Origin of the sequence: Sphingobium amiense (assembly GCF_003967075.1) — a bacterium.
Lineage (GTDB): Bacteria > Pseudomonadota > Alphaproteobacteria > Sphingomonadales > Sphingomonadaceae > Sphingobium > Sphingobium amiense.
In genome coordinates, this window is the sequence record NZ_AP018665.1 from 165,622 (window position 1) to 212,396 (window position 46,775).

The 46,775-nt window shown below is 62.8% G+C and carries 43 protein-coding genes and 4 pseudogenes (1 of these 47 running past the window's edge); 8 read left to right on the plus strand and 39 right to left on the minus strand.

Annotation, left to right across the window (positions count from 1 at the left end; genetic code table 11):
* The 6 genes and pseudogenes from SAMIE_RS21145 to SAMIE_RS21170 all read right to left on the minus strand — a co-directional run.
* On the minus strand, nt 1-161 hold the 5' portion of the coding sequence (locus SAMIE_RS21145; RefSeq protein ID WP_036529763.1) for a hypothetical protein. The gene continues 34 nt to the left of window position 1, outside the view; 161 of the gene's 195 nt are visible here — the first part of the coding sequence; its start codon is at nt 159-161; its stop codon lies off the left edge, out of view.
* A 109-nt stretch (nt 162-270) separates the two neighbouring features.
* Nucleotides 271-876 (minus strand): annotated as a pseudogene (locus SAMIE_RS21150) (hypothetical protein); the annotation flags it as partial.
* A 103-nt stretch (nt 877-979) separates the two neighbouring features.
* The gene (locus SAMIE_RS21155; RefSeq protein ID WP_048939391.1) at nt 980-1,444 is read right to left on the minus strand and encodes a hypothetical protein; all 465 of its coding nucleotides are present in this window, start codon (nt 1,442-1,444) and stop codon (nt 980-982) included.
* Complete coding sequence (locus tag SAMIE_RS21160; RefSeq protein WP_048939390.1) at nt 1,428-3,230, minus strand: site-specific integrase; 1,803 nt, start codon at nt 3,228-3,230, stop codon at nt 1,428-1,430. Before SAMIE_RS21160 ends, SAMIE_RS21155 begins: the two co-directional genes overlap by 17 nt.
* Nucleotides 3,231-3,234: 4 nt before the next feature.
* Complete coding sequence (locus SAMIE_RS21165; protein ID WP_048939389.1) at nt 3,235-5,052, minus strand: site-specific integrase; 1,818 nt, start codon at nt 5,050-5,052, stop codon at nt 3,235-3,237.
* Nucleotides 5,045-6,187 (minus strand): tyrosine-type recombinase/integrase, encoded by a 1,143-nt coding sequence (locus SAMIE_RS21170; protein WP_048939388.1) that lies wholly within the window; start codon nt 6,185-6,187, stop codon nt 5,045-5,047. Before SAMIE_RS21170 ends, SAMIE_RS21165 begins: the two co-directional genes overlap by 8 nt.
* A gap of 203 nt (nt 6,188-6,390) precedes the next feature.
* On the opposite strand from SAMIE_RS21170, the gene SAMIE_RS21175 reads away from it, so the two are divergent.
* The 3 genes from SAMIE_RS21175 to SAMIE_RS21185 are packed head-to-tail and all read left to right on the plus strand — an operon-like array spanning nt 6,391 to nt 8,704.
* On the plus strand, nt 6,391-6,879 hold the full coding sequence (locus SAMIE_RS21175) for a TIR domain-containing protein (protein ID WP_020819452.1): 489 nt from the start codon (nt 6,391-6,393) through the stop codon (nt 6,877-6,879).
* Nucleotides 6,880-6,884: 5 nt separating this feature from the next.
* Nucleotides 6,885-8,045 carry a toll/interleukin-1 receptor domain-containing protein gene (locus tag SAMIE_RS21180; RefSeq protein ID WP_048939387.1) on the plus strand — a complete coding sequence of 387 codons (1,161 nt, stop codon included), beginning with the start codon at nt 6,885-6,887 and terminating at the stop codon, nt 8,043-8,045.
* Between the two features lie 2 nt (nt 8,046-8,047).
* A complete protein-coding gene (locus SAMIE_RS21185; RefSeq protein ID WP_048939386.1) occupies nt 8,048-8,704 on the plus strand; it encodes an SLOG domain-containing protein in 657 nt (218 codons plus the stop codon).
* Nucleotides 8,705-8,720: 16 nt separating this feature from the next.
* On the opposite strand, the gene SAMIE_RS21190 is transcribed toward SAMIE_RS21185, so the two are convergent.
* From SAMIE_RS21190 to SAMIE_RS21255, 14 genes and pseudogenes are all read right to left on the minus strand, one after another.
* A complete protein-coding gene (locus tag SAMIE_RS21190) occupies nt 8,721-9,275 on the minus strand; it encodes a toll/interleukin-1 receptor domain-containing protein (protein WP_048939385.1) in 555 nt (184 codons plus the stop codon).
* Nucleotides 9,276-9,324: 49 nt separating this feature from the next.
* Nucleotides 9,325-9,822: a TIR domain-containing protein gene (locus tag SAMIE_RS21195; RefSeq protein WP_048939410.1), complete on the minus strand. Its 498-nt coding sequence runs from the start codon at nt 9,820-9,822 to the stop codon at nt 9,325-9,327.
* Nucleotides 9,823-10,061: 239 nt separating this feature from the next.
* Nucleotides 10,062-10,418: pseudogene (locus tag SAMIE_RS21200) on the minus strand (hypothetical protein); the annotation flags it as partial.
* Between the two features lie 56 nt (nt 10,419-10,474).
* On the minus strand, nt 10,475-11,311 hold the full coding sequence (locus SAMIE_RS21205; protein WP_030090573.1) for a Mom family adenine methylcarbamoylation protein: 837 nt from the start codon (nt 11,309-11,311) through the stop codon (nt 10,475-10,477).
* Between the two features lie 18 nt (nt 11,312-11,329).
* Nucleotides 11,330-12,613, minus strand: coding sequence for a hypothetical protein (locus tag SAMIE_RS21210; protein ID WP_066703984.1), 1,284 nt, complete (start codon nt 12,611-12,613; stop codon nt 11,330-11,332).
* Nucleotides 12,614-12,633: 20 nt separating this feature from the next.
* Nucleotides 12,634-13,278: a hypothetical protein gene (locus SAMIE_RS21215; protein ID WP_030090571.1), complete on the minus strand. Its 645-nt coding sequence runs from the start codon at nt 13,276-13,278 to the stop codon at nt 12,634-12,636.
* 93 nt (nt 13,279-13,371) lie between these two features.
* Entirely contained in the window at nt 13,372-14,130 is a 759-nt protein-coding gene (locus tag SAMIE_RS21220; protein WP_030090570.1) for a PRTRC system ThiF family protein, read from the minus strand.
* Nucleotides 14,127-14,780 carry a PRTRC system protein A gene (locus tag SAMIE_RS21225; protein WP_030090569.1) on the minus strand — a complete coding sequence of 218 codons (654 nt, stop codon included), beginning with the start codon at nt 14,778-14,780 and terminating at the stop codon, nt 14,127-14,129. The genes SAMIE_RS21220 and SAMIE_RS21225 overlap by 4 nt, the downstream gene beginning before the upstream one ends.
* Complete coding sequence (locus SAMIE_RS21230; RefSeq protein ID WP_030090568.1) at nt 14,777-15,607, minus strand: PRTRC system protein B; 831 nt, start codon at nt 15,605-15,607, stop codon at nt 14,777-14,779. The genes SAMIE_RS21225 and SAMIE_RS21230 overlap by 4 nt, the downstream gene beginning before the upstream one ends.
* A 10-nt stretch (nt 15,608-15,617) precedes the next feature.
* Nucleotides 15,618-16,613: a hypothetical protein gene (locus SAMIE_RS21235; RefSeq protein ID WP_228227686.1), complete on the minus strand. Its 996-nt coding sequence runs from the start codon at nt 16,611-16,613 to the stop codon at nt 15,618-15,620.
* Nucleotides 16,614-16,780: 167 nt separating this feature from the next.
* Nucleotides 16,781-16,987, minus strand: coding sequence for a PRTRC system protein C (locus SAMIE_RS21240; protein WP_030090566.1), 207 nt, complete (start codon nt 16,985-16,987; stop codon nt 16,781-16,783).
* A gap of 45 nt (nt 16,988-17,032) precedes the next feature.
* A complete protein-coding gene (locus SAMIE_RS21245) occupies nt 17,033-17,464 on the minus strand; it encodes a PRTRC system protein E (RefSeq protein WP_030090565.1) in 432 nt (143 codons plus the stop codon).
* A 33-nt stretch (nt 17,465-17,497) separates the two neighbouring features.
* The gene (locus SAMIE_RS21250) at nt 17,498-19,087 is read right to left on the minus strand and encodes a PRTRC system ParB family protein (RefSeq protein ID WP_062787881.1); all 1,590 of its coding nucleotides are present in this window, start codon (nt 19,085-19,087) and stop codon (nt 17,498-17,500) included.
* A 127-nt stretch (nt 19,088-19,214) separates the two neighbouring features.
* Complete coding sequence (locus SAMIE_RS21255; RefSeq protein WP_062787883.1) at nt 19,215-20,228, minus strand: deazapurine DNA modification protein DpdA family protein; 1,014 nt, start codon at nt 20,226-20,228, stop codon at nt 19,215-19,217.
* A gap of 87 nt (nt 20,229-20,315) precedes the next feature.
* On the opposite strand from SAMIE_RS21255, the gene SAMIE_RS21260 reads away from it, so the two are divergent.
* Complete coding sequence (locus SAMIE_RS21260) at nt 20,316-20,804, plus strand: hypothetical protein (protein WP_030090562.1); 489 nt, start codon at nt 20,316-20,318, stop codon at nt 20,802-20,804.
* A 3-nt stretch (nt 20,805-20,807) separates the two neighbouring features.
* On the opposite strand, the gene SAMIE_RS21265 is transcribed toward SAMIE_RS21260, so the two are convergent.
* The 12 genes and pseudogenes from SAMIE_RS21265 to SAMIE_RS23870 all read right to left on the minus strand — a co-directional run bounded on the left by SAMIE_RS21265 (nt 20,808) and on the right by SAMIE_RS23870 (nt 34,311).
* Nucleotides 20,808-21,308 carry a thermonuclease family protein gene (locus SAMIE_RS21265; protein ID WP_369805560.1) on the minus strand — a complete coding sequence of 167 codons (501 nt, stop codon included), beginning with the start codon at nt 21,306-21,308 and terminating at the stop codon, nt 20,808-20,810.
* On the minus strand, nt 21,308-21,550 hold the full coding sequence (locus SAMIE_RS21270; protein ID WP_312844751.1) for a hypothetical protein: 243 nt from the start codon (nt 21,548-21,550) through the stop codon (nt 21,308-21,310). The genes SAMIE_RS21265 and SAMIE_RS21270 overlap by 1 nt, the downstream gene beginning before the upstream one ends.
* On the minus strand, nt 21,551-22,159 hold the full coding sequence (locus tag SAMIE_RS21275) for a DUF6927 domain-containing protein (protein ID WP_062787886.1): 609 nt from the start codon (nt 22,157-22,159) through the stop codon (nt 21,551-21,553).
* 43 nt (nt 22,160-22,202) lie between these two features.
* Nucleotides 22,203-22,439, minus strand: a pseudogene (locus SAMIE_RS21280) (zincin-like metallopeptidase domain-containing protein); the annotation flags it as partial.
* A gap of 56 nt (nt 22,440-22,495) precedes the next feature.
* Complete coding sequence (locus tag SAMIE_RS21285; RefSeq protein ID WP_030538914.1) at nt 22,496-23,398, minus strand: ArdC family protein; 903 nt, start codon at nt 23,396-23,398, stop codon at nt 22,496-22,498.
* A 44-nt stretch (nt 23,399-23,442) separates the two neighbouring features.
* Entirely contained in the window at nt 23,443-25,668 is a 2,226-nt protein-coding gene (locus SAMIE_RS21290; RefSeq protein ID WP_030538913.1) for a site-specific integrase, read from the minus strand.
* On the minus strand, nt 25,665-27,452 hold the full coding sequence (locus SAMIE_RS21295) for a hypothetical protein (protein WP_030538912.1): 1,788 nt from the start codon (nt 27,450-27,452) through the stop codon (nt 25,665-25,667). Before SAMIE_RS21295 ends, SAMIE_RS21290 begins: the two co-directional genes overlap by 4 nt.
* A complete protein-coding gene (locus tag SAMIE_RS21300) occupies nt 27,449-28,840 on the minus strand; it encodes a tyrosine-type recombinase/integrase (protein ID WP_030538911.1) in 1,392 nt (463 codons plus the stop codon). The genes SAMIE_RS21295 and SAMIE_RS21300 overlap by 4 nt, the downstream gene beginning before the upstream one ends.
* A 168-nt stretch (nt 28,841-29,008) precedes the next feature.
* Nucleotides 29,009-29,743, minus strand: a pseudogene (locus SAMIE_RS21305) (ArdC family protein); the annotation flags it as partial.
* Between the two features lie 101 nt (nt 29,744-29,844).
* Complete coding sequence (locus SAMIE_RS21310) at nt 29,845-31,950, minus strand: ParB/RepB/Spo0J family partition protein (protein ID WP_037505400.1); 2,106 nt, start codon at nt 31,948-31,950, stop codon at nt 29,845-29,847.
* A gap of 105 nt (nt 31,951-32,055) precedes the next feature.
* Complete coding sequence (locus tag SAMIE_RS21315) at nt 32,056-33,792, minus strand: strawberry notch C-terminal domain-containing protein (protein WP_083952648.1); 1,737 nt, start codon at nt 33,790-33,792, stop codon at nt 32,056-32,058.
* 237 nt (nt 33,793-34,029) lie between these two features.
* The gene (locus tag SAMIE_RS23870; RefSeq protein WP_230190467.1) at nt 34,030-34,311 is read right to left on the minus strand and encodes a hypothetical protein; all 282 of its coding nucleotides are present in this window, start codon (nt 34,309-34,311) and stop codon (nt 34,030-34,032) included.
* Between SAMIE_RS23870 and SAMIE_RS21320 the strand changes: the two genes are divergently transcribed.
* From SAMIE_RS21320 to SAMIE_RS21330, 3 genes are read left to right on the plus strand one after another with little or no spacing between them, the layout of a single operon-like run.
* Nucleotides 34,282-35,499, plus strand: coding sequence for a tyrosine-type recombinase/integrase (locus tag SAMIE_RS21320; RefSeq protein WP_232037324.1), 1,218 nt, complete (start codon nt 34,282-34,284; stop codon nt 35,497-35,499). The two genes, SAMIE_RS23870 and SAMIE_RS21320, sit on opposite strands and share 30 nt — an antisense overlap.
* Nucleotides 35,496-36,410, plus strand: coding sequence for a tyrosine-type recombinase/integrase (locus tag SAMIE_RS21325; protein WP_030093215.1), 915 nt, complete (start codon nt 35,496-35,498; stop codon nt 36,408-36,410). Before SAMIE_RS21320 ends, SAMIE_RS21325 begins: the two co-directional genes overlap by 4 nt.
* Nucleotides 36,407-37,450 carry a tyrosine-type recombinase/integrase gene (locus SAMIE_RS21330; RefSeq protein WP_051743976.1) on the plus strand — a complete coding sequence of 348 codons (1,044 nt, stop codon included), beginning with the start codon at nt 36,407-36,409 and terminating at the stop codon, nt 37,448-37,450. The genes SAMIE_RS21325 and SAMIE_RS21330 overlap by 4 nt, the downstream gene beginning before the upstream one ends.
* On the opposite strand, the gene SAMIE_RS21335 is transcribed toward SAMIE_RS21330, so the two are convergent.
* The 7 genes from SAMIE_RS21335 to SAMIE_RS21365 all read right to left on the minus strand — a co-directional run bounded on the left by SAMIE_RS21335 (nt 37,447) and on the right by SAMIE_RS21365 (nt 46,233).
* On the minus strand, nt 37,447-37,812 hold the full coding sequence (locus SAMIE_RS21335; protein ID WP_408641275.1) for a hypothetical protein: 366 nt from the start codon (nt 37,810-37,812) through the stop codon (nt 37,447-37,449). The genes SAMIE_RS21330 and SAMIE_RS21335 overlap by 4 nt on opposite strands.
* Before the next feature lie 156 nt (nt 37,813-37,968).
* Nucleotides 37,969-38,973 (minus strand): tyrosine-type recombinase/integrase, encoded by a 1,005-nt coding sequence (locus SAMIE_RS21340; RefSeq protein WP_066704306.1) that lies wholly within the window; start codon nt 38,971-38,973, stop codon nt 37,969-37,971.
* Nucleotides 38,970-40,325 (minus strand): tyrosine-type recombinase/integrase, encoded by a 1,356-nt coding sequence (locus SAMIE_RS21345; RefSeq protein WP_066704304.1) that lies wholly within the window; start codon nt 40,323-40,325, stop codon nt 38,970-38,972. The genes SAMIE_RS21340 and SAMIE_RS21345 overlap by 4 nt, the downstream gene beginning before the upstream one ends.
* Entirely contained in the window at nt 40,322-41,554 is a 1,233-nt protein-coding gene (locus SAMIE_RS21350; RefSeq protein ID WP_066704301.1) for a site-specific integrase, read from the minus strand. Before SAMIE_RS21350 ends, SAMIE_RS21345 begins: the two co-directional genes overlap by 4 nt.
* Nucleotides 41,555-41,644: 90 nt before the next feature.
* Entirely contained in the window at nt 41,645-43,843 is a 2,199-nt protein-coding gene (locus SAMIE_RS21355) for a strawberry notch-like NTP hydrolase domain-containing protein (protein ID WP_126516956.1), read from the minus strand.
* Nucleotides 43,844-43,918: 75 nt separating this feature from the next.
* Nucleotides 43,919-44,764, minus strand: a complete 846-nt coding sequence (locus SAMIE_RS21360; protein ID WP_030092781.1) for a DUF7146 domain-containing protein — start codon at nt 44,762-44,764, stop codon at nt 43,919-43,921.
* A 164-nt stretch (nt 44,765-44,928) separates the two neighbouring features.
* Nucleotides 44,929-46,233, minus strand: coding sequence for a replication protein RepA (locus SAMIE_RS21365; RefSeq protein WP_062787891.1), 1,305 nt, complete (start codon nt 46,231-46,233; stop codon nt 44,929-44,931).
* On the opposite strand from SAMIE_RS21365, the gene SAMIE_RS23520 reads away from it, so the two are divergent.
* Entirely contained in the window at nt 46,216-46,440 is a 225-nt protein-coding gene (locus SAMIE_RS23520) for a hypothetical protein (RefSeq protein ID WP_126000574.1), read from the plus strand. The genes SAMIE_RS21365 and SAMIE_RS23520 overlap by 18 nt on opposite strands.
* Nucleotides 46,441-46,775: the final 335 nt, after the last annotated feature.

Below are 46,775 nucleotides of genomic sequence, written 5' to 3' on the forward strand. Positions count from 1 at the left end.
TGCCGGGCCGCGCCTTCGGCGCTGCTGATCGCTTTGCCGGCGGCGGCCGCCGCCTGGCGCGCGCCGGCCTGGCGCAAGAGGGTGCGCGCTTCGCGCAGGCGCTCGACAGCGTTGGCGATGGCCTGGCCCTGCTCGGGCGAGGCAGGCGTGATGGGACGCATGGTTGACCTCCTTGGTGGATAAGCTTGTGGTCAGAGCCGGCATAACGGGTGGGTATGCTGTGGGCGCGCGGTGCACATGTCGCGGGATGGCGCAGCGCAGCGCGGCTGCCTAGAGACGGCTGGTGGCCTGCCCCGCGGTGAAGTCGGCGAGCCATTGCTCCATGGTCGGCCGTTCGCTCACCGGCACGAGCGCGGCCGCGTCCTGGAAGCGCAGCAGCTCGGTGGGAGCGGTCCGCAGGATCTCGCCGATCTCGGCCTCGGGCAGCAGCTGCTCGGCACGGATAAAGTCGGTGATCCGCCCCGGACGGGTTCGGGTAGAGCGCCGCCAGAGCCCCTCGACCGTATGGAGACGGGGGGCCGCACGCGCCTCGATGAGCACGATGAGGCGCAGGCACCAGGCCGGCAGGGCGCGGACCTCGTCGGGCTTGATGGCGCCGCAGAAGAAGCAGGACGACTTGGGCGGGACCGGCAGGCCGGCTTGCGCAATCCGGGCCTCGCAGCGTGCGCGCGTCCAGCCCCAGTCGCGCAGCGGATAGCGGCACTCGAACAGCGGGTCGTCGATCCCGGCGGCATGGCGGTAACGGCGTGCGTCGGCGGGCGAGGCATCGTAGCCGATCAGGCGCACGACCTTCCGGCCCGCCGCCCAGGCGGCCTTGGCCGGCGGCCATTGCTTGAGGAAGGCGTCCTGGGGCGCGACCTTCCATTTGAGGCTGCATTAGGTCTGCATCGACCTGTCGTATTGGCTGCGCAAAGCCCGCATTTCCGACATCCCCAGTCCTCCTCCCCTTCCAAGACGCCCGATTAGGGCGTGACCGCCTTCAGGCAGTGGAGGGATCGGGCGCTTCGGCGTTGATGCGGATAGGGACGGGCAGGCGTATCCGATCGAGTTCCTGCACGAGTTGCGCGTTGCGGCGTTCAAGGCGCTCCGCGCGCTGTTCGGCCTCGAGGGCGCGCTTCAGCAGGCTGGCATTATGTGTTGCGAGGGCGATGTTCTTGGCTTCCACGTGCCGAAGAGCAGAGCGTGTGCGATCGGCATCGCCGGCGGCCATTTCAGTGGCGCCCTCACGTTGCGATTGAAGCTCGCGCAGGGCGTCAAGAACGTCGGCATGGTGCGTATAGATGATGTTGCGGCCGACCCCGGCTGCTCGTGCAAGAGCGGCGACCGTTGGCGCGGCGGACGGGTCTTTGGCAAGGACGCCAAGGGCTTCGCGCAGACGTGCATTGGTGTTCGCCCGGCGACGGGCCTGCGGGGTGGATAGGTCAGATTCAGACGTCACCGGCATTTCCTTCGTCGAGCTGGTCGAGGATACGGCGAGATTCCTGGATGCGGGCTTCGGCAAGTGCTCGGCTCTCGCGATCGAGGTCATCGCGCTGGATCAATGCGGTGTTTCGTTCAAGCCGCGCTTCCCAGACCGGCCTATGCCGGTCGGTCACGGCGAAGTTGGCGCAAGTCGAGCAGGTGCTTTGTGTGCGAAGCACCGGGTTCGGCTCGCGCTCGCCGCCGAGGCAAGCGGAGGTCTCCCGGCGGTAGAGGCAGTAGCCCCAGTCGCATACGCCGAGGCGCATATCCGTGCCGGCGAGGATCTCGGTGATATATCCATCGACGTCGCTCGATAGCGTGCGCCCGCGGAACGGCGATCGCTCGGAGAGCATGACGCCCGCCTTCCCGGCGACGTTCGGCGCCAGGAGCAGGTCTTCCAGCGCCTTGCGGGTTTCTTCGGCGGCTTGGTCGTCGATCAGCTGGGCAAGCTCGAAGTCGGTGCCCACATAGGCCCGGTCGGTCATCGCGCGGTGGACATGGCCGAGATGGCGTTGCAGCGCCGTCAGGCCGGTGCGGTCGCGCCGCCCGATGAACCGTGAGAACGTCTTGCGACCCTGATAGGTGGTCAGGTGCCAGGTTCCGCCTTGGTGTTCCGGCAAGGCAAGGAACGGCGCAAGTCGTTCGTTCAAGCGGATATTGACCATGGGTGATCGCAGTCGAGCGACGGGCATCATCGTCGGAAGCGGCGAGCGTCCCCGGCCGAGCTGGTGGAGCCAGAGGTTCCTCTTCCCGCTAAGTTCGCGAAGCGGAGCGGAGAGACGTTCGAGGATGTGGATCGCCCGCTGGACCGGCTCGGGCGCGAGCCAGCGATGGACGTCCCCATGTTCCGTCAGCGACGTCTTCGTGATCGTGCCGACCAGATAGACGTGTTCCTCGCCGTCTCCGTCGGCCGCGCGCCGTTCGAGGCAACCCTCCTCAAGCCTGAGTATTTCGGAGGCTCTCGCGCCAACGAGATAGGCGATGACGACGAAGCAGGCGTCGCCAAGGCGATCGAGCATGAACGTCAGGCGGCGCAGCGGCCATTCCGGATTCGGATACAGATCCGCGTGGGGGCATGGCTCAGCCAACATGGCGCGTCTGATATGCCAGTGGAGCCTTCGCCCCTGATGCTGTTGTCGAAACTTCTCATACAGATCTTCGAGGCGATCGCGCAGCGCGAGTATCTGGTCCGCTGGGTCACCGAGCAGTTCCATAGCGCCGCTGATGAGAGGCACGGCGATCTCGTCGGGCGTATAGGGATGGCCGCCATAAGGTTTCCAGTGCCGCTTCCCAACCGAACCGGCGCGAGGCGGCGCCATCAGCGGCGCGTCGTCCAGCTTGTCGCGCTGCATGTGGAACGTGCGGATCGTGCCGAGATAGCCTTCGGCGGTGCTGAGGGAGAGCCGTGAAGCGTTCCTGCCGGGACGGGCGCGCAACATGGCCACGAACCGGTCGACGGCGTCTTGATCGAGATCCTTGAAGCATCGGACGTTCTCGGCTGCCATCCATCGAACGAGGAAGCGGATGTGGCTGAAGTGACCATCGACCGTTTCCTTGCGAAGTGGCATCCGCCCTTCGGGCGGATCGGCCCGCAGCGAGAACAGGAACAGTTCGGCGGCGTGCCGGAGCGGCGTCCACTGATCGTCCGTGAACCGGCTCCCGTCCGGCATTTCGAAGCCCCAGTTGAACGTCGTGGCGGCGGGGACGCCTTCGTTTCCGAGCAATGGCGCCGGAAGTTGGGTAGGCGTGGATGTCGGGACGGAGGCCATGAGGCTATTCCAGGTCCGGCAGCGGCGGCAAGGCGGGTATGTGCCGTTCCGCGTCCGGCATCATTTCGGGCGGGAACGCCGGCAGCAGGTCTTGTGTCAGCGCCCGAAGGCTGGGGGCATAGAAGAGGCTGAACCGGATCGGGTCGATGCGTTCCCGCGCCGCTTCAAGATGCATGGTGGCCTGGACAATGCGCGCCAGATGACCCGGGTCGATCGGGACGATTAGGCCTGGACAGGCAAGGCAGCCTCCCAGTTTCGGGCACACGCGGCCAGGCTGTGCCTGCCCGCCGTCGACCGGTCGAAGGCAGTCGTGGCCGAACAGCGCCGTCACCCGCGCGCTGGTATCCGGCCCTTGATGTTGCGAGTCATGGGCGGGCGTCTCGCCGGTGACCCATGTGATCATCAGCGACTGGAGCCGAGCGATCGTATCGCGTTCGAGGCGGCGGACGGCCTCGCCATCGACATAGATGTCGGTGGTGGCGACATTCGCATGATTGAGGACCGCCTTGGCCGCCATGATATCGCCCTGCGACGCTGTGTAGTGGGCGCTTGCCATGCTGCTGCGGAACAGCTTGGGCGAGAAGTCGGGAAGCAAGGAACGGGACTTGCCCGGATGCGCATCGTTCCAGGAGGCGATCGCGCCATTATGCCGTTCGTAGAAGCGCAACATTGCCGATCGCAACGTGGCCTGCACGATATGACCGGCGTGATGCTCGCGCTCGAGGCGTCCTGTCGTCATGAGGAAGCGGTGGAGGAACAGCCGGTCGCGTTTGGACGGCTCCACATGCGGTAATAGGGGCGCCGTCATCGCAAGGAGCTTTTCGATCAGGCGCGGCGCCGCATAGGGTCGGCGATTGTCGAACGAGCGCCGTTGCATGCGCTTCACCTTGCCGCCGGCACGAGGTTTCACCCACTCGACCATGACGCGATGCCGCTCGAGCGGATGCGGCACGAGGCAGTCCCGCTTGATCTGGCGCAGCGGACCGGCGTTGGCCGCCGTCTGGATCAGCAGCACGATATAGAACGCAACCAGCGTGTCGGTCGTGAGGTGGAGATAACCCTCGAGCTCGCGGAACCCGCCTACCTCGGCGATCCTCTGCCGATCGGGCTTGTTAAGGTCCAAGCCTCGGTCGATCGGCATGATGCCGTGGCCGCGGCGATGGAGCTTCCAGATCCAGCGATCCCGTTCGGCGGTCCGCCCACTATGGAGCGGCACGTTCGGAAGATTGACGATGGTTTGCCCGTGCTGGAACTTGGCCCATGCCGTGTCGATCTCGGCATAGCAGACTGCCAGCAGGGCGCGCATTGCGGCTGGTGTCAGCCGGTCTTGCGGTAACCGCTGGACGCCGGCGAGCGGGATCGGATTGTTGGGAACGGCGAAGCCCGGTGCGAACAAGCCTGGATTGTCCGCGATCGCGCGCTTGAGGACGGGCCGGATCATACCGAACTGACCGGATTGTGAGCGGACGCCACGCCTGCGCCCGTCAGTGGGCATCGCCAGCCAGGTGATGAACCGGCGGATCGTTGCCGTGTCGAGGTCTGCCGCGCGCCTGACACGCGCGTCTTCGCGCAGGAACCTACCGAACACGCGCATCGCGAACCAGCGCGCGGTGCGGGTCGCGACGCTGGATGCCATATCATGATCGCGGAAAGCCCGGGCGATGGCGGCGCTGATATCGTCCGGCAACCCGAACAGCGCCGGGTCGAAGCGTTGGACGATCTTGCCCCATTCGTCGCGGAACTGGATCTCGACGACCTCCGCCGGATGGTTCGCCGGTGCCGGATCGAGTCTCAGCGTGCGATCGAGGCGGCCCCTAGCCATCGGCGGGGATCAGCTCGCCATAAAGATAGGCGAGGCTTTCGCTCAGGTCGCGCTCGTGCAGCTCGACGCAGCGCAGATAAATCGCGGTGGTTGTGATCGAAGCATGGCCGAGCAGCACCTGCACGACCTTGAGCGGGTTGAGATCGGGATTGGTGCGGGCCTGGATCTGAAGGCGGGCCAGCATCGCCATCGCGAAGGTGTGCCGCAGCCAGTGCAGCGTGCCCTGAAGTCCCGCGGCCGCGAACGCTTCCGCGAGCTGCGCCGTCAGGAGTTTTCGCGTCATGGCGCGGCCATGCTCGTTCAGCAGGAGATTAGGCGGCGCGCGATAGCCCCGGTCGGAACGGCGGATACCGCGGACGATCCGGGCGCGATCCTCGCCCGCATACCAGTGTGTATGATCAAGCAGCCGAAGCGGCGGATAGACCGTCCTTGGCCGGTCGCCCTTGGTGATATGGAGCGGCACGCCGACAAGTGGATCGCTGTCGAGGTAGAGTGGCCAGCTATCCGGGATCTGGTCGAGGGCGAGCGCGCAAAGCTCCTTGCGACGCAGACCCGCCCCAAGCGCCCATTGCGCGGCAAGTCGGGCGGTAGGCCTCAGATGCGCGAACAGCCGTGCCAGTTCGTCGGCACGCAGCGGTCGCGGCAGTTTTTCCGGGCGTGAGACGATCAGCTCATTGACCTGGCGCCGCTGCAAGCCTGGGCGATAGGCGCCGTCGAGCATCAGCGTCATCTTCTCGGTCAACCGGAACGGGCAGTGGTCGATCAGCCCCTTATCGAGCGCCCAGCCATAGAAGCGGCAGACGGTCGAGACACGCGCATTGATCGTGGTCCGGGCATAGGGCCGCCCGGTATGCGTGCTGGGATTCTCCAGCATCCGGTTGCGATAGGCGGCGATGACGCGTTCGTCGGCTTCGCGCCATTCGATCCCCGATTGTTCGAGCGAGTCGAACCAGTCGTGGAGATGCTCGCCGTAGGTCCGCACGGTTTCGGAGGCGTGGGCACGGCCGCTTAGCTCTGCATGCTCCATGAGCCAGACGAAGGCCGGCTCGATGATCGCCATGTCGGCGTCGAACAGAATCGGGAAGCCAGCGGGGACATTGGGCACGCCAGAGGCAGCCCGAATCACTGATACCACGGGCCATCTCCCTCGCCCGCACAGGTGCGATTTCGAAAGTAGCGCAACATGCTCGATTTGGCCGACGCATTTCGATGGAATGGGCGCTTTCCTCGCCATGCCGAAGGGTGTCGCTTCGACCAGCCTACCCCAAGCACTCACCGCGCCTGCTGACACCTGGCGTCCGCCTTGATATGAGTGGACGATGATCGAGGGGGGAAGCGGTGGCGCGTCGGGTATTCTTTAGCTTTCACTATGACCGTGACGTTCGACGGGTCGTGCAAGTCCGCAATTCCTGGGTGGTTCGTCCAGGTGGCGAAGCGCAGCCTTTCTATGACAAGGCAGAGTTCGAAGAGGCAAAAAGACGCGCGGGCGGCATAGAAAAATGGATCGAAGAGCAGCTCAAAGGCACGTCCGTGACTGTGGTGCTGTTCGGCGCAGAGACGTATGATCGCGAATGGGTCCGGCACGAGATCAAGAGAAGTTACGAGCTTGGGAAAGGCCTATTGGCCATCGACATCCATAGCGTAAAAGATCCGCAACTTGGAACTGATCGACAGGGGACCAACCCTCTCAGTTATTTTACAATAAAGCAGAATGGCCGAGATATTCCGCTGTCGAACCTATACGGGACATATGATTGGGTCCGGGATAACGGCTATGCCAACATGCCGGCTTGGATCGAAACTGCGGCAAAAGCGGCCGGTCGCTGACACCAATGAGTATCTATGAACTGGCCATACTTGGTGCGGCAACGCCAGAGGAGCGTGCAACACTGACAGCGACGCTCACGGATATCGTTTCCGACTTCGGATTGACGTTGGGGGACGATGTAGTTGTGCATAATGCGGCAACGCTGGGTGAGCGGCACAAGCCAGCAGCATTCGCGTGTGCGTATTTTGGAGGAAATGCCCAGCAAGATCTCGAAGCGGCCCAAGACCTGATCCGGGCCAGTGCGCCCATCATTCCAACGATTGCCGCTGGCGCAGACTTCAATGCTCACATCCCCCCGCTTCTCCAGCCCATCAATGGGCTAACGCGGCGCGCTGACGATCCAAATATGACTGAACTCGCGTCAGCAATGCTGGAATGCGTGGGCTTACTTCGTCGACAGCGACGGGTTTTTGTGAGCTATCGGCGCGTGGAATCCCGAGCAGCAGCGTTGCAACTTCACGATCTCCTTGCGTCCCGCGGATTCGACGTATTCTTGGACACGCACGACATTAGGCCCGGCGATCCGTTCCAAGATGTGCTTTGGCATAGGCTCGTCGATTCTGATGTTATGGTTATGCTCGACACGCCTACCTATTTCGATAGCCGCTGGACTCGACAGGAAATAGGAAGGGCGCGCGCGAAAGAGATCCAGGTCCTTCGTGTAATTTGGCCTGAGCATACGCCAAACAAGCTGACCGATCTTGCAGAGACTATATATCTTGATCCAGAGGAACTCGAGGGGCCAGATGGCCCAATAGTAGCCAAAACGGCGGATACAATCGTCCTGGAGGTCGAGCGGCTACGAAGCCGGAGCATCGCATCTCGATATATGTCGATTACCGGCAAACTCCGCGCTGACGTCGAGAAAATTGGTGCGTCAGTGGAAGGCGTCGGCGCACATCGGGCCGTCGCCGTGCGGTTGCTGGACGGCGAAAAGATCTGGGCATATCCGATCGTCGGAATCCCCACGGCTGAAATTTTGAACGATGTGGCCGATAAGGCGCGACGAGCGGAACAGCAGGAGATACCGGTACTGGTCTACGATCATATCGGCATCCGTGATGCATGGAATGCTCATCTCCGATGGCTTGGGGAGCATATTCGCGCGGTCCGCACGATTAAAGTTTCCGAAGCCGGATGGGCTCTTGCGGCATGGGAGAACTGACCATGACTGAGGCCATTTTTCTTTCGGCAGGCGTGCCGGATCCGAAGCGAGGCCCACAATATGCGGCGACCGCTGACAGTGTCGCGATTACAGCCGCAGTCTCCGCTTTGGTGCACGTCACGCTAGGACGCAGGCTGCTTGTTTGGGGTGGTCAACCCGCAATAACACCAATGATCTGGGTGGTCTCGCAAGACATAGGAATAAATTACGGACACTGGGTCCGGCTCTACCAGTCTCGCCATTTCAAGGACGAGTATCCCGAGGATAATGAGCGGTTCAACAACGTGGTTTATACGGACGAGATTGAGAAGGATCGGGAGAAGAGCTTGCTGGCCATGCGCGAGCGTATGTTTTCCGAACACAAGTTCAAAGCGGCAGTTTTCATTGGGGGTATGGGCGGGATTGTACAGGAATATGAAATGTTTCGACGCCTGCAACCGGACGCTGCAGTGATTCCAGTAGTCTCCACGGGCGGCGCGACGCTTGAAGTTGGGGCGCAGGTTGAATCTCTATCGCCCGACCTAGCGGAAGACCGGGACTATGTTGCGTTATTTCACCGCCACCTTGACGTTTCCGTCCGAGAGGAGCGCTTCGAAAGTCCAACTCTCCAACCGGATGTCGTTGAGAAGCGATTTTGGCAACCCCCTGCCACTGCTTAAACGGGACGGGAACTCGTTATTCACCAGCCAGCCACTCGCTAAGCTCGGTAGCTGTGTTCCTTTTCTCGTCGAGGACCATCCAGACGCGCTTTTGATGACCCTGTAGATCCCCCCAGACGATGCGGCGGTATAATCCCAGATACTCCCACGACGCCCATGCCTGCTCATGCGCGCTGTCGGATGCCGGGAACAGCGCGATCTTCGTCAACCCTTTATACCCATCCGCGACGCCCAACTCCCAGGGCACCCAACGACTGTCCTTGCTGTTCTTGCTTGCAAGAAGGACAAAGCGCTTGGTCTGACGAATACGGCTCTTTAACAGCCCTGCCGTTTCCTCCGTCGTGTATGGGGGCATTTCCGGGTCGATTTCATCGACATAAACCTTGGCGCCGTGCCCTTCTAATACACGAATGGCGCCAACGACGAGATCATCGTCCTTGCTTGAGTGCGAAAGAAATGTAGCACCCGACAGCGCCCGAGAAGAAGCAGATTTCCTGAGGTTTACCTGCTCGTTGATGTTCAATTTGCCAGCGAAATTACGAAGCTCGGATTTGGTAATATATTCTATCATTCTTGCCGCCCGCTCTTAATTCCGCGCAAAATCTCCGATTCTCTGCACTTCAGTTATTTGCTCGGATCGCAATGGCCTCTTCAATCCAAGTCTCGATCCCATTCTTAATCGAGTCATAGGCGGCTTTGCTATCTGCTCCGGAAGGAGAGACGAGCTTCACTATGGACGAAAGCTTCTTCCCTGTATTGGCGTAGCCTATTTCATCAAATGGATTGCTGCCTGCCACGCACGAGTTCCCATCGTGACCAAGAAGTTTGTTTATCCGGATACCCACCACGCCTTTGCCTGCGTCCCAACCTTTGACGATCTCGCGGATCACCCATGGCCGGTTCGCTGTTTCCGAACCGACGAGCACCACCACGCAACTCTTGCCGTACATGTTGTCATCGATCCATTTTTCGATGGAGGCTTTGCCCTTCCGCTTGACCTCCTCCCAAGCATTCGCAGTGCAAAGAGTCTGCCCTTCGAGGGCTCCGATGTTACGCACCTGCTGAGTACGCCAAAAATCGTTCGCGAAGTGAAAACTGAAGAAAACGCGCCGCGCCATAAGGCCCCCTTTTGTTCTCCGACCTTCTACAGAGGCGGCCATCGTTCCGCTAGAGAAATCGATTCGGAAACGAATGGCTTGAATAACAAGCGCGGCATTTTTGTGCGGCGCCTCATGCGACGCTTAAGCGTCGCTGCGCGACGCGAGGGACGGGCCGACCACCGCCAGCTCTTTGGGTTAGCGCGGCAGTCGGCCCGTCCCTCATCGCGCGCAAAGGAGACAGTTTCAATGGGTAGACCTAAGCTGCAACTATGCCGTCCCAGGCTGATGCTCGGCAAAGTCGCATTGGTCAGGACATTGGCGAGGATCGAATAATAGGGCGGCCAGTGCTTGAAGCGCCTGGGCACGTAGCGGACGATCTCATAGGGAATCCCGCGCGCGTGCATCCACGCGGCGATCATCCGCTGATATTCGTAGGTCTCGGGCTTCTCCGCGCCCGGATCGGCGCTCAGCACCAGGTCTGGCGCCTCGCCGCGCGCCTCGAGTTCGATCAGCAGCGCCGTGGAATCGACACCGATCCCATAGGCCAGGACCACGGGCGGCGGGGCGGCGACCAGAATGGTATCGACCGCTCGTCTGTTGCTTGGGATGTGCATGGAGTTCTCGGCCTCGATCGCGGCCCATCGCCGCAACCCTCAAGATCCCCCTCCCCTCATTCTCGGCCGGCTGTGCGGTTCTCGGCCTCGATGCGAAGATCGAACTGAAAGGTGGGGTGCGCCAACGGCAGGGCCTTTGGATAGGGAAGTCGCGGCAGTGCGCGGCCGTGCCGGCGGGCTTCGCGGGTGAGCTCGAAGCAATAGGCGTAGAGACCCGGCTGCTGATGGCGCACGAGATGGCGTTCGCGTTGCAGCCGCCAAAGCCATGTCGCAGGCATCTCCCCGAACTCCGGCCTGGGCAGGCCAAGCGAAACGAGCTGATCGATGGCGCCGGCATGGCCTCGCTCGCCAAGGCGGATCTTCGAGAGCGTGCGCCCCGCGATCGTTGTGTCGCCGGCGCGCAGGACGGTTCGCGGCCTCGTAATGGCGCGGTGCGCCGCCGAGAGCGCGCAATAGACGCGGCCTATATGTCCGGCGCTTGGGTCGCTGTACGAAACCACGGCCTCGATTCCGGGCTTCTCGCGGCGCAGATGGCGAAAGGCCCGCGCGACGAAGAAGCTCTCCCCGTTCTGGGGCACGGCGTCTGTCAGGATCAGGCGGGCGAGCACGCAGCCGCGTAGCGGATCGGCAAAGCCGGTGTGCCGCGTGATTACGGCTCCGGTGGCCGGAACGGCGAAGACGGCGACGCCTTCCAGGACTGCCCCGGCGCCATAGAGCCCGACCGCGAGCTGCGCCGCAGGATAGGTCGGCAGATAATGATGGCGGGCAATGAAAGCGCGCGCGGCATCGTGTCCGATGATCTCGACGGAATAGGATTTGGGATCGATGACCGTGAGATCGCGGGCCCAGAGCGCCCGGCGCTCGCGCCAGCGCTGGCTGCGGCTCGTTTCCATGTTTTGGATCCTCGAATGTTAGCGGGCGGCAAATCTCGTCGCCCCGCCGAACAGGCGGAGCGCGCGTGCCATCTCGTCGCGCAACCGGGCCTTGCTGCCGACGATGAGCGTCGGCGCGAGGGGTTTCCCGCCGGGGTCGATGAAGCCGTGCGCGAGGGTGCCGTCCTGTTCGATCGAGACGAGATGCCCCTTGCCGGGCGCCGGCCCCTGATAGCGCGCCGTCAGCTCGCCTAGCTTCGCAGTCAGGCCCTTGGTCGCCTTGGACCAACGGATGTGGCCAGCGCCGACATTGCTCCCGGCCTCGCGGCCTCGATCCATCCAGAGTTTCGCGTGCGCCTTGACCTGCAGCGGCGTGTTGCGCGTGCGTTCGCGATTCCGACAGGTTGGCAATGCGGCCGAATGGGTATCGAGAACCCGCAGATATTCGCCGTGCAGCGCGACAAGGATATCCTCGATGTCGATGCCGGCGAGGAGCGCGCGAAGCCGGTCCTCCTGCTCGGGACTGGCAATGAGCTCGTCGGCCCGCTCCGCCGTCAGTTCCTCGGCCTCGGGCTGCGCGGTCACACCGGATATGAAGCCCTTGGTGGCGGTGAGAATGATGGCGTGACCGCCGCAGCGGCCGCCTGTCTTACGATAGCGCTCCAAAATATCGCCTCGGCCGAGCGCCGCCGCCGGATGATCGCCCAGGATGATAACCCGCCGCGACCATGGTGTCGGTCGGGGCCGGTCGCTGGGTTTCGGCCAGTCCGAGGGTAGCGATCGCACCGCACCCCGCGACTGCATCGAGATGGGCGCTCGTTCGGCAGCGCGATTGGCCCGGCGCGCCGCGTCGAAGAGATCGTCAACGTCGCCGCCGCCGTCGGCGAACCCGCAGTCATAGGCCGGGCGTTCTGCGGCCTTGGACGGCGAACAATGGTTCCAACCTACATGGGCCGCGTACCAGCCATCGGCATAGCGGATCGCGAGATTCCAGTCATAACCATAACGATCGCGTCCACGCAGGATCGCCGCATCGCGGTCATCACCGCGTCCTGAGACGGCGCGCTCCTCGGTGAAGCTGAAATTGCGCGCCTGGCGCTCGGCCTCGCTATGCGCGGCAATCGCGTCGTTGACGGGCTTCATCGCCTGGACGCGCGCGCGGGTGTGCGCCATGCGATCTTCAGGTGAAGCCGTCGGCGCCAGGTCCGGAAAGTCGCGCCAGGCTTTCGCGATCGCTTCGGCATGTTCCGGTGCGCGGCCCCGGGCCAGCCAGGTGGCAGTCGAACAGGGGTCGAACTGCGGGATTTTTTCGACATGGATCATGTGGTCGGCCTCGGTCGAGATCAGGCGAAGAGGCGCATCGGCTGTTCGACCGGCGGCGTGAGACGAAGGTCGCGCCGCAGACGGTCGGCGAAACGGTCGGGCGCCATGAGATCATTGACCGATGCCCAGTGATTGCGCGCGCCGCAGTGATCATCGCGGCCACGAACCCGGCGATAGAGGACTTCCCGGCCCGGGCCCGAACAGCCAAGCGAGAGCTGCACCCATGCTTCCTCGCCATGGAGCGTGATTTCGCCGGAAACCGCAGGGCCGCCCTTGCTGGAGCGGATGTCATAGGTTCCGTCGCATAGGCCCAGCGCGTCGGCGAGGCGCCGCATTGCGGTGCGGCCCTCCGAATGGAAGAGCCGCTTGGCGGCCTCGTCATGGCTCACGCCCCGATAGGCGAGGTTGCGCAGGACCGGCGTTCGGCGGATTTCGGCGATCTGGTCCATGCAGGTGCGCCGAAGCTCGAGATTGGACGGACGATCTTCGCACACTGCGCTGAGGTGGCGAACGAGCAGGATCACGGCGGGATCGGTTTCGGCGTCTTTGCCGGCGTTGCGGCAATCCTTGATCGCGGCTCCGATCGCGTGGAGGGTGGTGCCGACGGTGATCAGCGCGCTGGGGTCGAGCGCCTGCTGGTGGCGCATGGCGACGTCGTAAGTCATGGGATGGCCCTCCGGTCTTGAGCGAAAATCCGCTCAAACGGCCCTCTCCCCCTCCCCTTTCTCCCGTGGCCGGCCTCGGGCTCGACCGAAGATTCAAGCAGCGATCGGTAGCGGGATCGGCACGGCCTGCCCGGTGGCGATATTGATGAACGCGCCCGCGTGGCCGATCGATCCGCGGCCAACGAGATCGAAGAGAAGGGCCAGCGCGTGGCTCGCCACCACCCGGTTCACGAAAAGCGACTGGCGCTCGAGGGCTTCGGCCATCGAGCACGACGGCGCGTCGTCGTCAGGCAGGCTCTCGTTCGCGACCTCGGGGAAATATTCGAGGACTGTCGGGAGGATCTGGTGCCCGGCCTCGGGCTCAGCGTTCGGGCAACCGATGATATATTGCCCGTCGCCAGCGCGGTTGCCGAGATCCAGCCAATAGGCCGGCGCATTCCTGGCCGAGGCGATGGCCGCACCGACGCTCCGGCGCGCCGATGCGGTATCGACACAAGTGATGACGATGTCGGTGCCGTCGAGCTTCGCGGCCTCGGGTGCCCGGCCATGCACCGCCGTCCAGGCCAGACCGTGGGCGAGATTGATCCGCTCGGTTAACGTCCGGGCCTTCGAGTTGCCGATGTCGCACCTGAAGAAGGGCTGCCGGCCAAGATTGGCCTCGCTGACGATATCGTCGTCGACGACGGTTACATCGAGCGAACGCGACGAAATCGCCCGCAGCGCCGTATCCAGCGAGGCGAGCCCCATCAGCATCTGCGCGCCGTTGCCGCCGCATCCCACAAGCACGATTTTGATCGCGCGGTTGCCGAGCGCCGCAGGCAGATAGTGGCGAAGGGGCGTCTCAGAGGTCATGATCGTCTCCTGAAAAAAGGGCTTCGCGGCAGCGGGAGGAACATCCCTCCGGCGCACAGTCGCGAGGCAAATGCGGGGCCGTCCGTATGACCCAGACGTCCGACAACCAGGGCGATCTTGGTCGCGTGCGCGTCGTCCGCGTCGTCGGTTGCGCTGAAGAAGGCCGCGCCGTGCCCATGGCTGTGAATGTCGCAGATGAGGTGATGGTGCGGCGGCAGCGCAGGCGGACGATAAGTGAGGTGTGACGGCGTCGCGCGGTCGATCTGGGGGAAGTCGACCCAGAATCGCCGATTAGCCTCATCCCAGAGGATGAAGGCGGCGGCCTCGTTGGGCAGCGCGGCGCGAAAGTGCTCGAGGACTTGCCGCAGCAGCTCCGCCGGTATCAAGCCGCAACGCAGGTCCGCGCGGCGAACTCCAATGCTCCCGTAGGGCAGGTAGGCCGGGATCGGCGGTGTCACGGGCAGATCCAGAGCCAGCCAGGCCCGGCGCAAGATCAGGCAGACACCATCGCGGCCGATTGCGAGGCAGCTGCCTGCTCGGGCTTCGCGAACGGCCTCGATCGCGGGTGATCGCCCATCCGGCGGCACGGGATAGCAAGGCGCCTCCGCCAGTACCGCGGCGGCGGTCGGGTCTTCGGCGAGGGCAGTCATCGGCCGGACCTTCCGTAGATGAGGTCGCCGAGCGTCACTGGGTCGGCCTTGGCGGCGCCTCGCGGGGCGGTCTGGCGACGATCTCCGAGGAACGGCCTCAAGCGTTTGACCGGGAAGCGGGTCGCGCGGGTCGCTGCGAGGGTGTCCCAGAGACGCACGAGACCGCCCTTCCCCGTGATCGTCAGCTCCTGACCCGGATTCGGATGGGTCGACCAGGAGTCGAAAAGCGCGCGCTCGAACTCGGGAATGGCGGACACATCCAGCGATGTCGGCTTCGGAATGTTACCCCAGCAGAGGGAACCGTTGAGGAAGACGTTGAGGATCGGCGAATGAAGCAAGGCGGTTTCGGCCGCGGGCCGCTCGTTCCGCTCAAGCGCAAAGACTCCAAGCCGGCGCCGTGTGGCGACAAGGACGTGTGCCGGATAGGCAACCGGGACGATCGCGCGGCCGCCAAGCGCACGCAGTCCAGCCAGTTTCGCCGAGAGGTCGAAATAGGCCGTCCTCACCTGTGCGGGCACCCACCAGACCAGCAGGTCGGGATGGGCGACAAGCACCGTTTCGGGGAGAATTTGCGGCGGGGCGACGCGGCCGAGCGCCTGCGACCAATGCCGCAGATGCGCCCGGGTCAAAGGCGTTCCAGCGGCGATGGTCGGCGCGCCGATAGCGTCGTGCTCGATCTGATGGATGCTGGCGAATGCCTCGGCATCTTCGCCAGGGGTAAGATGCGAGCCGAGGCCGCGAGCCCCGTCGCTTCTGTAGAGCAGGATGGCGTTGGTCAGCATCATGCCGCCTGCGGTTCGCTCGAACTGCACGCAATGGTCAGTCATGTCGGCCTCGTTATTCGGGAGGATAGAGTTCGATGAGATGTTTGGCGGCCCGCAGCAGCCGCGCGCCGGCGGCGAGTGACGCATGCCAGACATCGATCGCGGTGGAGTGCGTCATTGGGCAAAGGCCCGTCACGTCCATGAAACCATATTCCATGCCGTGACGCCCGACGTCGTCGACCTCGACCGCGAACTGTTCGACGGGAACGAGTGTCAGCGGCGGAAGCGGCGAACATTCCTCGATACCGGGGACATATTCGTAGAGAACATCCATCTCGAGGCGCCAGGCGTGATGTTCGTCAGGCAAATTGGTGAGCGCCGCGTGGGCATCCCGCAATTCGCGCAGAGCCCGACGAAGGGCAGTCGGTAACTTCGACGTGGGCGCTGCCCTCGCGGCGAGCATCCATTCTGGCCGCCTGGCGTTCATTTCGGACGGCATGGTCTGGGCCGCGATCTCGCTGTCGTCAGCCCCATGGAGCGCAACGAGGGCCTCGCGCGCAGCGGCGTCCTCGGTCTCGCCGTCCCAATAGTACATCGAGATGTTGTCGAAGAGGTCATCGTAGCAGAAGATCGGGAGAGCACTTCCGAGCGTGCGCTCGAGCACCCGATACGCAGCCGCGCGCCACGGGATCGGCCGCTTGCTGTCCTCGATCCATCCGAGATCGAGCTGCCCGACACTGTCGCAGACGATCGCGACCGCCGGCGCCCCGCAGGATTCGCCGTTGAGCACGACGACGCGCAGGTCCGCGATCGTGCAGCTCCGCAAGCTTTCGAGGACCTCGGTCTGGAAGACCCGTTCGATATGTCGGCGCGCCTCAGGGCGCGTGCGGTGCACTGTCTCCTGCTCTTTCGAGGCGACCCAACTGCCGACGAGCTTATGGTGGGCCGCCAAAGGTCGATCGAACATCACCGGAATATCAGGGGAGATATGGACGGTCCGTCCTGCCAGATCAGCCGAGCGGAGGAAGGGAGAGTCCTGTGGGTGGCGGGATAGGATCGGCAGGACCATCCTCGCGCGTGCCCGCGTCGAGGATGATCTTCGCATGGAGGGCCTGGGCTTGTTTGCTGCAAGCAGGCCGGGAGAGTTCGGAAGTGTTGCCATGGTCGTTCTCGATCCAATGGAGCAGCGTGCAGCGCGGTGCGGCGGGGATGGCCGCCATTTGAACGCGCGCCATGTCAGCCCTTGGTGCCGACAGCTCGGCGATATTCGGTGACGTGGACACCGCCAGTAACCCCGGCATCGACCAGGTCGGCATTGAGGATCGCCGGGTAGAGGGTGGCGTGGTAGGCGCGCAGCCCCTGCGGGTCATTGGCAAGGTGCGGCGGCTGCGGGAGGTCGATACCGTCATAGCGGTAGACGCGGGCAAGATGGTCGATCTGCATCGGAATGTCCTTGTTGGAATTGCAAAGGGTGTCGGTTGCTTCCGATCACCAGAGGCTGGCGGGCTCCTCCGATTTTGCATCGGCCGGCAGGGCGCCCGCCGCTGGCGCGGCCGGCGTGCTCGCTGCGACTACCGGCTTGGCGGGTGCCGATGCCGCCTTTGCCTTCGCCGCCTCCGCAGACGCCGCGCGCGCGGCCTCGGCCGCGTCCCGCTGGGTCGCGATCTGATCGGCAAGCGCCATGCGTGTGGCAATCAGCCCACCGAGCGCCCCCTCGGCGCCCTTCGCAAGCTCTGCATCGATCTCGGCGGCCGTCGCTGTGATCGAGATCGGACGCAGCTCGCCGGCCTCGGCCTTGTGCGTTTTGCCTTCGGCGACGCGGGGAATGATGATGAGGGTAACGACACCGTCATCGCCGGCGACAAGATCGAAGGCGAGCGAATAGCTGCCCAGCATGGGCAGAAGATTGGTGATCAGCATTGTGGGATTCCTTGATTGGAAAGTTGGGCGAGGTCAGGCGGCCAGTTCGGTGACAACCTCGTCGGCCTTGGCGGGCGGAAGCGAATTGGGCGGCGCATAGCGGCCATCGAGGGCCATCGCGCTTGGCACCCGGCCAGCCCAATCGAACCCGACAGCATTCAACATGCCGGAGATCAGGTCGCCCTTCTTGGCGCCGAGCAACTTTGCGAATGCCTTCTCGCCCATGTGCGCGACCAGGCCGCTCTCGGCGGCAATGAACTTGAGCTCGTCCTTCGTGTATCGTTCGAGAAAAGCGCGATCGACCTGCCAGACTGTCCGGATGTCGATGCCGAAGGCGCCGGCGAGATCGGCGACGTGCGCGAACGACTGGACGTCCCGGGCATATGCTGCCCCGATCGCAGCCAGCACCGTGGTGGCCTGAACCTCCGATAGCTCGCGGATCTCTGCGATCTTTTCCTTGAAACCGCGATCGGGGAACGCGGCGTCGACCAGCAGTGCAGCGCGCGAGGTCAAAGTGCCTGACTTGATGTGCGAAAGCGTGCCGGTCAGCGCTGCCACGAGGATCGCCGCCTGGGCGTTCAAAGGATCGTCGGCCAGCCCGCGGGCGAGCGCCGTGCGCCATGTCGCCTCCCGCAGGTCGGTCGTGCGGCCTGCGATGGACTTTGCGGTAACACTGGGCCCGGTGCTGGTGGAAACCTTGCGCACGACGGTTCCGCGACCGACCAGAGGTGCTGAAGGCGCTGCGTCATCGGTCAGACCGCCGATCTCACCGCCGTCCTCGTTTTCGTCGCCATCGTCGGCGAGAGCGTCATCATCGCCGTCATCGTGTTCGATCGCTGCGGCGGCGTCCTCGGCCTCGGCGGCCGCCTCCGCATCACGGCGTGCAGCTTCGACCGCCTCGGTCTTTAGCTGGAAGCAGGTAGCGTTGGTGCAGTGGCCATCGTCGACATGGGTGTCGAACAGGGCGCGCTGCGTCCCTGAATTGAACGGACAGGTGGTGCATTCCGTTTTGTCGAACAGGGCATCGGCGAGGCGCTGCGTGACCTTCATGAGAAGATCGCGGGTCTTTGCGATGTCAAGGCCGGCCGCGATGATCGTCTCGAGCGCCTTGTCCTGCTTGTCGGCGGGAACGGCGGCGAGCAATTCGGCGTGTCCGACCTTGATCCGGCGCTCGTCGAGCGCGGTTTTGACGGTCTCGGAAAGGTCGGCGAGCGCGAGCCGGCGGTCCAGCTTTGCGCGGGACCAGCCAAGCCGCCGTGCAGCTTCAGCCCGGTCGCCTTGGCACGCCGCGAGATAGCGAACGGCCGCGTCCGCCTGCTCGGTCTCGGAAGGATCATCGCGATCGTCGTTTTCGGCAATCGCCGCGTCGAGCGCCTCCTGGTCGGTCATCTCCCGGATCAGGACCGGCACCTCGGCGTTTTCGCCGAAGGCTTCCATTGCGGCCCGGTAGCGGCGACCGCCCGCGACGATCGTGAAATGCTCCGGCAGGTCGGCAGCGGGCCGAACCAGCATCGGCTGCAGCATGCCTCGCAAACGCAGGGAGGCGACGAGTTCGTCATGCTTCTTCCGGTCGAAATAGCGGCGCGGATTATAGCCCACGGCAATCCGGGCGAGCGGGACCATGGCGGTCCCGACAGGGTGCGATGCGGTCAAGGCGGTTCTCCTAGTGAGAATGGCGGTGCACGCGCTTGCTCGCGACGCGCACCCTTTCGGTGAGCCTGATGCTCACCCTTCCACTCCCCCTCCCCTTTCACCGCTCCGCCGTCTGGTCATGGAAGATGTCGGCCGCCCATTGCTCGAGCCACGGCTCGAACATCTCATCATGATCAAGATCGCCGGACTCGATGAGATCGCGGATTTCGGTACGGGCCTGCGCGATTGCGGCCTCCCAGGGATCGATCGGCGGAGGATCTGCGTCAGCAGGCCGTTGCTGCGGAAGGCGGCGCGGCCGCTCGGTTAGTCGGTGGTACTGACCGGCGAGCCATTGCTCCATGTAATCGGCCACGACGCGATCGGTCTTGGAGATCCCCGCCTTCAGGGCTGCCCGACGCGCACCGACGCCATAGGCCTGGCTGTCGATCGACGCGACCCGGTGTGCGAAAGGCAGAAGGAAGGGCAGTGCCGTGCCCTTGACGCCGAATGCGTGGAGCAGAACACCGGCCGGAAGAATCTGATCGAGATGGTCGATGACCGCGATCAGGCCTTCCGGTCCGTGAATATCGCGCCGGCACATGCTTCCGACACCGATCAATGCGCCGGGGCGGAGCGAACCCCAGAGCGCATCGACACAGCGCTCATAGTCGGATGGTCGCCGGCCCTGGATCACAGGCATCAGTCTGTCGGCTATTCCGGCATCCTCGCCCAGGATGCGGCAGTCGCGATTGGCGCGGATGGTGCGCGACAGGCGGTCGAAGACTTCGTCGCGATCTCGCGCGATCTCAGCCTCGACGCAGTAATCGGCACTTGCCCACCATTGGAATGGATAGGCCGCCGCGAGCGATACATAGTCCGACAGGGACCACGGGAAGCCACCATAGCGCGCAGTCGCGACGAAGCCTGCGGAGTCCAGGCAGAGGCCGGACAAACCCCGTGCATTCTGGAGTTGCCCCAGGCGCCATCCGGTCCATTCCCGCCAGCCGCGCTTTTCGGACCAACGTGAAAGCGCGTTCGCCGAGATGAGCGCGGTCCGGCCAAGCGCGCGTGCCCGCTGAAGGATCGGCCCATCGTTCAGGTGCGGAAGGCCGACGATGACGTTGATGGGCATGATGCGCGCTCCGCTCGCAACGGAAGCACGCGGACAATTGACGGTCGCGCATGTTCACGTTACGTTCTAATGAGTAGGAGATTTGCCATGACGACGCCCAGCATCCGACACCTGTTCGATCTCGACATAACGCTGCGGGATGCGGCGCTGGATATGGAGAACCGGCCGACCCGTCGGATGATCGCCAATGCGGCGATCGGCATTCATGTCGAGGACGCCTACTATTCGGTGCGGGAGCTGCGCGAGGCGGTAAGCTGGGTGCATGAAGGGGTTTCGGCGGGCAAGCTGAAGCTGGCGGAGATCCTGGGCAATGATGGTGCCGACGATTTTCAGCGCTGCATCTATTTCTGCCTCGCCGGCCGCGGCGTGGTGTCGATGCTCGACGATCTTGAATGGCTGGAGGATCTGCTGGAGCGGCGCGGGCGCATCGCAGGCGAACAGAAGCGCCTGAAGGAGACGGTGATGCCGCTCGTGAACCCCTATGTGGCCGACGCGCCCGATGGGCCGTTGGTCAGGATGGACGGAAATTTCGAGCAGGGACCATCTTGGTGGGCCGACCCGACTTTGTCGGCCTGACCATCAGCGCTCGCAGCTCAGGCGGTTCCCGTGCCGCCAGCGCGACGGTTCGATCCAGTCTCCGGCAAAGGCCCCTGCCCTTTGCCTCCTGGCCGAAGCGAAGGCCGCATTATATGCGCGCAGGCGAGCGGGATCGTCTCTGAGATAACTCGCCTGCGGGGTCGCGAGACCCGCGCGGATAAGACGCTCTCCCAAATCCGCGCCGTCGACTGTAACGACCGCAACGGGGCGGCCATAAGAAGACGAAGACACGAGCCGGATCGTCGCGGCCTTGGAACGCAGGGCGTTCGCGGCGAAATCCTGTGCGGCCTTCCCACACTGCCAACATCCCGAGGCGCGCCGACAGAGCTGCCCGCGCTCGAATGCGTCGACCCCAAGCAACCGGAAATCGACGGCCACGGTATCGCCATCGAGCGCCCGCGCCTTCGCGTCGAAACTCTGAGACCATGAGGGCGATGTGAGAGCGGCTCCGCCCGCGAGGATGATGGCCGCCGCGATCCGGATCAAAATGTCATCTCCACCTCGACATGATCATCGGCCGCCGGCGTCGTGCAGACCCGGAATGGTTGCAGCGGATCGCCAGTGCGGACGATCGACAGCCTACCCGGCCGCTCGTCGAATAGGCGACCTGCGACGCGATTGGCGTTCTCGCGGCTGCAAAGCTGCAGACGCTTGGGCGACAATTCAAGACACGCGGCAAACATGATGGCTTCTCCCTGCTGCGGGAATGATACTGGCTGACGCACTCATGCAAAGATCGTCTTGTGAACCTTAGTGACCGGCAGGATCGTCCAGTCGCGCTCCATGAACCGGCTGATCGCATAGCCGCAGCGAGTCGCGGGATCGCGGAAACTCAGGCGGCGGCCGCGCTTCACGACGATAAATTCGTCACCCACATGACCATCGGAGAAGGTCAGCGCCTGGGCCAGTTTGATCCGGTCGCCGTCCTCGATCTTGCGCGATCGGCGGGCCAGGTTGGCACGGCACCGCGCGCGCCAGTCGAGGGCGTGCTCCCGGTCGGTCGGGGTCAGAAGGTCGAGAATGTGGCGGGGACAGCTATCCTCATAGGGGCCGACAGATTCGTCCATATCCTTGTAGCCGAAATGCTCGCCGGACTTGCTTTTGGGATTCCACATCACCTTGCAGACGATCGCGAAAACCTCCTTGCCGACGCCGTCGATCATCACCTGAGCCGCAGCATAATAGGTGCGATTCTGGGGGCAGGATGAGGCGAGCACCTTCAGTCCCTTGATCGTCCCGTCCGCCTCGCGGCTATAGGTGAATTGCGCGTCCAGATAATCCTTGGCGGTCTTGTGTCCGCCCATGTGGAAACGGGACATGGTGAGCCAGCCCATCGGTATCTCCTGTGATGTCGGGGAAAATTCGGATTAGCGGCGGTCAGGCCGCCTCGAGGATCTGCCTGACCCCCTCGGCCGATGACGCCGTGTCGTCGCTGTCGCCAAACGCCAGAAGGTAGTTGAAGGCCTGCTCAGCTTTCGAGGCGGCGTGAATGATTGCGGTCTTGTCCGCGCGCAAAATGCCGAGCCAGTGGGCGACGTAGCTCGCATGATTGTCGTGCAGTTCGTTCGGCAGATCCAAATGCGCGCAAATCAGGCCGCTTCCGATCTCTGCTACATATCCTGACAGTCCAGCCCTAATGTGACTTCCACCGCAAATTTTCGGGGCGCGGATCATGCGGCCATCTCCTCAGGCTGGGGCTGCTGGGCGTGCATCCAGTCGGCGGCCGCCTGCGCCTTGCTGGCGGCGGTGAAGATGGCACGAGGGTCGTCTTTGAGTGCGCGCAACCACGATGCTACGTAGGCGGCATGATCGGCCCGCGGATGGTGAGCGATCCCGAGGTCGGCGAGCACGAACGATGCGGTCAGTTCAGCGCAAATTTCCTCGATCGCCAAGCTGTCGCGCTTGAAACGTTCGGCAAAGTTGCGGTCGAGCCGGTGCTTTGCCCCTGTGGCGTGGGCCGCCTCATGCAAAAGCGTGCCCATCTGTGCTGATGCATCCCGAAACGAGGCAAAGGTCGGCATGAAGATGTGATCGAGGTCGATCCGGTAGTGCGCATCGTAGGCGCCCTCGGTGACCGGGATCTTGAGGGCCGCGACGAAAGCTTCGGCGTGCCCGAACCGCTCGCCCTCGGGTAGAACTGCGACAGGTGAGGGTTCATAGCCCTCGACCTGGGCGAGGTTGAACACGGTGAAGGCCCGCGCGAACATGCGGCCGGGTCCGGCTTCGCCATCGTCATGATCATCATCGGTGCGCGATGCGGCCTGTTTCCAGAACACAACCGTCGTTCCGCGTTCACCTTTGCGGACCTGTGCGCCAAGCGATGCCCACTGGCGATAGGTCCCCCAAAGACCGCTGGAATAGGCAGCCGCTTCGGCTGCGATCCAGAGCGCGAGCACGTTGACGCCGCGATAGCGGCGGCGGGAGGTGACGTTCTGCGGCCTGGTGGTGGCAGCGCCATCATGGTGCCAGGGCATACGCCAATCGCCGGCACCGGCTTCGATGGCACATACAATCTCGGTAGTAATGCGCGAATAGACGTCGGCTCGCGGCGTAGCAGGGTAGGATCGGGACATGGCAGGTCTCCACGACGGGCGGAGGGAAACTGTCTTCCGCTCCTTCAATCCGTCACCCGCAAACCCGCCTCCTCTTCCTCTCCCGCCATACCGTTATGCGGTGTGGCGGTACCCGGTGCGATCTGTTCAAGAACACGCTGGATTCTGGCCACCTCGGCCTGAAGCGTCACCCGCTGCGGCTCTGGAAGCCGCTTCTCGCGCAACAACAACCGTGCCTCATCAGCACCGCGCTGCCATGCCGGGCGATGCCGTTCGGCGATGCAGGCATTGGGGCAGCGGACCGGTTCGCACATGGAGATCATTGGCCCGCTTGCGCCTGGCTCCGAACTCCGGTTCAGGCACAGGGCAGTTGCCGGATCAAAGAAGCAATCGGCCAGCGGGCCGACATGCAATGTCCGCGCGAGACTGCCCAGCATGGTGCGCAGACGTGGACGGTCGGCAATCATGGCAGGTAGCGGCGCCAACTCGTGGGCGGCAGTATCAAGCACAACTCCGACCCTGTTCGCGGCAGGTCCGCCAAGGCGTGCGCCACTTTGCCGCTCGTCGAAGTAGACAAGGATATCGTCGATCTGCCCGAGCGCACGCTGGGCTTCGATCTCTCCCCGAAATCCGGACCGGCTGCTGCCAGCATAGCCTTCGAAAGCCGCAACGCTGGCATGCTTGTACTGGATCATGCCGGCAATTGTTCCGAAGGGCCGGTTGGCGATGTGCCAGGCGATTGTGCGGCGAAACTGACGCGTTGTCAGACGCCATGGTCGGCCGTCGGGTCCGGCAGGAATGACGGGTGCCTGCGCGGATCCGAATTGGTCATTGAGGTGATCGCGGAACCGGTTGAGTTGCCGGACTATCTCTGCAGAGACGTGCGTCTTGGTATTGGCCCGGAGCGTGAGGACTGGCCACAGGGTCGTTGTTCCGCGCGCTTGCCCTGCACGCGCGGAAAGGCGTTCGAGGACATCGATGGCTTCAGCGACTGGCGCGATGGTAACCCACTCGGTCTCCTCGCCGCCGCCGCGCTTGCCCTTGTAAGCAGTGGACTTGATACGATGCCGCAAGATCGTACCGTCTTCGGCTTTGGTAATAGACAGGCATCCCTGCCTCATGGCTTGGATCTCGCTGTCCCGCATGCCTGAGAGAAAGGCACATACGATATAGGCTGCGGACTGCAGCATGACTTCCTCGAGGGGCAAAACCTTGGCATCGAAGCGGGTGCGCCAAGGCAGGCCAGTATCGGGATCGGCAGAAATGGGCGTATCCATGCCGCCGATCTCGGTGCCGAGTTCTGCGATGGCAGCGGCGATGAGGTCTGGTGCACCGGTGGCGAGGCCAAGGTGCATGGCAGGTTCGGCCTGCGCGTTGATACCGGCATGGAGGTGGATCAGGTGGTAGTTGATCGGCGGCGTGACGGCGCCGGTTTGCGGGTCTGTTCGCGTTGCGCCGTTATGTGCCGTGGTCCAGATCGGAATGCCGCGCCCATGCTGCCGCAAGGATGCAACATAGTCGAGAAGGCGTTCGCGTTGCCGTAACCGACGAACAGCGGGATCCAGACCTTCCCCAGCGGCAATCAGACGGTTGCGCGTTGCTTCAAGGCGATCGAGTTCCGCCCGTGCGGCAAGGATATCGCCTGCGTGGCAGGTCACGTAGCGCAACGACCAGGAGAGCAGCGGCGTCATGATCGATTCGGGAATGCGCGGCGTCCGGTTCTCCCCTGCAATATGCTTTGCGCCCGCCACGGAAAACGGACTTCGTCCCGGCCACGGTTCGAAGGACAGGTGCGCAGTCGGCAGATGATGCTGCAACTCGTGCAGGTCAAAGACGATCCGCAGCAGCGCTGCCGCTACAACTGGGCGCAGCCCGGCAAGGCGCAAAGATCCGGCGTAGCGATCGACCAGAGCCTGATCGACCCGGCCGAGATCGAAACGCCCCAGCTGAGCCTTCACGAAGTCGAAAAAGCGCAAGGTCCGGTTGGCCTCGCCGCGCACCCCGGCCGGCTCAAGCCGCGAACGGTGACCGGGGAGATCGACATTGAGCCGCGCATGGAGAATCTGGCGCAGGGCATCAGCAATAGATGGGTCTTCAATACCGCCGAAATGTACCGTGACATGGCAGCGCCGCGCGTTGTCGCGAAATACGCCGGGAGCCAGATCCCACACCGGATCGCCGTATCGTGAAATATGCGCGCGATCGCAGCCGGGGCGCAAAGGCGCGGACATAAGCACAGGGAGGGCATCGCGCTCATCGTCGCTCTCCGCCAGAAGCTGGACAACGGTCATACCCGTGCCTCTGGCGGCAGATAGACCGTGGGAGGGTCGTTCGCGACTTGCGCACGGGCCCTTGCCACGACGCCTTCGGCGAAGGCAGGCAGGATCTGCTGAACGATGCGATCATGGGCATGACCAAACTTGGCGGTCCAATCAGCGGCACTCAGGCCGATCCGCTGAGCGTCGACGAAGGAGAGAAAGGCGAGAATGGCAGGCAGCTTGCGCGCGGTAATGACCGCGTTGCGGCAATCGAGGCAGGCCCAGAACGGTGTTGGGCATGGCGTGCCGACGGATGCGAAGGGACTGGAATAGAAGTTGCCACAGCTTGCAAGCCAGACGTCTTGTTCGCCATCGAGCAGTGCGGTTGAAATGCCCCCATCATCGGGATCAGGGCTTGCCAACTTGCCGCGCAGCCGGTCCTCGTCTTGAGGAGGCAGGATCATTGGACCAGCGAGCGCCTCTTCGAGGGCATCTGCCACGGTTTGCTCGTGCAGCGGTCTGAGGGAGGGAATATCGGCGTAGTGCCGTGCCGCGATATCGACGGTATGACCTACGGCGAAGCGGGCCATGTGGCCTTCGGTCTTCAGATACCACAAGGCCTTGTGCGTCTTGCGCAGATACGAAAGACACAGATGGAGCGGTTTACCCTGATCATCGGTAATACAATGGCGCTGCGTCCAGGCACTGACCTTCAAGCGCAGTTGACGAATACCTGCGGTGATCTCGCCCGGCTGAAAATAGACCCAAAGGTTATCGCTAAAGTTATGGACCCTGGCCTTGGACGATAGGGCGATGATGCGTCGGATCAGACCGCCAGGGGTGGATGAGCCGCGATCACGCACCCGGATTGTCTTGTGCTCGGCACCGTGTGCCCGCAGCTTGGTGTAGGCGATATCGACGGTACCACCTGCGGCATTGCGCAGACAATCGAGGGTGAGCGACTTGCAGCACTCCAGCTCAAGCCCTGTCTCGAGTAAGAGCAGAACAAGAAGCGGGACGATATCGTCGGCAGTAAGATAGTGGGCTGCGTGGAGGCTCAGGTTAAGCCTGTCACTGGTGAGATCGCGCTTTTTGCGCAGCTTGTACAGGCTCTGAAACGTGGGATCACGGTAGCCCAGAACACCGTATGTCTCGATGGCAGCATGGGCTTTGCAATATGCGCCATCGATCTGCGCCACCTCATCGATCTGTGGCCCCGATCGCAAGCGGGCCTCGATCGCAGCAATATCCGCGCGTGCCGCATCGCGCAGCTGGCGGGCTACATACGGACTGTAGGCATCGCGTGGACGGGAACGAACGTGTGCGTGTGAGCTGACGTAGCGCAGTCGTTCCCGCAAGCCGCAATCGACAAGCTCAGGGCTGTCGTCCGCGATGCGACGTAGGACGGAAACGACCTTGGCGACATAGGTTTGTCCATGCACGCGAGACTTGCCCTGCGCGCTGAGCCATGTCTCAAATCCATCGATGTGATGGGCGCGAAGGTCAGCAGGGCCGTTGATCCGGTCGCCTGTCCCGGCCAGGTAGGCAAAGAAGCTTGGCAGCTGGTTGGCGTATGTCTTGAGGGAGGAACGTACCATGATGGGGCCGCGCGGTGCGGCCAGCTTGAACAGGCTCCGGGCAAAAGCGAGCGCCAGGCCGCGCGGCCGCAAGCCCGTGAAATCGACGAGCAGCTCGCCGCCATATAAGGGATGAATCATGAAGCGCAGCGTGCTGATCTGCGACCATGGATCGGCTTGGGGCGCAGCCGCCTCGGTCTCGAAGCTGACCTTGCGTCCTTTGCGTGGAGCAGCGCTCATGATCGAAGATAGCCTGGTACGAGTGCCAACAGCTCTTCGACTGCCGCATCGACGGTATCGGCACGCGTGGCGAGGTGATCCAGATAAATAGAGGTCGTCGCGAGGCTCGAATGGCCAAGCAATCGCTGGACCTGTTGAAGCGGATCGCCGACCAGCTGGCGATAACCTTCCATGGCGCCCACTGGTGCCGCTGCGTCGGCGAGGCGGCGCTGGATCAGCATGGCCAGCATGTGGACTGCAAAGGAATGCCGGAGTTGATGGGGGCTAAGCCGGACCGGGATGCCTGCGTCCGTGCAACGGCGGCTTGCCCGTGCGAAGATCGCTTCCCACGAGTTGGGCAACACAGGATGGCCCACCTCGGTCAGCCAGAGGACCGCGGCTTCGCGCGGCGTTCCATCGTCAGCGCAAATAACAAGCCTTGCGCGTTCATCCGGTGTGACGACCTCCATGTCCATCGTGCCACCGCCAACGAGAGGCAATGCGCGCTGCCCGAATGAGGGGCTGTGGATGAAGATCGGGCGGTCGATGGCTTCCCAGCCACGGCGCTGTGCGAACTTGGCGACGGCCGCCGCTCGCTCAACGGCGATGTAGGCGTCAAACACCGGCAACAAACGGCGCGGTAGCAGCATGCTTCGCCCCCTGTCACCCTTGGTAAGTGCCGCCGGAAGCTCGACCCGCCGCTGACGTTCCGAGCGGGCGTCGCAAACCGGAATCTCAGCTGCGAGCAAGTGGGATGCCTCTTCCAGGCGCAGGCCGGTGGTGACCAGCAGATCGGCGAACAGCGCGTTGCGCGCGCCATTGCGGTCACGCGCTCCAGGACGCTCGGTCCCTTCAACGGTCAGGCCGCGCAAACCAACTTCCCGGAAGGCGCGGTAATCGGTGAGATCGATGAAACGGACGTCGGAACGACGGGCTGCGCGCTCATAGGCGTCATTGCGGCCCGTGACTGCCGCCCGGCGCCCATCGTGCGATCGTCGCCAGACCTGACGATGCGTAAAAGGTGTACGCTCGATCAGACCCTCCCGTTCGGCCCATCGATAAAGCTTGTCGAGCGAGGCAATCGCCCGGTTCCACGTCGATGCCGAAATCCGGAACTCAGCATCGCTGCGCCGCCGGGCACGATGATAGGCACCGACATCATTGGCATCGGCTTGCCAAACAGACTTGCCACGGGCCGAAGCGAGAAAGCGAACCCAGACCAGAACATCATAGCCATGGGCGCGCAACGAGTGTCGCGAACGCGAACCGTTCAGCGGCAAATCGAGGAAGTAGCGCTCAAGGTGGAGATCATAGATCGCACCATCACGCAGGATTACCGGGATGTAGGAGTCCAGGCCATCCGCCGTCCGGCGCTCCTGAATGACGATCGACGCACCTGAAGTATCCACAGCTTGTCAGTCCCTCCCCCAGACCCCCTCCCAACTCCAGATCGCACACGTTGCGCGCCTGCGGGACGGTGGTCATCAGGCCGGATTACGCCAGCTTATGGATAGCGCTTCATCCGGCCTGATGCCCCCCTGCGTTGCGCCAAAACATACCGTTCAAGTGTGCGTGAGGCACGGTGCAGACTGTCCAGATAAAGCCACAAGCTCCTCGAAACTATAAGCTTTGTCGCCGAACCGCTTGCCGAAGGTCCGGGCAAGGCGCGAGCTGCCGCCTGACCAATGAACGGTCTCGTGTGCCCTCACCGAGGCGTAATGATCCATCGTTGTGAATGACCGCCGGTGCGGCATCTGGATGAAATCAAATGTCGGGTGGAAGAAGGCGCGATCGCCGCCATGTCGAACATCTGCCGGCACATGATCGAAGAACTCGTCGATGGCAGCTTGCCGCGCAGATGGATCGATCGGCGCAGGGGTCGCGTCGTCCGGATAGAAATAGGCGGGCAGCCCATCGATCTGATCGGCGTTGAACACGAGATAATGGCGAAGGAAACGAATGCTGCGTTCGCTCTCGGCACCGGTCACCCGGTCCGACTCGGTCTTTTTGAAGCTCGAATAATAGACCGAGAGCGAGCCGTGCTCCCCCCGGCGAACATGGCCGCCGAGCGCTTCGGCCTGGCGATACGTCATCCAGTAGCGCGAGCGATAGCCGTTCGCGTCTGCGATCGCCCAAAGATAGACCGTGTTGATCCCGGTATAGGGCGTGCCGCAGTGTCGGAGCGGACGGCCACCGGCGCCGGCAACCCGCCAGGGCCGAGTCCAGGGCGGGACGCCTTCTTCCAGCTTTCTGATGATGAGGTTGGTGATTTCGGCCGCGACGTCGCGGCTCGGACGGGCTTTCGCAGGCATGGCTGATGCTCCAGCGGGATGACGATGGGGTTCGGGAGAGGCAAGCGTGCGGGAGGGGACGATCGCGCAAGTGGCGCCGACCGCCCCCCTGTCCTGCTGGGTCAGGCTTCGACCGGCTCGATCACCGTATCGTCCGCGACCGAAGCGCCTTCCGCCATGTGATCATCCGACAACGCAGAGCGATCCGGCTCGCCACCGAGACGATCGGTCGGGCACGGGGCCGCAGCACCAAAGCGCATCGCGTCCGGCACCCATGCGAGCACAGCGTCCTTCGTCTCGGGCTCGACAATGGCCGCCCCGGCGAAGAGTTTTTCACAGCTCTCCGAGATCTCCGCCTTCTTCAGGGTGGCGTGCCGAGCCGTCAGCGCGCCGCCGCCGACGTCATGAAGCAGGCTCAAAATGCTGCCCTTGTTGACCCGATCGAAGAAGTTTTCCGCGGTCGGACGCCACCAGCTCGCAACGTCGATCTCGAGGATCGAGGCCAATCGATTGTGGATCGCGACCTGGCCGCTGGCCCCGCGCGGCTTGGCCTCGATCGACATGGCAACGATATAGGCCAGCCACTGCGCCTTGCTGTCGTCATCGAGCGCGCGAAACCCTTCGAACCGATCGATTTCGTGATCGTGGTCGCACCATCCGGCATCAAGGCCATCATGCGCTTCGGCCAGGTAGGACCGGGCGCGTGAGCCGGGCAAATCCGCCGTGACGGGATCCTGCGGGGCATCAGCGCAGATGGTGGTGCCATATTGAACGATCTCGTCGGCAGAACCGCCGCCGGCGAAAACCCGGGCGTCGATCATGACGAACAGCGCGTAATCGAGCGCGAGCGCCGGCTGAGCGAGCAGACAGGATGCGAGAATATCGCGGCGTTGTATGGCAAGCTCGTCGTAGAGCCGATTGCTGAGCGGCTTGCCGCCAGGTGCCACAGCTTCGGGTCGGCGAGCTGGCTCGGGCGAATCCTTCACGCCGACGCGAAACCTGCCCGCCCCGCCCTCGTCGGGTTCGCCGGGATTTCCGCCGCCCGCATCATCGATCGCGTCGGGTTCTTCGACGATGAGCTCCTGCTCGCTATAAAATTGGGTGTCGAGACGCATCTCGCCCTGCGGCGTCAGAAGCAGAAACGCGCCGACATGCGGCCGCAGCTCATCTGGCAGCACGGGCGCGCGATGCTCGATCGCCTCGGCCTCGGCGATCAGTCGGTCATCCTCCTGGTCCAGGGCCTTGTAGGCATCGGGCGAGATGGATTCGTCCTGCATTTCGGCCTCGAGCTCGGCGCGGCGCGCCTCGATCTCGCCAAGGCGGGCGGATTGCTCCTCGGTGAGCGCGGGCGGCTGCAGGATGGCACGGTAGAGGCCGTGGGCGGCGTTGTGGGCGTAGTTGCTGGCGATCGGCCTGATCCAGGCAAGGCCCGTCTCCTCACCGATGCGTCTCGCTTCGGCCTCCATGATGTCGCCGGCGAGACGGTGCGCGATCTCGGGATTGTTCCAGCGGTCGTTGCCGTCGGTGAAGAGGTCGCCATCGACCTTGCCGCCTGCCGCGCGATACCGCTCCTCGCCGACCAGAATCGCGATCGGATCGCTGGCCTTGAGCGTCTCATTGGCGATGACGCGGCGGATGGTGTCGGCCGTTACGTGGCCATTCTGGTAGCTGTTCCAGACCAGAAGCTGCTTGTCGTGGCTTTCGGTCGACGCATAGGCTTTGGCGATGTCGAGCGTGATCTCGCTTTTGCTCAAGGCGTCGAAGATCGGCGCTGCCAGCGAGGCGAGGCGCAGGCGCCCCTCGACGAAGCGACGTGTCACGCCGAAACGCTTTGCGACAGCATCGAGATCGCCGGTCGAGCCGATGAAGTGCTGAAAGGCGCGGCATTCCTCGGCGGGGGTCATCTTGAGCTGATGGAAGTTGGTCGCCGTGGACGTTTCGGACAATTCGGCATCGTCGCCGGTAAGGATCATGACGGGGACATCGAAATCGGCTTCCGAGATCGTACCGCGCTCGGCGAGCAGGCGAAGCGCGCGCCAACGGCGTCCGCCATCGAAGACCTCGAAGGTGCCGCGCGGCTTTTTGGCGGGCGTGACGAGCAGATTCTGAAGGACGCCCTTGGCCTCGATACTGGCGGCCATGGGTTCAATCTGAAGCTGTTCGTCCGGTGCGGTACGGACGTTGATCGGCGAGAGCCGCAGCTTGGCGAGTTTGATGGTCTGGATCACCGGGGTCACTCCTCTTGGCGTCCGGCAATTCCCGGACACCACCCCGTTCCCCCTTCCCTCTTTCCCAAGAGCGGCCTCGGTCGTTTGACCAAGGGCGACCCGCGCTCACCCAGGATCGGCGAGAATGCGCCCAAGGATGTCGGCGGCGATGCTCACCGGAAGGAACACCCGTGTCCGGTACTGAATGATCTCGGTGAAGCAGCCCAAGGATTTCAGCCAGGCGAGCTGATCCGACGGCGCCCCGACTATCTCGATGCGATGATTTCGGTTCACCATCGCGCGGCGGATCGTCATGGGGAATGGGCGGGCAACATCAACGCTTCGACCGGAATGGGCCGATTTGATGATGTCCGAGGGCGGCAGGTTCTCGGCGCGATCGATGCCGAGCTTGGTGAAAAGCTGGACAACGTGCTCGTCGAAAACGAGGCGGCCGAGCCAGCTATTTCCCGCTTTGTCAGCGATGCGGTTGACCACCAGATGATCGCTGGGCAGCGCCGACCAGATCGGCAGAAGCAAGCCGGTCGCGAGGCGGATCGTCTCGGTGTCGACCTTGTTCGCCGCTTCATCGGCTTCGGCCTGCCATTTCGCGCAGAAGGCGTCCCGATCGACTATTTTCCAGGCGCTCTCGAAGAGCTCATGCTCGCGGATATATTCCCGCCGGGTCGGCCTCGTCAGCTCGAAGCGCGGGATCGGCGTTCCGTCCTTCTCCTCCATGAGCGCTCGGGCGCGGGTCTGCAGCGCGACCATCCCCGACTTGGCGTTGAGCAGAAATACGGCGGTGCTATCGCTGTCGGCGATACGCAGCACGCGCTCCAAGGTGACAGGGGTCCGCCGCCGCGCGATCTCGATGGTCAGCAAGTGCGACGTCGCCCCGCTGACCGGGTCGGTCCGGAGCAGTGTGTCGTCGATCAAGGTGGCGGAATCGACGAGGATCGTCTCGACACCGACATCGAGCCGGCCAGCCTCCCTCGCCGCCGATACCCGTGTCTCGACCAGGGACAGAAACTCATCGAAGATGCTGTTCTGCAGGCCGATGGGAAGCGCGAGGATGCGATTTAGCCATCGCTGGATGGGCGGCAGTTCCTCTTTCAGGACGCCGTCCTTGTCGCAGAGCTCGAGACCGGTCCGATCCTCGAATTCCGAATGCGAGATGCTCTTGAGCTTGCCATCGACCAGCAAGTGGAACCACGTCACCAGCGCAGCGCAAGCATATTCGCTCTCCAGATTATCAGCCGGGTCGAAGAGATTCTGACCGCCGGTCTGGCGCTGACCCCGTGTGAGTGCGCCGAGGCTGTCGAGCCGCCTCGCAATCGTGCTGGTGAAGCGGAGTTCGCCTTTGCAGTCGGTCGTGACGGGCCGGAACAGTGGCGTGCTCGCCTGATGGGTCCGATGGGTTCGGCCAAGGCCCTGAATGGCGCGGTCCGCGCGCCAGCCCGGCTCGAGCAACAGATGGACGCGTTGCTCCTGGTTCGGCACGTCCATTGATGCGTGATAGGATCGCCCCGTCCCGCCGGCGTCCGAGAAAATGAGGACGCGCTTCAGCCCCTGCATGAAGGCCGCGGCCTCGGCCTGACTGGTACGGGTCGAACGGGTTTCCAGCTTCTGCCGGCCGTCGCCCGTCGAGATTAGGCGTTTTGTCCGCCCAGTGACTTCCGCGACACGATCATGCCCGAAATGCTCCAGGATGCCGTCGAGCGCCGACATGATCGGCGGCAATGCGCAAAGATGCTCGATCATCAGCGCGCGGGCAGCTTCGGCTTCGGGATTGTAGACGGGATTACCCGTCTCGTCCGTCATCGGCTCGGAGCGCTGCGTGCCTGTGTCGTCGGTGAAGACGCGCATTTGGCGAGTAGGGAAAGCGCGCTCGAGATAATCGATGACATATTCTTTGCAGTCGAGATTTATGTCGAGCGGTTCGCACGCAGGCGCGGATTTACGGGATGAAGACATCGATTTTACTCCAGATAATTAAGGTGCCCCCAGCCCCAACAAGCTGGAGGATCTATGACGTCGCCAAAAACGGTCGTTTCATACGGACGGCCCAAGCCCTGGACGGGAGACACTCCCACCCCAGATACTCTATCCACCGCCTTCCACTCTTCTCTTCTGGGGACTGCGGCAGTTGCAGCGGGGCTTTACAAAACGGCCGCTCGCCATTTCCTGTACTGGATCGATCAGCAGGGCATCGCGGTCTCGATTGTTGATGACGCTGTCGTCCGCCGCTTCGAGAAGCATCGGTGTCGCTGTCGGGGTTTTTCCCGCCATGAGCCCAACCGTCCGAAGTTCACCAGCAAGGTTCGGCGGTTTGTTCGCTTCCTGGAGGACCGGGGTATGGTCGCCGTGCCCGATGATATCGATCATCTGGACACGGCGTTGGCGGATTACGCGACATTCCTCGTGCAGGAGCATTACAGCGCGGCGAGCATCAAGAGCTACCGTTCGGAGGCAGCGCACTTTGCCGCGTGGATGCGCGTTTCTCGCCTGCGCTGGCAGGATGTCACTGATAAGCATGTTGCCTTGTATGCTGGCCACAGCTGTCGTTGCCCGGTTTACCGCAAGCGCGGAACGCTGATCGGCCATCACGGTCCGTTACGCCGCAGTAAGGGCGCGCGGCGCTTCCTTGGATTTTTGCGCGACCGGCAGATACTTCCGCAGGCAGAGAGCCAACCGTATGAAGACGAGGATCTGACAGCCTATAAGGCTTGGCTGAAGGCCCATTGCGGCAGTTCGGCTGCGACGATCCGTCGTTACAGCGACGAAGTGAAGCGCTGGTATTTGTTGCTCGGTCCGCCATCGGATCTGGACGCGGCTACCATCAGAAGAATCGTTAGCCACCGCATCACCGAGGTGCCCGGTTCTGCACCGACCGTCGCCGGCATCATACGGAGCTATGTGCGCTTTCTTGTCTCACGCGGGGAGTGTGACGCGGCGTTGCAACATGCCTTTCCGCCCATCAGGCGCTATCGGCTCGGCACCCTGCCACGCTATATGGACGAGGCGACGGTCGAGGGGATCATTGCGTCCTGCAAAACCGATACTGCGGTCGAGATTCGTGACAAGGCCATCATCCTTCTACTTGCCAGGCTCGGCCTGCGAGCCGGTGACATTTGGCAGCTCCGTCTAGCGGATATCGACTGGAACGAAGGATGTCTGAGGGTATGCGGCAAGAGCAGGCGGCCCGATCGCCTGCCGCTGCCCCAGGATGTAGGGGATGCGATCCTCGACTATATCGAGCGGGCCCGCCCACCGATAGACGAGGAGCGGTTGTTCGTTCGGGTGCAACCTCCATTCCGGCCGTTCAACTCGTCGGCCGAGATCGCAGGCATCGTAGCGCGTGTATTCCATCGGGGCGCCATCGAGGGCGTGCCGACGGGTGCCCATGCCTTCCGGCATTCTCTGGCAACACGGATGCTGCGCGCCGGCGCCGGCCTTGAATCGGTCGGCACGATCCTGCGCCACCGTTCCCCGGCGACCACCGCCATCTACGCCAAGGTCGACGTCCCGATGCTGCTCAAGGTCGCTCAGGATTGGCCGGGAGACGCGGCATGATGAACGCTCAGATCGAACGCTATGTCGCGTTACATCGCAGTTTCGGCCGCAAGTTTGACGCGCAGGAACGGTGGCTCCGTCTCTTTGCCAGCTATGCCAACGACCTCGGCGATCGGCACATCAAAGTCGAGCGGATCTACGATTGGTGCCGATCGGCCAGTTCCCAGAACGTGGCCCGGGACAGGTTCGACCACCTCCGCCGCTTCTGCCTCTATGCCCATGCCGAGGATCAGCAGCATCAGGTGCCGCCAGCAGGCGTCTTCGGAAGAGGGAAGCGACGCCGCCCGACACCACATATCATCGAGCCCGAACAACTCAGAGCGATCATGCAGGCCGCCCTTGATCTTCCGCCCAAAGGCAAGATCAGCCCGCATACTTACCACTACCTGTTCGGCCTGCTGGCGACGACCGGCCTGCGGATATCCGAGGCGCTCGCACTCCAGTGTAATGATGTGGTCGACGACGGCCTCGTTATCCGGAACGGCAAATTCGGCAAGCAACGCCTCCTGCCGATCCAGCCATCAACGCGAGAGGCGCTCGATACGTATCTCAGCATTCGCAGAAGGCTGAACGCCCGCGGCGATGATCTGTTCGTCACCACGAGAGGCCGGGCGCCACACCAGACGGTCGTTCACATCGTCTTCGTCAGATTGGCTCGTAAGCTGGGTTTCCGCGGTCCGACCGGAACCAAGGGCATTCGCGTCCACGACCTGAGGCACACCTTCGCCGTTCGGTCGCTGGAGTCCTGCCAGCACGATCGGGAGGCGATCCGGCATCACTTAGCAGCGCTCAGCACCTATCTTGGCCATACGGATGTAGCCAACACATACTGGTATCTCGAAGCAACACCGGTCCTCCTTCGTGACATCGCCGCAGCAGGTGAGCAGCTTTTCCGAGGAGACGCAGCATGACCGCGCTCGCCACCCATCTCGCTGCGTTCCTGCGCGAACATCTGCCTCGCGAACGCAACGTCAGCCCACATACGGTGACGACCTACGCGAACTGCTTCGCGCTTCTGGTCCGGTTCGCAGCCAACCACCTGAAGCGGCGCCCCACCGACTTGACGATTGAGGATTTCGATCCCGCGCTGATCATGGCGTTTCTCGACCATTCGGAGGAGGCAAGGAAGAACAGTCCCAGAACCCGCAATGCCAGGCTTGCGGCGATCCGGGCGTTCTTCCGTTACGTCGAGTATCGCGTCCCAGCCTGCCTCGATCTCGCGCTGCGTGTACGTGCCGTGCCGACAAAGCGGACCGACACGACCCTGATCGACTATCTGACGCGGGACGAGATCACCGCGCTGCTCGATGCACCCGATCCTCAGTCTCGCCTGGGCACCCGGGATCGCGCCATGTTGCACCTCGCCTACGCTGGCGGTCTGCGGGTCGCCGAGTTGTTGTCGCTACAGATGCAGGACTTTCCGGAACGCTCGCTCGCAACGGTCCACATCATTGGCAAGGGGCGGCGCGAACGCATCCTCCCTCTCTGGCGCGAGACACAGGCAAGTCTTCGGGCCTGGCTTGCTGTTCGCCCGCAATGTCAGGCGATGGAGATATTTCTGAACGCTCATGGCGAGCCGATGACGCGCGACGGATTTGCGTTCAGGCTCGCCAAGCATGTAGCCACGGCGGCGAAGAAGCAGCCGTCGCTGCTGCGCAAGCGGGTCACGCCCCACGTGCTCCGGCATTCCTGCGCGATGCACACGCTCGCTGCGACCGGCGACATCCGCAAAGTGGCGCTCTGGCTTGGGCATGCCAGTATCCAGAGCACGGAAGCCTATCTGCGGGCCGACCCCGAGGAAAAGCTGCAAATCCTCGCTGCGCATGGGTCGCCATTGGTCAAGCCAGGCCGCTTCAGGCCGCCAGCGGATCCGCTGATCATGATGCTCAACGACGTTCGAAAACGAGCATCGCCCCGGGGCCGTAGCGCGCCTGGCATCCAGTCACCTTAATTATCTGGAGTAAAACCGATGTCTTCATCCCGTAAATCCGCGCCTGCGCGCGAACCGCTCGACATAAATCTCGACTGCAAAGAATATGTCTTATCTGGAGATCCAGATAAAACATATTCACGAGGGCTGAGGTCGATTTCGAGGTCGACGCGCTCATCCGGGCTGAGCATGCCCAATCGCCGGTCGAGGATGGACTCGGCCGTCGTCACCAGTTGAAGCACCACCGACTGGCCCGCCATAAGATGCTCGCCGACCGCGGCGATGACCGTTGGCAGCTTCATCGAAAGCAGCACCTGGCCGAAGAAACGCTGCTTGGTGGACTCGAAGCGCGAGCGGGCCGATGCCTTCGCCCCGCTATTCAAAGTGGTGTTCTCGAGACCATCGACGACGCCGGTGAGTTCCAGGGCTTTTTCCATGTTCCGGTGGATGATGGATTATCGCGAGGTCGCGATAATGCGCAGGAGCGCGGCGCGGCCCCGCAAAGCGGCGGCACACTTCGCCACGTCCTTCGCATTATTTCACAGGGTGTCGAGCCATTCCATCAGGCTGGCATCGCGTTTCCACGATGGTGGGACGTTGCTCGCCGCCGGCGCGCCTACCTGTTCAAGCGCCTTTCGTTTGGTCTCCAGATTGGCCTGTGCGTAGTGGTTGGTCGTATCGAGGCTGACGTGTCCAAGCCAACTGCGGATGACGGTGATGTCGACCCCGGCAGCGACAAGGTGAACGGCGGTGGCATGCCGGAAGCTGTGCGGCGTCACATGTTTGGACCGAAGCGTCGGCATGGATTTGGCGGCTTCCTCAACATAGGCGGCCAACTTGAACCGCACCCCGGAGGCGCCCAGGGGCTCACCGTATCGATTCACGAAGATTCGCTCTTCTGCCCCACGTGGTTGGCGTTCCAACAACTTCCGGAGCAACGTCACTGTTTCTGGCCAGAGCGGACAGATGCGTTCCTTGCGCCCCTTGCCGTAAAGACGCACGAAGTTCGGTGCGTCGAACCGGATCGCGTCGGTACAGAGGTCGAGAGCTTCCTGGATGCGCGCGCCGCTGTTGTAGAGGAACGAGAGCAACACATGGTCGCGCATCCCCTCGATTGTCGATCGGTCGGGCTGAGCAAGGATCGCCTCGACCTCCCCCGTCTCGAGATAGCAGGGTGCAGCGGTGGGCTCCCGCTTCAGCGGGACGGTCAGGACCTCGGCGCATTGCGCAATGTATTCGGGATCCTTGTCCGCCACGTAGCTGAAGAAGCTGCGGATCGCTGCGAGCCGGCAGTTTCGCGTGCCGATTGTGCTTTTGCGCCCATGCTCGGTATGATGGAGGAACGCGCGCACCTCGCCGGCCGAGACATCGGCCAGCGTGATCCGCGCAACCCCGCCGCCTTTTCGCTCCGCGATAAACCGAAGCAACAATCGCCAGGTGTCGCGGTAAGACCGGATCGTATGAACCGAAGCACTGCGTTGCTCGGCCAACCATTCCTGGAAGAACGCCCGCAACAACGCGGGGAACGGATTGCTCTTCGTCATGGCCGCGCCTCCATTGTGAGGCATCGGACGCCAACGGTACGGAACCGCTCGCTTGCCTCATGCAGCAGGTCCTGCGTGACAGTGATGTAGACCAGCGTGGAGTTGATGTCCCGGTGCCCCATATAGGTGGAGAGAAAGCGCAGTTTGTCCTGCGGATTGACGCCGGATCGATACCATTGAAGGATTCGGTTCACGACCATCGAGTGGCGCAGGTCATGAACGCGTGGTCCCGCCCGCCCCGTCGGGGGCTTGAACCCGGCGCGGCGCATGACGTTGGTAATCATCGTTGAGACCGTCACGGGGGTATAGCGATCATTGAAGTGCTCGTGCCAGAAGAGCCCGGACCGCGGATCCTGCGGGGCGCCGGCGCGCCGCCTTGCATCGATATAGGCCCGTAATTCGGCCATGACGCTGCCGGTTAGCGGCAAGATCCTGGTCTTGTAGAACTTCGTTTCCCGGATCGTGATCGTGTCCGATTGAAGGTCCACGTCACCCAGATCAAGCCCGGCGAGTTCACTACGGCGCAGTCCGGCACAATAGGCCAGAACCACCATCGTGTAGAGGACCATAGGCCGCAGCGGAGCATCCGGCGACGGATACGAGCGGGCAACATCGAGCAACCGCCGGACGTCGGCCGGACTGAAGATATGCGGCCGTCGATGCTCGCGCGCCACTTCCCGCTCTGGCCGGGCGTTGAAGCGTTTTGGCGGGATTCTGGGATCAAGGCGATACCGCGCCTTGGTCAGGATGCGCCCCAGCTTCTGACATTCAGCCGCGTGATTGCGGGTCGGCTTGGCAGTTGCCCAGCGCGCCAGCATTGTCTCAAGCGATGCCCCGGCAAGTTCGGGGTTCGCCTGGAGGAACCGATCGAACCGCAATAGCCAGTGAGCCTGGGTCTCATACTGATAGCCCCGGCTGCGCATCAACGCGACATGCTCGCGCATGAAGTCCCCCAGCACGCTGCCGTAGGGCGCGGGCCGTCGCAATGCGGCCAGGGCTTCGTCGGGATTGGGGGAAGCGAGAGCCCGCCAGATCGGCTTGTTTTGTTTGGCGTTGTACTGACGACGAAGCACAGCAACGGGATTCTCGGCGATCAGCCCGATTTCGACGAGGTGTTCGAGGAAGCGATCGACAATGCAGACCTGGTTGAGCAGCGTCGGCATTCGCCAACGTTTTTCCATTTCCTTCAGCCAGACGTCGAGCATCTGCCGGTCAACCGCGGGATGACGTCGGGCTACATCCTCGAAGCTGCGAAGGAACCAGCGATAAGTCGGTCTGCTTCCCGGCCGGAACTGCGATTTTTCCAGGAAGGCGTCAACAACGGTGCAATCGGGATCGTGCCAGGCGCTCATGACAGCATCTCCGAGCCGGGTACCTCGAGCGCCACGGCTCGGAGATCATCTGTCGCCAGCTTGAGATAGGCATTGGTGGATTCGATTGATCGATGCCCGAGCACGTCGCCGATGATCTTTTGCGGGACCGACGCCCGCAGTAGTTCGACCGCTCGCGCGTGGCGGAAGACATGCGCTCCTCGCTTTCCCGGCGGCTCGACGCCTGCGGCTGCTAACCGCCCGCGGATCATGCCGTACAGGTTTGTCATTGCGATGTAGGGCGCGCAGGATCGGATGAAGATTTCCCGCCCCTCGACCTGGGGGCGCCCATGACGCAGATAGTCGAGCAGCGCCTCACCAACCGGCGCCAATAGCGGCATGTAGGAGTACGCATTGGTCTTGGTGTGACGGATACGCAGGGATTCTCCGCGCCAGTTCACGTCTTCAAGCCGAAGGCGGCATATCTCACCTTCGCGCAACCCATATGTGGCAAGCAGTTGAAGTACCGCAAAATCGCGCATTCCTCGCGGCGATCCGTCCTTCTTCGTCGTCGCCAACACCGCGGCGATTTGGCTCTTGTCCAACGTCGAGGGCACATCTTCATAGGCGTAAAGCATGGGGCCGATGATGTGCGGCGTGAGATCAGTCGGGATGCGTCCCGTCCGATGCAGATAGCGCACCACCGACCGGAGCCGCTCAGCGACATCGGCCAATGATTTGCGCCTTAATCCAGGCGCGCGCATGTCCATGTAGAGATCGACTTCCACGATGCTCAACGTGTCGAGGCTGGCAGCACCGCTCCGTTCGAACTGCCATCGCAGGAAGTTCCGTGCCTCCCACATAAGCGCCGCGATGGTAGCGCTTGCCAGACCGCGCTCGTCGCGCAGCCATGCCTCGTATTCGCAGCAGATCGCCTGCCGGTACACAGTTTCCGGTTCGATTATCTCCGGCTCGGGCGGCCATTTGCCTTGAGCAAGCCGGAGGAGCTTGTTGATTGACGTGCGGGGCAACATGTGCCACCGCGGACAGGGAACTCGGCCATACTGGGCCTGAAAATCCTGGATTGCATAGCAAAAATACTGGTCGACCTGCTGAGGCGTCACAGTCTCGACCTGCATGTCGCACTCGGCCAGATAATCGAGAAATGCGCGCGCGTAGAGTCGATGGTTCGCCACAACCACCGGGTTATAATTCTGCGCCGTGAGCAAATTCGAGAGTTCGGCGATCAATTCGTCGTGCGTCTGCAACATGATTGTTTCCTCAGCTGGTCCAGAGACCACCGAGGTTCGCAATCAAAATAATGTGCAGCAAGATCGCACGACAGTGCAGGAATTCAGCGACTATGCCGCGCTCCTGCGCATTATCGCTACCTCGCGATAAGCGATCTTATGCGCAGCTGCGCATAAGATCGCCCAGGCATTGGCGTAAGTGTCGTAGATCTCGATCTGCGCGGGCGTCAGTTCGTGCCGCAGGATCTCATATTCGACACCGGCGAAGCTCAGCGCTCGCGCCATGTAGAGCCCAGTCGCCTTGAGATCGCGTGCGACCAATTCCATGGCGGCGATCCCGCCCTGGCGAATGCTGGAGATGAATTGCTCGCGATTGGCGAACGCCGTCTCCGGTCCCCAGAGCCCGAGCCGCACGGCATAGGCAAGGTTGTTGACCTCGGACGCCCCCGTCGCAGAGGCGTAGAGGATCCGCGCGGCGGGCAGATGGTTCTGGAGCCGAACGCCGCTGATGCCCTGTTGCGATCCCTCCTTGGCTCCGAGTGCGCCCTCGCCTCCTGCGACACCGCCCATCTCGTGCGCTTCGTCGAAGGCGATGACGCCGTCGAAATCGGCGCCGGCCCAGTCGATGATCTGCTTCAGCCGGCTATGTTCCCCGCGCATCGATCGAAGGGTCGGATAGGTGACCAGAAGGACGCCCTGGTCAAGCCTGATGGGTTCGTCGATCTTCCAGTTCGATATGGGCTGAATGTCACCGGCGAGCCCGCCGAGGGCCGTCCAATCACGGCGAGCATCTTCGAGGAGGGGCGCGTTCTTGGTGACCCAGATATTGCGACGCCGCCCCTGAAGCCAGTTGTCAAGAATGGCGGCCGCGATTTGGCGACCCTTGCCTGCCCCGGTTCCGTCCCCGAGGAAGAAACCCTTTCGGTAGCCGCGGCCCTCCTCCGAGATAACGAGGCCGACACCATCCTTGTCCGGTGAGAAGCGCCCAGGGATCGTCTGAGCCCAGGCATGGCCGGCGTAAACGACGGTTTCGAGCTGGGAGGCCGAGAGCAAACGCTCTGTGACAGTCCGCTCCGGCAGCGAAGGGACGTAATCGGGGATCGGCGCTGGGATTGATCCCATGGCAACGGATTCGACGAGCGCAGTCGGGTGTTCGCCGGCTTTGTCGAAAACCAGGCGGCTTGGCCGATAGGGCAGATAGACGCCGGTCTGTTCGAGCAGCGGCGCCGGGGTTTCGAGCCTGGTGTAAGCAACCGGCAAGACATGGTTGCGCACGGCAGCGTGAAAGGCCCGGGGCATGGGCTTGGCGCTTTTGACCGCTCTGAAGAGCGAGATGCCTCCGCCCCGCTTCGGCGCGGGTGCCGGCTGATCTGCGACAAGGGACAGGCGAGGTGTCACGGTGAGAACGTCGAGCAGTTCCGCGATTGATCCACCCTGGATGACTTCTGGTGCGAGCCTGCCGGCGACCTTGTCGATGACGAAGATTCGCACGTCGATAGACGTGCCGTGTTTGAGATAGCAGCCTTCAAGTCGAACAGAGGCTTGCACTGTCGATCCGCGAAGGACGGTCTCGTAGTGGTCGCGCATTCGGGTGGTCGGTCCGAACCAGTCGGGCATGATGGCAACGAGGCGGCCCCCAGTCTGCAATCGGCGAAGTGCAGCCTGAAGATGCCGAACGGCCGCAAGATCATCGACGCCGCGGCCGAGCGACCGCGAAAACGGCGGATTCATGAGGATCAGGGAAGGACGCGGTGCGTCGCCAAGAGCAGCATCAAGAATCGCCCCATCATGGCCGGTGATCGTTGCGCCGGGGAAAACGCCGTGCAGGCGATCGCGGCGGATCGGATCGAGCTCGTTGAGATGCAGCGATCGATGAGCCCCAAGCTGTGCAACGAGCAAACCGTTGCCGGCGCTGGGCTCGAGAATGACGTCATCCTGCCGGACATCTGCGAGCAGAATCGCGACGGCCGCAATGTCGACAGGAGTCGAGAATTGCTGCCATTCGATCTGGTCTTCGCTCCGCACGGTCTGAGTGGGGAGGCGCTGCGCGAGGTCAATCCGCGCGGCGACATCGGCGAGGCTGGCCAGAGGCGCCAATGATCCACGGAGATGAAGGGCGAGTGCGTGCTCTAGCACCTCGAAGCTTGAGCGCTGCGTCCAGCGTCCTTCGGCATCGGTTCCGCCGAACGCCTGCACCATCGCCCGATTGAGATGTTGACGGGTGACCGGCTCGCCTGACGCCAGTTGGGATAGAAGGATGTGCGCAGCGGCACGGTCGCCGCGCTCGGCGGTCTGAAAAAGGTCGGTCATTTGGGAATCTCCTGCGCGGCTGCATCTGTCGCAGCGACACACCCTCGATCCCCCTCCCCTCTCTCCGCCCCGGGATCAGGTCCGGCAGTGCGCGTCGAGGAACTTTGCCCAATCCTTGAAAGCCGGCGGCGGCGGGTCGCGGCGGATGATGAGCCCGGGACGGGCATATTTCGCTTCGGCGGACGCCGCGGCGCGACGCCCTTCTGGATCATTGTCCTCTGCGATCAGCAGGGTCGTAATGCCGGGTGGAATGACCAGTTGATCGAGCCGCCTGGCGCCAAGTGAGGCCCAGCAGGGGATGTCCTTGATGCGGGTGTAGGCGCCGGCAGTCTCGAAACCTTCGGCGATCGCCAGCGTCTCGCCCCCTGCCCGGCCCCGCCATGCGCCTGTCCCAGGCACGCCGAGCATGACTTTTCGGAGGCACTTCGCTGTCGCAGGGTCGAGAAAGTTGCGCTGGATCGCGACGAGCTGCCGGATCTCGCGAACAGCAATCAGCAAAGCCGGTCGATAAACGGTTTTCGGCTTCGGGAGGTATGGGCAGCGCGAATGGAAGCGCACGTCGGCAGGCGCTGGCAACAAGTTGCGTCGCTCAAGATAGCGCTCGGCCAGCGTCCCTTTGACGCCAACGGCCTGCTCCCAGATGCGCGAGACATTGGCGCTGCCTTGCGGTCGATCCTGTTCCGGTATTGCATAATGTTGGCCGGTTCGAACCCGACGCAATTCCCGCAGAACATCATCGCGTGCGCAACCCGCGAAGCACGTCACCAGAATGCCGCGGTCACCTTGGCGGATCGAAAGACTTGGATCGTTGTCGCCATGTGCCGGGCAACGGGCCATAGCCCTGTAGCCGGTCCAGGTGCCGCCAAGAGCGCCTACGAGGTCAACAAGTTCCTGGGTCGGTCGTTTGGCCGTGAGTGGCATAGGACTACCTCCTGCTCGGTAGCCACATCCCCCCTTCCCTCTTTCAGCGCATGGCGCTGTGACCCGGACCTATCAACGATGAGGGTCGGCGCGCTCACGTTGATCGCTTCATCGGGCACGACTCGGGCTCGTTCGCAGGCGACGAACGGCTCGGACATCATCGGTCAATCGTCAGGCCGGTTCTTCCGCCGATCCGCATATTTGATCACGAAGGCCTCCCAGAGCCGCATCCATTCGGTGTCGGTCCGGGGCCTCTTGATATCGGCGAATCCCTTGCGGAATGCGTTGGCCATATCGTCGACTGACCAAGGATGGCCCTTAGTGAGACCGACACTCCGAAACGCCTGTTCGCGGTCGCCATAGGAAAGCGTTCCCGGCGGGAATGCGTGAAGCGGTTCGTCTGATTTCGCTGCGGGTTTCGTTGCCTGCGGAACGGTGCGAACCGATGATCTCGGTGCCGTTTCGACGCCTGGCGCCCCAACAAGTCGCAAATGGGGTCCGACCAATTTACGCTCCATCGGCGCTGGAGACGGATGAAGGACCACCTTCCTGCCGGAGAGATCGACGTTCGCGTTGGGATAAACCGCCGAGACGAGCTGCATCGTCTCCCGCACCGTTTGACGAAAGCGCTTGCTGTCAGCCTCGTTGCCGAGGTGCTTTGCCAGTTGATCCCAAGAAATGATCTGCCCCTTGTCGGAGCCGATCCGTGGGAGGCGATAGGCAAGATAGGTATAGAGATCGAGCGCCGTTGGCGTCCCTTTAAGCTCCCGGATCGCTACTTCGTTTAATGGGACAGCGTGCTCGATAAGGTGACTGTAGAAGACCTCCGACATACGGATTTCCCGCGCGAAGGTGCCGTTCTTGTCGAGTGAACCAGCATATTCATTTGAGATCTTCACATCGCGGACCGCAAAGGCGTTGTCGTCCGTTTCGGTGCCATCCCAGCGAATCTGCCACTCGCACGCCAGCAAGCGGTCGACCTGTTCGCGCATCAGATTTGCGGTGCCACGGGGGCCATAGGACACCGTTTGATAGCCAAGCCGCCGCATCCATTCCGTGAAGTTGCGGCCGAGATAGACGTCGCGCGAACGCTTCATTACCGCCTGTGAAAGCAGATAGATGAGCGCAACCCTGGGATAGGCCCCATATGGAACACCCAGGCTTCTCATGACCGACTTGCCATCGATATTTTGAAGAACCGGCCGAGGGTTGATTGCCAGCGCGTACTTGCCGTCTTCCCGGATAATCGGGAGCGTGTCGTCCTTCGGGCGCTTGGTCGGGAGCGACATGGCGCAAAGCGCGGAATGGAGAAATGCCGGGACAGGCTCTTCGTCGTGGACTCGCAGGAAGGCGTCGAGCGTCAATTGGGTTCCGGCAGTGGAGGCAAGCTTCCGGACATTCTCTGCACCGCCATCGATCATGGCGAGTGCATATTGGTGCCCAATCGGCCTATGCTGATCTCCGTTCATTGTTCCGCCCTTCCCCGAATCTCCGGGGTCTGTGATGGCGCTGTCTCAACAGGTTTGGGTTTCGAAATCAACCCTGTTGGCAGTTTTGGCGGGAAATCAGGGGTGAGAGTTGCAATTCGACCGATGATCTCGGTGCCGCTTTTGCCGAATCGCCCCTTCCCACTTTCAAAAATCGAAATTTTGAAGCCGATTCGCGAATCGGATTGATTCAGGGATTCATGTAATAGGTATGCGCTCCGAGATCATCGGTCTGTTGGCACCGAGATCATTGGTAGGACGCACCGAGATCATCGGAAGGTACTGAGATCATCGGTATTTATCCACAGGGCATCGCTCGGTGCAGCCGGACGCAGCAAGTTTTCGGAAAGCTTGCACCGACTCGGAGATCATCGGTGCGTCTCTACCAGGGCGCATTGGCATTACCTTGAAATCCGAAACGGCTCGGAGATCATCGGTAAAGTTGTAAGTTCGATGGCCAAATCGTTGCTCGAAACTGCCAACGTCGCTATTGTGGGCCATCAAACCCACAAAAGCGGAATCTC

Bases quoted from the DNA above. Each gene is read 5' to 3' on its own strand.
- SAMIE_RS21320 (WP_232037324.1), top strand. From the start codon at position 34,282: ATGGTCGCCGTGCCCGATGATATCGATCATCTGGACACGGCGTTGGCG.
- SAMIE_RS21155 (WP_048939391.1), bottom strand. From the start codon at position 1,444: ATGCCGGTGACGTCTGAATCTGACCTATCCACCCCGCAGGCCCGTCGC.
- SAMIE_RS21315 (WP_083952648.1), bottom strand. From the start codon at position 33,792: ATGCGCGTCTTCACCGACGACACAGGCACGCAGCGCTCCGAGCCGATG.
- SAMIE_RS21345 (WP_066704304.1), bottom strand. From the start codon at position 40,325: ATGAGCGCCTGGCACGATCCCGATTGCACCGTTGTTGACGCCTTCCTG.
- SAMIE_RS21225 (WP_030090569.1), bottom strand. From the start codon at position 14,780: ATGACTGCCCTCGCCGAAGACCCGACCGCCGCCGCGGTACTGGCGGAG.
- SAMIE_RS21180 (WP_048939387.1), top strand. From the start codon at position 6,885: ATGAGTATCTATGAACTGGCCATACTTGGTGCGGCAACGCCAGAGGAG.
- SAMIE_RS21205 (WP_030090573.1), bottom strand. From the start codon at position 11,311: ATGGAAACGAGCCGCAGCCAGCGCTGGCGCGAGCGCCGGGCGCTCTGG.
- SAMIE_RS21165 (WP_048939389.1), bottom strand. From the start codon at position 5,052: ATGGCTAGGGGCCGCCTCGATCGCACGCTGAGACTCGATCCGGCACCG.
- SAMIE_RS21340 (WP_066704306.1), bottom strand. From the start codon at position 38,973: ATGACGAAGAGCAATCCGTTCCCCGCGTTGTTGCGGGCGTTCTTCCAG.
- SAMIE_RS21360 (WP_030092781.1), bottom strand. From the start codon at position 44,764: ATGCCACTCACGGCCAAACGACCGACCCAGGAACTTGTTGACCTCGTA.
- SAMIE_RS21160 (WP_048939390.1), bottom strand. From the start codon at position 3,230: ATGGCCTCCGTCCCGACATCCACGCCTACCCAACTTCCGGCGCCATTG.
- SAMIE_RS23520 (WP_126000574.1), top strand. From the start codon at position 46,216: ATGCTGATCTCCGTTCATTGTTCCGCCCTTCCCCGAATCTCCGGGGTC.
- SAMIE_RS21215 (WP_030090571.1), bottom strand. From the start codon at position 13,278: ATGACTTACGACGTCGCCATGCGCCACCAGCAGGCGCTCGACCCCAGC.
- SAMIE_RS21185 (WP_048939386.1), top strand. From the start codon at position 8,048: ATGACTGAGGCCATTTTTCTTTCGGCAGGCGTGCCGGATCCGAAGCGA.
- SAMIE_RS21330 (WP_051743976.1), top strand. From the start codon at position 36,407: ATGACCGCGCTCGCCACCCATCTCGCTGCGTTCCTGCGCGAACATCTG.
- SAMIE_RS23870 (WP_230190467.1), bottom strand. From the start codon at position 34,311: ATGATCGATATCATCGGGCACGGCGACCATACCCCGGTCCTCCAGGAA.
- SAMIE_RS21245 (WP_030090565.1), bottom strand. From the start codon at position 17,464: ATGCTGATCACCAATCTTCTGCCCATGCTGGGCAGCTATTCGCTCGCC.
- SAMIE_RS21275 (WP_062787886.1), bottom strand. From the start codon at position 22,159: ATGGGCTGGCTCACCATGTCCCGTTTCCACATGGGCGGACACAAGACC.
- SAMIE_RS21260 (WP_030090562.1), top strand. From the start codon at position 20,316: ATGACGACGCCCAGCATCCGACACCTGTTCGATCTCGACATAACGCTG.
- SAMIE_RS21220 (WP_030090570.1), bottom strand. From the start codon at position 14,130: ATGACCTCTGAGACGCCCCTTCGCCACTATCTGCCTGCGGCGCTCGGC.
- SAMIE_RS21250 (WP_062787881.1), bottom strand. From the start codon at position 19,087: ATGGTCCCGCTCGCCCGGATTGCCGTGGGCTATAATCCGCGCCGCTAT.
- SAMIE_RS21355 (WP_126516956.1), bottom strand. From the start codon at position 43,843: ATGACCGACCTTTTTCAGACCGCCGAGCGCGGCGACCGTGCCGCTGCG.
- SAMIE_RS21210 (WP_066703984.1), bottom strand. From the start codon at position 12,613: ATGATCCATGTCGAAAAAATCCCGCAGTTCGACCCCTGTTCGACTGCC.
- SAMIE_RS21240 (WP_030090566.1), bottom strand. From the start codon at position 16,987: ATGCAGATCGACCATCTTGCCCGCGTCTACCGCTATGACGGTATCGAC.
- SAMIE_RS21195 (WP_048939410.1), bottom strand. From the start codon at position 9,822: ATGGCGCGGCGCGTTTTCTTCAGTTTTCACTTCGCGAACGATTTTTGG.
- SAMIE_RS21230 (WP_030090568.1), bottom strand. From the start codon at position 15,607: ATGACTGACCATTGCGTGCAGTTCGAGCGAACCGCAGGCGGCATGATG.
- SAMIE_RS21295 (WP_030538912.1), bottom strand. From the start codon at position 27,452: ATGAGCGCTGCTCCACGCAAAGGACGCAAGGTCAGCTTCGAGACCGAG.
- SAMIE_RS21365 (WP_062787891.1), bottom strand. From the start codon at position 46,233: ATGAACGGAGATCAGCATAGGCCGATTGGGCACCAATATGCACTCGCC.
- SAMIE_RS21190 (WP_048939385.1), bottom strand. From the start codon at position 9,275: ATGATAGAATATATTACCAAATCCGAGCTTCGTAATTTCGCTGGCAAA.
- SAMIE_RS21325 (WP_030093215.1), top strand. From the start codon at position 35,496: ATGATGAACGCTCAGATCGAACGCTATGTCGCGTTACATCGCAGTTTC.
- SAMIE_RS21285 (WP_030538914.1), bottom strand. From the start codon at position 23,398: ATGTCCCGATCCTACCCTGCTACGCCGCGAGCCGACGTCTATTCGCGC.
- SAMIE_RS21350 (WP_066704301.1), bottom strand. From the start codon at position 41,554: ATGTTGCAGACGCACGACGAATTGATCGCCGAACTCTCGAATTTGCTC.
- SAMIE_RS21255 (WP_062787883.1), bottom strand. From the start codon at position 20,228: ATGCCCATCAACGTCATCGTCGGCCTTCCGCACCTGAACGATGGGCCG.
- SAMIE_RS21235 (WP_228227686.1), bottom strand. From the start codon at position 16,613: ATGGTCCTGCCGATCCTATCCCGCCACCCACAGGACTCTCCCTTCCTC.
- SAMIE_RS21290 (WP_030538913.1), bottom strand. From the start codon at position 25,668: ATGACCGTTGTCCAGCTTCTGGCGGAGAGCGACGATGAGCGCGATGCC.